Here is a 57,671-nt window from a genome sequence, read left to right on the forward strand (position 1 = left end):
GAGAAAGCCGCTGGTACATCGCCATCCACGATATTCTGCCCAATATGGTGCACCCGGTCCTGGCCGATTTTGGCCTGCGTTTTGTGTATATCGTTTTACTGCTGAGCGGGCTGAGCTTCCTTGGCCTGGGCGTTCAGCCACCTTATGCCGACTGGGGAACATTAGTGCGTGAAAATATTCAGGGGCTGTTTGATGGTTCACCGGCCGTGTTGATGCCCGCGGTGGCCATTGCCAGCCTGACCATCGCCGTTAACCTGTTTATTGACAGCTTGCAAAGCATGCGTCCGTTGACGCTGGCAAAGGAGGGGGCATGAACGTGACGCAACATACGGCAATGCCTGTGATATCTGTCGATAACCTGCGCGTAACGGCGCATAACGACAACGGGGATGAGCTGGATATCGTGTCCGATATTCGCTTCACGGTGCAAAAAGGCGAAGTGCTGGCGCTGATTGGCGAATCCGGCTCGGGTAAAACCACTATTGCGATGGCGCTCATGGGCTATGCACGCCACGGCTGTAAAATAGCCGAGGGCAATATTCATGTTGCGGGGACCAACATCATGAATCTTACCCCCGCACAGTTGCGCGTTTTTCGCGGCAACAAAGTCGCCTACATTGCCCAGAGTGCGGCTGCCTCTTTTAACCCCGGCATGAAAATTATCGATCAGGTCATTGAACCGGTCGTGATTCACGGCACCATGACGCGCAAGGCGGCGAAGGCCAAAGCGCTGGCGTTGTTTCGTGAGCTGGCGTTACCCAACCCGGATACGATTGGCGATCGCTTCCCCCATCAGGTCTCGGGCGGGCAGTTACAGCGTTTGATGACGGCGATGGCGCTGATCAGCGATCCGGACGTGGTGATTCTGGATGAACCCACGACGGCGCTGGATGTCACCACCCAGGTTGAAGTGTTGAAAGCCTTTCGTCGGGTGGTCAAACAGCGCGGCGTAACGGCAATTTATGTCAGTCATGACCTGGCCGTGGTGGCACAAATGGCCGATCGCATCCTTGTTCTGCTGCAAGGTAAAATCGCTGAGTACGGCACCACTGCGCACCTGATTGGCGCACCGCAAGCGGACTATACGCGCCTGTTGATGGATGCGGCTCAGCAGAAAGAGCGGCCCAGCCACTGGTGCCCGGCGAAAGCCGGTGAACTGCCGCTACTGGAAGTGCGCGATCTGTCTGCCGGTTACGGCCCGAAAGGCAGCGATGGCTTACCCAAAGTGCGCATTCTGGAAAACATCAATCTGACGCTCTGGAAAGGTCAGGCCATCGGCATTATTGGTGAATCCGGATCGGGCAAAACCACCCTGGCTCACGCTATCGCTGGCCTCAATCCGGCCTGCCAGGGGCAAATCTTGTTTAATGGCTACACGGTGGCCGATCAGATGCAAAAGCGCACGGATAACGAGCTGCGCCGGATTCAGTATGTTTTCCAGATGGCTGATACGGCGCTCAATCCGGCGCACAGCGTGGAGCGGATTCTGTCACGTCCTCTGACGCTGTTTCATGGTCTGAGCGGCATCGCCCGGCAGAACCGGCTGTATCAACTTCTGGATCTGGTGAAGTTGCCGCGCACGGTACTCTCGCGCCGTCCCTGGTCGTTGTCCGGTGGGCAAAAGCAGCGTGTGAATCTGGCACGTGCCCTGGCGGCAGAACCGGATGTCATTCTCTGTGATGAGGTGACCTCGGCGCTTGATACCGTAGTGGCCTCGGCGGTGCTGGATCTGATCAGTGAACTGCGCCGTGAGCTGGGATTGTCGGTAATGTTTATCAGCCACGATATGCACGCCGTGCGTGCCGTGTGTGACGAGATCGTTGTGATGCGCAATGGCGCTATCGTGACCCAGCTGGCACGCGGTAACTACGATCAACCGACCAGTGAGCTCTATTTCGAACGCCTGAAACGTGCGGTTCCTGAGCTACGTCAGGGCTGGCTGGACGAGCATGAAGAGATTCTGAAAGCCGAATAACCGGCACCGCCATTTTGGCAAGCAAAACTCATTTTGGGGCAGCTGAACCAGGGTCATTCTGCCCCAATACACGACGAGGTTGTGACGTCATGCCTGCACCGATTCGTTATGTACAGGACAGCCCGGACTTCCCGGATGCCGCTGATGTGGTGGTGATTGGTGCCGGTATCGCCGGTGCCGCTGCCACCTGGTATCTGGCAAAGCAGGGCCTGAAGGTGGTGCTGATTGAGAAGGGCCTGGTCGGGGCTGAACAATCCAGTCGCAACTGGGGCTGGTGCCGTCAGCAGAATCGCGATGAACGTGAACTGCCGCTGGTGATTGAAGCCTTACGAGGCTGGGAAGAACTCAGTGTGGAAACCGGTGAAGAGCTGGGTTTTCGCCGCAGCGGACTGGTTTACGCCACCCGCAGTGAAGCGGACATCGCCGCCTGGGATACATGGGGCCAGATGGCCAAACAGTACGGCGTACGCAGCGACATATTAAATGCGCAGCAGGCGAAAGCCCTGACGCCGGGCAGCACTACAAACTGGCTGGGCGGCGTTTCGGCCCCCACCGACGGTGCAGCAGAGCCCAGACTGGCCGCGCCGGGTATAGTGATTGGCGCACAGAAAAAAGGGGCGCTGGTGTTTCAGCAATGTGCGGTGCGCGGGCTGGATATTTCAGCAGGACGCGTCAGCGGCGTGATAACCGAACGGGGAGTCGTCAAAGCCCCCCGCGTGATCTGCGCAGCGGGTGCATGGACGTCGATGTTTTGCCGTCGGCACGGCATCGATCTGCCGCTGGGGAATGTGATTGGCACCGCCTTTCGGACTCAGCCCATCGATCAGGCCATTGCCGTTCCTTTTTATACCGAAAGCTTCGCCTGTCGGCCGCAGCTGGATGGCAGCTATACCGTTTCCGTATCGGGCCGTGGACGGCTGGAGCCCGGTGCTCAGGGCTTGCGATATCTGCGTCAGTTTTATCCCACGTTCAAAAGCCGCCGTAAAAATCTTACCCTGAATCTGGGGGTGAAGCCGTTTTTTCACGGGCCTGAGGCGTTGGGGCGCTGGGATCTGGATGCCGTTTCGCCTTTCGAACGGATGCGTATTCTGGATCCGGCTGCCGATGCCTGGGTCGTGGAAAGCGGACTGGCCGCCATGCGCCGCGAATTTCCTGCCCTGGCGAATCTCAAAGTCGCCCAGGCCTGGGGGGGAATGATTGACAGTACGCCGGATGCCATTCCGGTTATTTCAACGGTGGCAAAACTGCCTGGCCTGGTGCTGTCGGCGGGGTTCAGCGCACACGGTTTTGGTATTGGCCCCGGCGCGGGCCGCCTCGCCGCTGAACTGGCGACGGACGCGACGCCGGTGGTGGATCCCACCCCTTATCGTTACAGCCGTTTTATTGACGGCAGCGAACTTGATGCACCTGGCATGATGTAAGGAAAGCAAAATGACATTTGATATTCGTAGCATGACGACCGAAGACATTCCGCAGGTTTATGCGATGAGCCAGGCGCTAAACTGGCCGCACCGCCATGAAGACTGGGCGATCGGCATTGAGCTTGGCGAAGGCGTGGTGATTGAAGATCAGGGTGAAGTGATTGGCAGCGCGATTCTCTGGCGCTGGGGCGACAAAGCCGCCACCATCGGTCTGGTCATTGTCGCAAACTCACATCAGGGGCGCGGGCTGGGCAAGCAGCTGATGCTGGCCTTGTTAGAGAAAGTTCCTAGCTACAATGTGCGTCTGCACGCCACCGAGATGGGGAAAGGCCTGTATGAAAAGCTCGGCTTCGTTGCCTGCGGTAAGATCCTTCAGTACCAGACGCCTTCCCTGACGACGCTGCCCAGGGTCGCGATCCCGGCTGGGTTGACGTTGCGCAGCGCCACCCTTGACGACCGGGATGCGCTGGTAAACATGGACCAGGCCGCCCACGGGCTTTTCCGCCCGGCGCTGGTGGCGCATCTGATTACCGACAATCAGACCGTGATATTGCAGGATGATGAGCAACGCCTTAAGGGCTTTGCCAGCCTGCGCCGTTTTGGCCGTGGCTGGGTCATTGGCCCCGTTATTGCAGAAGATTTTCCGGTTGCGCAGGCGCTGACGGCTGCGCTGATGCAGGGCATGAAGGGCGAGTATTTGCGCATGGATACGGATGCGGCTTTACCGCTGGCTCCCTGGCTGGAGAGTCTGGGCCTCACGAATGTTGATGCGCCCGTCACGATGGTGCGCGGTGAGGTGTGGGTAGCGCAAGGGATGCAGGCGTTTGGTCTGACCACGCAGGCCATGGCCTGATGCACGTTGTCTATAAATCTGAACCCCAGCGCGGCCTTTACTGGCAGCGCTGGCTGGCTGAACACGCGCCCGATATCCACTTACATCTCTGGCCAGAAACCGGTGATGCGGCTCAGGTTGATGCCCTGGTCGCCTGGTTGCCGCCGGAGGACCTTATGGCCTGTTTTCCCAATCTGAAAATCCTGTTTTCTGTGGGCGCAGGGGCTGAGCAGTTTGATCTGTCCACGCTGCCTGGCCACATCCCGCTGGTCAGAACGATTGAACCTGGCCTGACGCAGGGCATGGTGGAATACGTCACCTTTGCGGTGCTGGGGCTGCATCGCGACATGCCACGCTATTTCCAGCAGCAACGCCACCAGCAGTGGCAGGCGCATCTGGCGATGCCCGCCAGTCAGCGTCGCATCGGCATTATGGGCCTGGGCGAACTGGGCCGCGCGGCGCTGGCGCAGCTTCAGTCGATGGGATTTGACTGCGGCGGCTGGAGCCGTACGCCGCACCATATTGCGGGCGTGCCGTGCTGGCATTGTGACGATCAGCTGTCCGACTTTCTGGCGCGCAGCGATATTCTGGTGTGCCTGCTGCCGCTAACGTCCAGCACCCAGGGACGCCTGAATGCCGGGCTGTTCGGCCAGTTGCCTGCGGGAGCCGCACTGGTTCAGGTGGGACGCGGCCCTCAGCTAAATCATCAGGACCTGTTGGATGCGCTCGACAGCGGCCAGTTACGGGCTGCGGTGATCGATGTCACCGATCCCGAACCTTTGCCTGCCGGTCACGCATTTTGGACGCACCCGGCTGTGTGGTTGACGCCGCACATCGCCAGCCAGACGCAGAATGACAGCGCGATTAAGGCGCTTCTGGCTAACCTGCGTCGCTTTCAGCGCGGCGAGCCGCTGGTCGGCGTCGTTGATCGTTCACGAGGATATTGAAATGGACCCTTTAGTGGCATTGCGCCGTGATCTGCACCATCATCCGGAGTTGGGCTTTCATGAAGCGCGGACCAGCGATATTGTCGCGCGGTTTTTAGAGGATCTCGGCATTGAGGTGCATCGCGGCATCGGTAAAACGGGCGTGGTGGGCGTACTGAAAAAAGGCAGCGGTTCACGCATGATTGGGCTGCGGGCTGATATGGATGCGCTGCCCATGCAGGACAACGGCGAGGTGCCCTGGACCAGCCAGACGCCGAACTGCAGCCACGCCTGCGGTCACGATGGCCACACCATTATGCTGCTTGGCGCGGCGGCAAAGCTGGCGCGCGAGGTCGAGTTTACCGGCACGGTCTGCTTTATTTTTCAGCCAGCAGAAGAGGGTCTGGCGGGCGCGAAGGCCATGATTGATGACGGTCTGTTCCAGCGCTTCCCCTGCGATGCGGTGTTTGCCCTGCATAACTGGCCTGAATTACCCTTGGGTGAAATTCAGACTCGCCCCGGTGCCATCATGGCCGCGGCAGACCGATTTGATATCACCCTGAAAGGGCCTGGCGGCCATGCCGCACAGCCTCATCTCACGCACGATACGCTGCTTGCCGTCAGTGAACTGGTGGTGCAGTTAAACACCCTGGTGCCCCGGGCGCTTGATCCCTGCGAACCGGCGTTGCTGACCGTGACGCGCATGCAGGGCGGATTTTCCCACAATATGATCCCTGCGGAAGCCAATATCACCGGCACGGTACGCACGTTCAACCCGGCGGCACAGGACATCATCGAATCACGTCTGGGGCACATGGCCGGGCACATCGCGGCGGCGCATGGATTGGACGCCGAGGTGAATTATTTGCGTTATTACCCGGCCACCATCAACAGCGAGTCTGAGGCAAGTCAGGCCCTCGCGGCCTTGCAGGCGGCAGGCATGACAGCCCGGCTGGCCCCTCAGCCTGCGCTGACCTCAGAAGATTTTGCTTTTATGTTACAGGCAAAGCCTGGTGCTTATTTGTGGATAGGATCGGCACCCAGCAAGCCGCTTCATCACGCCGCCTATGATTTTAACGATGCGCTCATACCCTACGGAATCCAGGCCTTTGTCACGCTGGCCTGTTATGCAACAGGGGCAACATTTCCCGGCTGAAATCCGTGGGATTTTGACACGAAATGCCGCGGCTGACGGAATTACGGCAGCGTCATTGACCAACAGATTGCGATACTTAAGCCAACCGAACACGACGTGGATGAGGTATAAAAATGCAGAATGTCCTGGCAGAGCAGCAAACCTATGCGGACAACAGCCAGTTGCTGGATGTCCGAGATCACAATGTGCCGCGTGGCATTATTACCGCTCATCCGCTGGTGATTGAGCGAGCCAAAGGCAGCGAAGTATGGGATGTGGAAGGCAACCGCTATCTGGATTTTGTGGGCGGTATTGGCGTCCTTAACGTAGGCCACAACCATCCGGCCGTGGTTAACGCCGTCACCCGCCAACTGGGCATGGTGTCCCATGCCTGTTTTCAGGTGGCGGCCTATCCGGGATACATTGAGCTGGCCCAGCGTCTGAATAAGCTGGTGGGCGGTGACGAGCACTATAAAAGCGTGTTTTTCACCAGCGGTGCAGAAGCGGTAGAGAACGCGGTGAAAATCGCCCGTTCTTATACGCAACGGCCGGGCATCATTGCGTTTGACGGGGCTTTCCACGGACGTACCCTGCTTGGCGTGACGCTGACGGGCATGTCTGCGCCATACAAACAGAATTTTGGTCCGTTCCCGGGGGATGTTTATCGCCTGCCGTTCCCGAATCCGTTGCACGGTGTGACTGAGGCAGACTGTCTGAAGGCACTTGATCAGCTGTTTTCTGTGCAGATTTTGCCGGAGCGCGTCGCCGCGATTATCATTGAACCCGTTCAGGGCGATGGCGGCTTCTTACCTGCAGGCCCGGCATTTATGCAGGCGCTGCGTCGTATTACTACCCAGCACGGCATTATGCTGATCTGTGATGAAATTCAGAGCGGCTTTGGCCGTACCGGTACCATGTTTGCCTTCCAGCAACTCGGCATCAAACCCGACATGATCACCACGGCGAAGAGCCTGGCCGGTGGCTTGCCGATTTCCGGCGTGGTGGGCAAAGCCGAGATTATGGACAGTCCGGCCCCGGGCGGGTTGGGCGGCACCTATGGTGGTAATGCGCTGGCCTGTGCGGCGGCACTGGCTGTACTGGATATCTTTGAGCAGGAAAACCTGCTGGCGCGTTCCTGCCAGTTGGGCGAGCAGTTAAACCAGCGTCTGCGCCAGCTTGCGGATAAATATGCCTGCATCGGCGATGTACGCGGCGTGGGCTTTATGCAGGCAGTAGAAATTCTCGATGTGGATACCCATAAACCCGACAGCGCGCTGACACAAAAGATCCTCGACAGCGCCTGTCAGGAAGGCCTGCTGCTGATCAAATGTGGTTTGCATCGCAACACCATCCGCTTCCTTGCACCGTTAGTGACCACCGATTCGCAACTCGAAGAAGCGCTGCATATCTTTGATATTGCGCTGGCGCGTGCGACCGGACGCTTAGGATAGCCGCTCTCTCTCATTGGAAAGGCATCATCCCGGCAGTGCCGCCAGCGTGCGCGCAGCCGGGGTCAACGCTGGCGCATTTTTTGCAAAGCGTGACAGGCCGGGAATTTTTTGTGTTACAAAAAAGTGGCGTACTTGTTATTTTAAAGTGGCGTATTTTAAGTATTTCTAAAAGTGCGCTTTACGCTCGTGTACGCAGATTATCGCCGGGTAGGAGCGAACATCCAGTACAGCTGTAAACAATGAGGGGTGCTATGAACGGCTTAATGAAACTCGACCGCATCGATATCAATATTCTGGTGCAACTCCAAAAAGATGGCCGTATCAGCAACGTCAATCTCGCCGATGCAGTGGGGCTGTCCCCGAGTCCCTGCCTGCAGCGGGTAAAACGGCTGGAGCAGGCCGGCTTTATTACCGGCTACGAAGCGCACGTTAATCTCACCAAAATTACCGATTCCGTCACCGTGTTTACCGAAGTCACCCTGAACGGACATCGTCGCGAAGACTTTATGAAGTTCGAAGCTGCGATGCGTGAAGTTGATGAACTGATGGAGTGCCACTTGATTACCGGCGGCTACGATTACCTGTTGCGCTTTATTACCCGCAGCATTGAGCATTATCAGGATGTGATTGAGAAGATGCTGGATGCGCAAATTGGTATCGATAAGTACTTCAGCTATATCGTGATTAAATCACCCGTCATGAAGAGCAGCGTGCCGCTGCGCTCACTGATTAGCAAGCATAACCCAATGGAGTTCGGCGTCTGACTTTTGGTTAAGCGCGCAGGAATCTGACAACCTCATTGCCTGCGCGCGCCTTGCCAGGGCTTATCAGGTTCAGAGCAGCTTAATACTGAGTCGCGTCGCGCTGCTGACAGGTCGAGCCTGATAGCCTTCGACAATGATGCGACTAAAGTGCGCCGCAAGTGAGCCTGCCTGCATCAACGGGATCAGATCGCCCGCTTCGGGACGATAGCCTTTGACAAACTTCACCAGCAGCGTCCCCCCCGCCACTAAAGGCCCGTTCACGATGAGACGGCCACCGCCCTGACCATCAATATCCAGTTCAAGACTGGCTTCGGGCAGCGCCGTGTAGCTTTTCACCTGTACCGGCGACAGGGCAGCAATGCGCACGCGGCCCTGATTGCCCACATAGAGATCACCCACGCCAAAGGCGCGGGCTGAACCGGCTTCCAGCACGCCACCCTGAACCTCCGTACCGCCGCTGTAGCGGTTCGCGCCAGTCAGCCTCAGGGTGCCTGAACCCTGTAAGGTCAGCTTTCCCTGACCGTCGATCGCATTCCGCCAGCTGTCGGACTGATTAAAACCGCCTTTAGCGGCGTCCATTGCCACTTTAACGTTGCCGGTAAACTGACCATATCCGTCGGCGGCGGCCACAATGTTCAGGCGTCCCCAGCCCTCAGCATCGTCCATGATCGGGTAGCCTGAGGCCAGCGCGGTAGTTTTTAATACCACGCGCCGTTGCAGGGCGCTCAGATAGGGAAACCGGGTTTCCAGCAAAATCTCGGCCCCTTTGGGCACCACGGGGGGACGGTGGCGAGGACCGATGGGGGCGAAACCAAAGGTCATGCGCCGCAGCGCCTGAAGGCGGTTAAGGGTGGGATCGGCGAAGCGATCGGCGCTCGGCGGCGCGGCATGGGCATAGGCAAAGAAGGTGGCCGGTTGCGTCGCGGTGCGTTGCCATAATGCCTGATGCGCCTGGGTGAAGGCACGCCTGGCATCCTCATGATAAGCCGTCAGATTTGCGGTGGTCACCGCCAGCGCCAGCATGCGCCCGCCGATGACGTCCAGAGGCGAGTGCATTCCGGCCACGATCCGGTTTTCGCCCAGCTCCATACCGCGGCTGACCATCTCCTGATAGCGCTCCGGCACCAGCCACGCCATGGTAAGGGCATCTCTGACGGCTTCCGCCGTGTGGCCGCTGATAAATCCGCCGTCGGTGGCGGGCTGTGGATTTTCCGCAGGCACAAGGGCAGGAACAACCTCCACCGCCGAACGCCAGCGATACGGACGCGCATATTTATAGAAGCGCTTCACCGGTTCGGTCGAGGCGTTGTTGCCCATTTCATTGAGAAAATCCACCACCAGACCGAAGTCGCGATTGCCTTCCTGACTGCCCACGCCGGTATTGTTGCCCTTATCCACGTACAGCACGGTGGTGGCATCAGCCGGAATGCGTGTCAGGGTTGTGACCTGCTGGGCCGCACTGCGCCATGCGCCCGTCAGTGGCCCCATGCCATCTGTGACGCTGTAGCCTTTGCCACGACGGTCGTCGTAATAGGCCGCCTCAGCCTGGGCTGCCGTGCGGCGTCGTGTCGTTGTCACCACATACTGAACATTCGCGGCCAGGACGTGAGAATTAAGGATTGTGCCGCATACGGGGGCTTTGTCAGGCAGTCCCGTACAGTCAGAAGGCGTAATGGCTGCAAAACCCTCACGGGCCGGCGCGGTAACTCCCGCATCGACCTTCAGCGTGCGTGGGCGCCACAGGGCAAGAAAGCCGGATACCACGCGCACGCCGGCATTGGTGTCGAGCGTCGCAAACCGGGCATCACCACGTTGGTTCGTGGCGATATTGTCGATAAAAGCGGGCACGTCTGCCGCAGGCGCGCTGTCGGTGAAGCCCGGATCCCTCGGCGGGACAGGCAGTGCGGTAGCGGGCCGATCCTGACCCAAAACAGGCGTCGAAACCATGCCAGAAAACAGCGCCAGATAAATGCCAAAACGAACAGCAGCAGACATGATGAAAACCTTCAGGGCGAATGATGGCCCGGTATTGTGGCCGCAAAGCGTTAATGACACATGACAATCCCGTGACGATCTGACGTGAAAATTGCTTTCCAGATGGTGTTATAAAGTTTCCCATTTGTTGTGCAGTCTGCCCCACAAGCGTGCCCTGAACCAACGTGACGCTGCCGGGGGTTCAGCGCGTCTTATCATAAGAATTCGATCTTGTATCCAAGGCCGTATCCCGACGGGCATTCACGCCCCATGACGTCGCGGCGGCGATTCCTGGCATGCTTCATGCAGTTTCTGTCCGGTAAGCCCTATCCAGTAGAACACAGGCGTGGAAAACGGATTAACACCCCGGCAAGGCGGCACATCAACGCCACGCAATGCACACATGTCGGCGGCGATACGGCACGTTTTTCGTCATAACGATGGCGAGTACAGGATGAAAAACAGTGCCTCAACGCGGCTACCCGTGGACTGACATTGACCAGGAACTGACAAATGAAAAAACAGGCTTCCCCAACGTTAGAACAGGAGTTTGAGCACGAACCCGTGCCGCTCTCACATCGCCATCCGACCCGGTCGGTTTCGGCCGTCTGGTTTGGTTTTCCTATGATCCTCACGAATGCGCTGTTTGGCGGCATCATCACCTGGCACCTTGGCTTCTGGCCTGCGCTGCTGGCGATTGTGATGGGCAATCTGGTGCTGTTTGCCTACGTCGGTGCGCTGAGCTGGTTTGCCGGTAATACCGGTATGAACTTTGCCCTGCAGGCGAAAAGAACCTTTGGCAGCAAAGGTTACATCCTCGTGTCGGGCTTCCTCTCGACCGTGGTGATTGGCTGGTACGCCTTTCAGACCGGACTGACCGGTACGGTGATTCATGAGACTTTCGGCTGGAATGCCCTGTCGGTGACGGCATTTGCCATGGTGCTGTTTACGGCCGTGACCTTCCTGGGCGTGCGCGCCTTGTCGGTGTTGGGCATGATTGCTGCGCCGATGTTTGTGATTCTGGGGTTTGTCGCGCTGTACTTCGTGGGGCAGACGCATGAATTTTCCAGCATGTTTCACTGGAAAGGCAGCCCGGCGGTGGCGGGGGCCATGAGCATGGGCACGGCGGTCACCATGGTGGTGGCGGGTTTTGCCGATTCCGGCACCATGACCGCCGATTTCACCCGCTGGTCGAAGAGTGGACGTGCTGCGGTCATTGCCGCCTTTTCGGCCTTTCCGGTCGCGAATTTGATCGCCTATCTGTTTGGCGTGATTATCGTCTCGGTTGGCGCGGCGGTCGATCCGCTGACCAACGGCGGCAACTTTCTGCCCATGCTGATGGGCCATGGTGATGTCCTGACCCTGGTGGCTTTCCTGTTTGTGTTTATCAACCTTGGCTCGGTATGTACGCACTGTCTTTATAACGGTGCAGTCGGGTTTAGCCATCTCTTTAACAGCAAGATGCGCCGCTGGACCCTGATTCTTGGCGCCATCGGCGGTCTGCTGGCACTGGCAGGCGTCTGGTCATATTTTCTCGAGTGGCTTAGTCTGCTGGGCGTGGTGGTGCCGCCGTTTGGTGCGGTCATGATTGTTGATCTGATTTTTATGGCAAAGCTGAGTGAACAGCGCCCGGCGCAACGCTTCCATGGCGCGGCTTTCGCGGCCTGGGCGCTGGGAAGCCTGTGCGCGGTCGTCGCGCATCTGGCGTTCCCCCAGTTTGGCGAAGCGGTCATCGGTCTGGTGACGGCCGCACTCAGCTACACCCTGATTATTAAATTACGTTCCCCCACGCCGCGACTGGAGAAGAACAATGCCTGAGTACAGTGTGAATTCCACCCCTTATGCCTGGCCGTTTGATGGCCATTTTAGTCCGGCCGACACGGCTCTCCTCGTCATTGATATGCAAACCGATTTTTGCGGCCCGGGGGGGTACGTTGACAGGATGGGCTACGACATTGGCCTGACGCGTGCGCCTGTCGAACCCCTTAAAGTGTTACTGGCACGTATGCGGGCGCTTCAGTTTCCCATCATTCACACCCGGGAAGGGCATCGCGCGGACCTGAGTGACTTACCGGCAAACAAGCGCTGGCGTTCGGCCAGGATGCAGGCGGAGATCGGCAGTGCAGGGCCGTGCGGCCGTATCCTGGTGCGCGGTGAGCCGGGCTGGGAGATTATCCCCGAGCTCGCCCCCTTAGCAGGAGAAGTGATCATTGATAAGCCCGGTAAAGGATCCTTTTATGCCACAGACCTTGAGCTGGTCTTACGCAGTCGCGGCATTCGGAATTTAATTATTACCGGTATCACGACGGATGTATGTGTTCATACGACGCTGAGAGAGGCCAACGATCGCGGATATGAGTGTCTGGTTTTGTCCGACTGTTGTGCCGCCACAGAGCAACGCCATCATGAAGCCGCGCTGAGCATGATCCACATGCAGGGCGGCATCTTTGGTGCCGTTGCCACCTCTGCCGCGCTGCTGGACACGCTCGGTCAGCCTTAACGGGCTGTTCTGCCAGCCTGTCGCCCTGAGCGGGACAGGCTGGCGCAAATTCATTTTTACGTCACCGTCTCGTCACCTCGCTGTCATCTGATCCCGTCACTCTGTTTCCATCCCGCAGCATCTTCGCTGTGAAATCCCTCTACTGATGTGAGGATTTAATTGTGATGGAGTTATCCAGACATCCGACCACTGTCTATCAGGCTGTTGCCGCGCAACTGGAGCAGGCTGTTCAGGAACGTTACCGCAGCGGTGACTATTTACCCTCTGAGCAGCAGCTGGCCGATCACTATGCGGTGAACCGCCACACGCTGCGTCGGGCGGTAGACGAACTGGTGAACAAGGGCCTGCTGCAGCGTCGCCATGGCGTCGGCATTTTAGTGCTGATGCGCCCCTACGACTATCCGTTACACGCTCAGGCTCGCTTCAGCCAGAACCTGATGGAGCAGGGCAGCGATCCCACCAGTGAACGTCTGCTGGCGGTGCTGCGCCCGGCCAGTGCCGACGTGGCCGCCGCGCTTGGCGTCAGTGAAGGCGATAACGTTATTCACCTGCGAACCCTGCGCCGTGTAAATGGCCTGCCGGTCTGCCTGATCAACCACTTCCTTGCCGATCTCAGCTGGTGGCCACAGCTGCAGCGCTTTAACAGCGGCTCACTTCATGACTATCTGCAGCAGCACACCGGTAAGCAGCTGGTACGCAGCCAGACGCGCATCAGCACCCGCCGCGCCCAGGCCAAAGAGTGTAAGCAACTGGAAATCGCGCTGCACTCTCCACTGTTGTGCGTGCGGACGCTGAATAAAACCACCGATGGCGCGATGGCGGAATACTCCGTCAGCCTCACGCGTGGCGACATGATCGAACTCACTCTGGAGCATTAATGAAACAGCAAACGGCCCGCCAGCACTGGCTTTCGGTGTTGGCACACAGCAGCGCAGCCGAGCTTGACGCGTACTGGCAGCCGCTCAACCTCAAGCCCGAATTTACCCTGATTCGCCCGGCCGAGATTGGCCTGACGCGTCTGCAGGCCCGCATGGGCGCCACCGGCAAACGCTTTGTGGTGGGCGATGCCACCGTGACGCGTGCGGTGGTGCGGCTGAACGACGGCACCCTAGGTTACAGCTATCTGCTCGGCCGGGATAAAGCCCATGCCGAACGCTGTGCCCTGATGGATGCCCTGTTGCAACAGGCCGACACCGCTGAACTGCTGCAGGAAAAAATGATTATCCCGCTGGCGGCCTCACGTGAAGAGCAGCGTCAGCTGCGCGCACGTGAAATCGCCAGCAGCAAAGTGGACTTCTTTACGCTGGTACGCGGAGACAATGAATGACTTTACTGGCAAGTTTTAATCACCCGGTTGCGGACGCGCAGCACGCCTTCCGCCGCATCCTGAAAGCCATGAGCGAGCCTGGCGTGATGGTTTCCCTGCCGCTGCAACAGGGCTGGGGCGCACTTTCGCCTGCCGCCACCGCCGTGCTGCTGACGCTGGTGGATCAGGAAAGCCCGCTGTGGCTGGATCCCCAGGTCGATAATCAGGAACTGCGCGATAACCTGCGTTTCCATACTGGTGCGCCCCTTACCGACAGCAATGGCGCAGCCTTTGCGCTCAGCCACGCGACCGCTCAGCCCAATCCTGCAGACTTCGCCGCAGGCGACAATCTGGCACCGGAAAAAAGCACTACGTTGATTATTGAGGTGCCCGCACTGAACGGTGGGCTGGCGCTACGGTTGTCTGGCCCGGGCCTGCGTGAAGCGCGCGCCATTGCGCCCCAGTTGCCGGAAAGCGTGCTCGAATACATGCGTGCCCGACCGCATCCGTTCCCTCAGGGCGTGGATCTCATCTTTACCTGTGGCGAAGCGATGATGGCGGTGCCACGGACAACCCATGTTGAGGTGTGCTCATGTACGTAGCGGTTAAAGGGGGCGAAAAAGCCATTGCCAATGCCCATCATCTTCAGGCCGATCTGCGTCGGGGCGACCGTGCGGTCGGGGAGTTATCCTGCGATCAGATCGCGCAGCAGCTTGGCCTGGCGGTAGATCGTGTGATGACCGAAGGCGGCATTTACGATCCCGCGCTGGCGGCGTTAGCCATTAAACAGGCCAGCGGCGATCTGGTTGAGGCCATTTTTTTACTGCGCGCCTATCGCACAACCCTGCCTCGCCTGGCGCAAAGCACGCCGCTGGACACCGGCAACATGCGGATCGAGCGGCGTATCTCCGCGGTTTATAAGGATTTGCCTGGCGGTCAGGTTTTAGGCCCAACCTATGACTACAGCCACCGGCTGCTGGACTTTACCCTGATGGCTAACGGGGAAACGCCTCTGCCGCCGCGCAGCGAGCAGGCGCTGCCCGAACACTGCCCGCATATGTTCAGCATGATGAGCGACGAAGGCTTAGCAGAGCGTGAAAGCGACGACAGCAGCGAACCCACCGACATCACCCGAGAGCCGATGGGCTTTCCCGCCTCACGTGCCGCACGACTGCAACAGCTGGTGCGCGGCGATGAAGGTTTTCTGCTGTCGCTGGGCTATTCCACCCAGCGCGGCTATGGCCGCACCCATCCGTTTGCCGGAGAAATCCGGACCGGTTATGTCAGCGTCAGCGTTTGCCCGGAAGAACTGGGATTTGAGCTGGAAATTGGGGAAATGCTGCTGACCGAGTGTGAAATGGTCAACGGCTTTACCCACGATGGGGAAAGCGCCCCGCACTTCACGCGCGGCTATGGCCTGGTCTTTGGTCGGGCAGAGCGTAAAGCCATGTCAATGGCGCTGGTGGATCGCGCCTTACAGACGCGCGAGCACAATGAACGTATCACCAGCCCGGCGCAGGATGAGGAATTTGTTCTGTCTCATGCGGATAACGTTGAAGCCGCAGGCTTTGTTTCCCACTTAAAACTGCCGCACTACGTCGATTTCCAGGCGGAACTGGAACTGCTGAAACGTCTGCGTCAGGACTATCAGGAGCAGCAAAATGGCTGAACTCAGCGGCTATAACAACGGCTACCTTGACGAGCAAACCAAACGCACGATCCGGCGCGCCATCTTAAAAGCGGTGGCGATTCCCGGCTATCAGGTGCCCTTTGCCGGACGCGAAATGCCGATGCCTTACGGCTGGGGCACCGGCGGGATTCAAATCACCGCCAGCGTCATTGGCGACAAAGACGTTCTGAAAGTCATCGACCAGGGCGCGGACGATACGACCAACGCCGTCTCCATCCGCCGTTTCTTCCAGCGAGTGAGCGGCGCGGCCACCACGGAACGCACGGTGGATGCCACGCTGATTCAGACGCGTCACCGTATTCCGGAAACCCCGCTGGAAGAAGATCAGATCCTGATTTTTCAGGTGCCAATTCCCGAGCCGCTGCGCTTTATTGAGCCGCGCGAGACGGAAACCCGCACCATGCATGCGCTGGAAGAGTACGGCATCATGCAGGTCAAACTGTACGAAGATATCGCCCGTTTCGGCCACATCGCCACCACCTATGCCTATCCGGTGAAGGTCAACGATCGCTATGTGATGGATCCGTCGCCGATTCCCAAATTCGATAACCCGAAGATGCACATGATGCCCGCCCTGCAGCTGTTTGGTGCCGGACGCGAGAAGCGCATCTATGCCTTGCCGCCTTACACCAAAGTTGAAAGCCTCGACTTCGACGATCATCCCTTCACCGTGCAGCAGTGGGACGAACCCTGTGCGCTGTGCGGATCGCGTCACAGCTATCTGGACGAGGTAGTGATGGACGATCAGGGAACGCGCATGTTTGTGTGCTCAGATACCGATTTTTGCCACCAGCAGCAGGAACAACAACATGCACAGTGAACAACCGCTGCTCGCGGTCAATAACCTCACGCACCTTTACGCACCAGGCAAAGGTTTCGAAGAGGTCAGCTTTGATCTCTACCCGGGCGAGGTGCTGGGGATTGTGGGTGAGTCCGGTTCGGGTAAAACCACGTTGCTGCGCAGCCTGTCTGCCCGGCTGGCCCCGCAGGCAGGCGCAATTCATTACCTGCAGCGCGATCTTTACCAGATGAGCGAAAGCGACCGCCGCCGCTTACTGCGCACGGAGTGGGGCGTGGTACACCAGCATCCGCTGGAAGGACTGCGTCCTCAGGTCACGGCGGGCGGCAATATCGGTGAACGTTTAATGGCCTTCGGCCATCGTCACTATGGCGAGATCCGCGCCGAGGCGAGTCACTGGCTGCAGGCGGTGGAAATCGCAGCGAACCGTATTGATGACCTGCCGACGACGTTTTCCGGCGGCATGCAACAGCGTCTGCAAATCGCCCGCAATTTAGTGACCCAGCCGAAACTGGTGTTTATGGATGAACCCACAGGCGGGCTGGACGTCTCGGTGCAGGCGCGACTGCTGGACCTGCTGCGTACGCTGGTGCGCGAACTGAATCTGGCGGTGATCATTGTGACCCACGATCTGGGCGTGGCGCGCCTGCTGGCGCATCGGCTGCTGGTCATGAAGCAGGGCCGGGTCGTGGAAAGTGGTTTAACGGACCGCGTGCTGGATGATCCGCATCATCCTTATACGCAACTGCTGGTTTCATCGGTGCTTAACTAATGGCGACAGCGACTATGAAGACGCAACTGCGCGTGGAAAATTTGTGCAAAACCTTTGTGCTGCACAATCAGAACGGGGCGGCTCTGCCGGTGCTGCAGGATGCCAGCCTGGAAGTCAGTGAGGGCGAATGCGTGGTGCTGCACGGGCATTCGGGCAGCGGAAAATCGACTCTGCTCCGTGCCCTGTATGGCAACTATCAGGCCAACAGCGGCAGTATCTGGGTGCAGCATCTGGGCGAATGGGTCGATATGGCACAGGCACCCGCCCGCCAGATTATTGCCATTCGCCGGGATACCATCGGCTGGGTCAGTCAGTTTCTGCGGGTCATCCCGCGCGTGCCGACCCTGGAGATCGTCATGCAGCCGTTACTGGAACGCGGCGTTGAGCGCAGCTTCTGCGAAGCGCGCGCCAAAGATCTGCTGACCCGGCTCAATGTCCCGCAACGCCTCTGGTCCCTGGCACCCTCGACGTTCTCCGGTGGAGAGCAGCAGCGCGTCAACATCGCCCGTGGCTTTATTGCCGATTATCCCGTGCTGCTGCTGGATGAGCCTACGGCATCGCTCGACAGCGTTAACAGCGCCGCAGTCGTGAGTTTGATTGAACAGGCGCGCGCGCGTGGCGCGGCCATTGTCGGTATTTTTCATGATGAAGCGGTGCGGGAGCGTGTGGCCGATCGCCTGCACGTGATGCAGCCCTTCAAAACAGGGGCAGAAGCATGATCATCAATAATGTAAAGCTGGTGCTGGAAAACGAAGTGGTAGAGGGATCGCTGGAGTTTCGTGAAGACCGCATTACGAACTTTAGCGAAACCGCCAGCCAGCTCGCCAGCGCGCTGGACGGAGAGGGCGCGTTTCTGTTGCCCGGCCTGGTCGAGCTGCACACGGACAACCTGGATAAGTTCTTCACCCCGCGGCCTAAGGTTGACTGGCCGGCCCATTCCGCCATGAGCAGCCACGATGCGCTGATGGTGGCCAGCGGCATCACCACCGTGCTGGATGCCATCGGCGTAGGTGATGTACGCGATGGGGGGCACCGGCTGGAAAACCTCAGCAAAATGATTGGCGCGATTCGTGACAGTAACCGCAAGGGGCTCAACCGCGCCGAGCATTTATTACATCTGCGCTGCGAACTGCCGCATCACACCACGCTGCCGCTGTTTGAGGCGCTCATCTCCTCACCAGAGCTGTCGCTGGTCTCGCTGATGGACCATTCACCGGGGCAGCGCCAGTACGCATCGCTGGAAAAGTATCGCGAGTACTATCAGGGAAAATATCAGCTCAATGACGAGCAGATGGACGAGTTTGAGCGCGATCAGCTGGCGCTGGCCAGAGAGTGGTCACAGCCCAACCGCCTGGCGATTGCCGCGCTGTGCCGGGAACATGGTATTGCGATTGCCAGCCACGATGATGCGACCGAAGCGCACGTGGAAGAGTCGCACGGCGTGGGCAGCGCGATAGCTGAATTCCCCACCACGCTGGAGGCGGCGAAGGCGTCACGTTATTGCAATATGCAGGTGTTAATGGGCGCACCGAATATTGTTCGCGGTGGCTCGCACTCCGGTAACGTAGCCGCCTGGGAGCTGGCATCACACGGAATGCTGGATATTCTGTCATCGGACTATTATCCCGGCAGCCTACTGGATGCGGCCTTCCGCTTAGCGGCGGATGAGCGGAACACGCTGTCACTGTCCCAGTCTGTTGCGCTGGTCACCTGTAATCCGGCGCGCGCGTTGGGACTGGAGGATCGTGGCGTGATTACGGAAGGCTGCCGTGCCGACCTGGTACTGGCGCATACCCAACATGGTCATCCCCACATCCGCCATGTCTGGAGCAAAGGCCGGCAGGTGTACTGATGGCCCGGCTTATCTGGCTCATCGGCCCGTCCGGCTCAGGAAAGGACAGCCTGCTGGACCTGCTGCGCGAGGCGCCGCCTGACGGCCTGCTGATTGCGCACCGCTATATCACCCGCCCTCACGATGTGGGGGGCGAAAACCACGTGGCTCTGACGGAAGCGGAGTTTATCCGGCGCAAGGCGCTGGGGTTATTTGCGGTCAGCTGGCAGGCCCACGGTTTTCATTACGGTATCGGGAGTGAAATCGATGGCTGGCTGGCGTGCGGGCAGAACGTGCTGGTAAACGGCTCCCGTCAGCATCTGGAACAGGTTCGTGCGCGTTACGGCGCACGGCTGTTGCCGCTGTGTATTGAGGTTTCGCCATTGGTGCTGGCCGCGCGTTTACGACAGCGGGGACGTGAGAGTGAAGAGGAGATCGTTCAACGACTGGCGCGCGCGGCACAACATCAGCCAGAGGGCTGCCTGCGGCTGAACAATGATGGTGCGCTGGTGGATACGGTACAACAGTTACGACAGTTGCTGGCGGAATTCCCATGAAACTGACCTTGCTTGGTACCGGCGGTGTGACAGGCGCGCCGGTGTTCGGTTGTGACTGTCATGCCTGTTTGCGCGCCCGCGACGCTTCCCGCTATCGCCGCGCGCCTACCAGCGCGTTAATTGAGGCCGGACGCGAACGTATTTTACTGGATGCCGGTTTGCCATTGCTGGCCGAGCGCTTTCAGCCTGGCGAAATTAACCGAATTTTGCTGACTCACTATCATATGGACCATGTGCAGGGGCTGTTCACTCTGCGCTGGGGCGAGGGCGAATCTATTCCTGTGTGGGGACCGCCGGACGACAAGGGCTGCGATGACCTGTTTAAGCATCCCGGACTGCTGGATTTCCGCCCCGCTTTAACGCCTTACGTGGCACATCAGTTCGGTGAATTACAGGTGACACCACTGCCGCTTCAACATTCACGACTGACCCACGGCTATCTGTTTGACTGGCATGGATCGCGTCTGGCCTGGCTGTGCGATACCTGCGGTCTGCCGCCGGACACTGCCGATTTCCTGCGTGGACAACGGCTGGATCACCTGCTGGTAGACTGTAACGATCCCCCCGGGCAGGGCGGACGCAATCATAACGATTTGACCGCCGCGCTAAACATCATTGATGAACTGAAACCGCACCAGGCCTGGCTGATTCATCTGAGCCATCACATGGATAACTGGCTGGCAGAGCACGCCTTACCCGATGGGGTTCGGGCAGCCTGTGACGGCTTGTCGCTGTCTCTGGGTGCCGATTTGCCTGTCACAGTTTAATCATCTAACCGTAATACAGCCTTCATCCCCCGTGTTCTTAATATAGCGGTCTCTCGTCAGGTTCCGGCGGCGTGAGCCACAAACGCAAGATAATGACTCTCGCCAGACAGTACCGACCAGATGGGTTAATGGGGCGCGGGTACAGAACGTAAACTGCAATAACGGAGAACATCATGGCACAGGCACTGCTTAAAACGGTGGTCGATAACGTCTCGTCATTGACCCAGTCAGGCGGGCAAAAAGTGTTATCTGTTCAGGGACTGAGCAAAGCTTACGGTAACAACAAAGTCCTCGATAATGTCAGTTTCGATTTGCATGCGGGTGAACTGGTAGCGGTAATCGGTCGCTCTGGCGCAGGCAAATCGACGCTGCTGCACATGCTGAATGGCACAATCTCCGCCTCACAGGGCGCCATCGTCAGCCTGCACCACGGCGAAGCCGATCGCGATGTGGTGAATCTCAGCAGCCGCCAGATGCGTGAATGGCGCACCCAGTGCGGCATGATCTTTCAGGATTTCTGCCTGGTGCCTCGCCTTGATGTGCTGACCAACGTGCTGTTGGGGCGTCTCAGCCAGACCTCTACGCTGAAATCGTTTTTCAAAGTGTTCTCTGACACCGATCGCGCCCGCGCCATTCAACTGCTTGAGTGGATGAACATGCTGCCGCAGGCGTTACAGCGCGCCGAAAACCTCTCCGGCGGTCAAATGCAGCGCGTAGCGATTTGTCGGGCGCTGATGCAGAACCCCAAAATTCTGTTAGCGGATGAACCCGTTGCCTCGCTCGATCCTAAAAATACCACCCGTATTATGGATGTATTGCGTCAGGTCAGCGATCAGGGCATCAGCGTGATGGTGAATCTGCACTCGATTGAATTAGTAAAAAGTTACTGCACGCGCGTGATAGGTATTCAGCGCGGTGTGGTGCTGTTCGACGGTCATCCTTCCGCACTTACCGACGGCTTGCTGCATCAGCTGTACGGCGACGAATTTAACCAGATCCACTAACTATCACAGCAAGAGAACAAGGCTAATGAAAATGAAAGCTTTCGCGTTATTGACTACAGCATTGCTTACCTTTGGCGTTAACGCAGCGGACGCACCAAAAGAGCTGAATCTGGGTATTTTGGGCGGTCAGAACGCGACTCAGCAGATTGGTGATAACCAGTGTGTGAAAACGTTCTTTGATAAAGAACTGAACGTGGATACCAAAATCCGCAACTCTTCAGACTATTCCGGCGTGATTCAGGGGCTGCTGGGCGGTAAAGTGGATCTGGTATTGAGTATGTCTCCCTCCTCGTATGCGTCCGTGTATATTCAGGATCCCAAGGCCGTCGATTTAGTGGGCATTGTGGTGGATGACAAAGATCAGTCTCGCGGTTATCACTCCGTGGTGATTGTGAAAGCCGACAGCCCTTATAAGAAGCTGGAAGATCTGAAAGGCAAATCTTTTGGTATGGCGGATCCCGATTCCACATCCGGTTTCCTCGTGCCAAACCAGGCGTTTAAGAAAATGTTTGGCGGCAACATCGACAATAAATACAACAACTTCTTTTCAAGCGTGACCTTTTCAGGTGGTCATGAGCAGGACATCCTGGGCGTGCTGAATAATCAGTTTGACGGCGCGGTGACCTGGACCTCTATGGTCGGTGATTACAACACGGGCTACACCTCGGGTGCCTTTGGCCGCCTGATCCGCATGGACCATCCGGACCTGATGAAACAGATTCGGATTATCTGGCAGTCGCCGTTAATTCCTAACGGTCCTATCCTGGTGAGCAATAAACTGCCAGCGGATTTCAAAGCGAAAGTCATCGCCGCGATCAAAAAACTGGATAAAGACGATCACGCCTGTTTCACCAAAGCCGTAGGGGGCCAGCAGCACATTGGCAAGACCTCGGTAGCGGACTTCCAGAACATCATCGATATGAAACGCGAGCTGATGAAAGGCGCGCGCGGCTAACGGCAGGGCAGTTTGCTTGCAGCCATCGTGCCGCCCTGAATAAGGGGGCGGCACGACCTCACCGGCGGGCTAGTCTGCGCGTCAACCTTGCCTGGATGGCTTTGTAACACATCAATCTGAGACACCTCACGTGACCGACTTCGAACGCTATTATCAACGTATCCGCCGCCAACAGAAGCGTGACTCGCTTATCTGGTCTTTGGTGCTGGTCGTGATTTATCTGGCGGCGGCCAATATGGCAGAGTTCAATCTGGTGACCATCTGGCAGTCGTTGCCGCACTTTTTTGATTATATCCGTGAAATCATGCCCGTTTTGCATCTGCCGCTCCTGTTTGCCGATGGCAAAACGGAAGGGTCGCTGGCCTACTGGGGCTATCGTCTGAATATTCAGCTACCGCTGATCTGGGAAACCCTGCAGCTGGCGCTGGCCTCCACGCTGGTTGCCGTGGTGATTGCCGGTGTCCTGGCGTTTTTTGCGGCCGATAATACGCAAACGCCCGCCAGCCTGCGCATGGGCATTCGCGCCTTTGTCGCATTTTTACGCACCATGCCTGAACTGGCCTGGGCGGTAATGTTTGTGATGGCGTTTGGCATCGGGGCGATTCCCGGCTTTCTGGCGCTGGCCCTGCATACTATCGGTAGCCTGACCAAACTGTTTTATGAAGCCATCGAATCGGCGTCGGATAAGCCGGTACGCGGGCTGGCGGCCTGCGGAGCCAGCAAGCTGCAACGGATGCGCTTTGCGTTCTGGCCCCAGGTCAAGCCCACCTTTTTGTCTTACAGCTTTATGCGCCTGGAGGTTAACTTCCGCTCATCGACCATTCTGGGGCTGGTCGGGGCAGGCGGGATCGGCCAGGAGTTAATGACCAACATTAAGCTGGATCGCTTCGATCAGGTCAGCATGACGCTGCTGTTGATTCTGATTGTGGTGTCGTTACTGGATACGGTTTCTGGCCGCCTGCGCCGCCGTGTCGTGGAGGAATAAATATGGTTACTCTCGCGCCGGATATCACGGCGATGAAGCAGCAGCATCATGAACTCTTCGCTGCGCAGCACCGCTATCTGCGCCGTCTGGCCATGCTGGCGCTGGCGCTGGTGCTCTATTACGTCTTTTTCTTTATGGTCTACGGTATTGAGTGGGGCCGCCTGCTGGTTGGCTGCCAGCAGCTGGGACGCTATTTTTTGCGTATGTTTGTCTGGCAAGACTTTGCGAACTGGCCCTTTGGCTACTATTTCTCTCAGGTCGGGATTACGCTGGCGATCGTGTTTGCCGGCACGATAACCGCCACGCTGCTGGCGCTGCCGCTGTCCTTTCTGGCGGCGCGTAATGTGATGCACGATAAAGTTGCCAGACCGATTGCTTTCCTGATGCGCCGCCTGTTCGACATGCTGCGCGGCATTGATATGGCGATCTGGGGCCTGATCTTTGTGCGTGCCGTCGGCATGGGGCCGTTAGCCGGGGTGCTGGCGATTATCCTGCAGGACGTTGGCCTGTTAGGTAAGCTCTATTCGGAAGGACATGAAGCGGTGGAGCGTTCGCCGAGTCGTGGGCTGGGTGCACTGGGGGCGAACAGCCTGCAGAAACACCGTTTCGGCATCTTCACCCAGTCGTTTCCGCAGTTTCTGGCGCTCAGCCTTTACCAAATCGAGTCGAATACTCGCTCAGCAGCGGTGCTCGGCTTTGTTGGCGCAGGCGGTGTCGGCCTGGTTTATGCTGAGAATATGCGTCTGTGGAACTGGGATGTGGTGATGTTCCTGACGTTGATTCTGGTGGTCGTGGTGATGATCATGGATGCCATCTCAAGCCGCCTGCGTAAGCGTTATATCATTGGGAAACCGGTGCCGTTGTGGCAGCCTGGCGGGCACGATTAAGCCTTGCACTCCGCTGCCAGGCGCGCTGCAGCGCCTCCACCAACTGTGCCGCCTGCCAGGGTTTCGCCAGCCGCTCACACAGCGGCAGCGTAACGGGCTGGTGGCGCAGGTCCTGGCCGCTGATCAGCAAGGTTGCCAGCTGTGGCCACTTTTGCTGCGCCTGACGAATCACCTCTGCGCCGTTTATCTCACCGGGCAACATCAAATCGCTGATTAACAGATCGATATCGGGTGTCTGGTGCAACAGCGCCAGCGCCTCTTCGCCGGTCGCGCACTCCAGTGTCAGATAGCCGAGTTGATGCAGGTGCTCGCACAGGGTTTGCCGTACCGCCGGTTCATCATCCAGTACCAGAATCAGACGATCGTCTGCAGCCGCGGGGTGAGACGGGGCAGGGACGGGGGACCGGGCGGCTGCGGCATCGGGCGCGCGCGGCAGCAACAGCCGCACCGTTGTGCCCTGACCGGGGGCCGTTTCCAGCTCCACCTGTCCACCCGACTGGCGGACAAAGCCGTACACCATCGACAGTCCCAGCCCGCTCCCGGTTCCGGTGGTCTTAGTGGTGAAGAAGGGTTCGAACACCTGAGCACGCACCTCGTCGGACATGCCGCAGCCGTGATCGATCACTTCGATGGTCACCCGGTCACGTTTTTCCCCTTGCTCGCTTCGCCGCTGATTCCAGATGCGCAGGCGGATTTCGCCGCTTTGGCCACCCATCGCATCCCTGGCATTGACCACCAGATTCATCACCGCATTCTCCAGCTGGCTGGCATCTATCCAGGCCGGCCAGCCGGGGCGCTGGGCATCAATGATCAGATGCTGACCGGGCAGCAGCGAATGCTGAAGCAGCCCCTGCAGATTCTCGATCAATGTGACCACGGAAACCGCGTGGGGATTCAGGGTTTGTTTGCGTGAAAAGGCCAGCAGCCGTTGGGTCAGAAGCGCCGCTCTGTCCGCCGCCTGGCGGGCTCGTTCAATCCGGCTGGCGACGGGGCCGGGTGCCAGTTGCCCCTCGGTCAACGCTAGGCTGCCGATGATAACGGCCAGCAGGTTATTAAAATCATGGGCGATGCCGCCGGTCAACTGGCCCACCGCTTTCATTTTCTGACTGTGCACCAGCGCCTCTTCCAGCACCTTACGCGAAGTGCGCTCCAGCACCGTATTGACCATTCCGCGCCGTGGTACCGGGCTGAAACGCAGTTCCAGCGTGCGGCCGTCTGCCAGCCTCACTTCCTGGGGTTCCGCTAAATCGTGCAACTGCACATTAAGCGGCGCCAGCAAGTGCTGATAGTGCAAACCGCGATGCAGATCGCGGGGAGCGATGCCCAGCAGCGCCGGATACTGCGCATTCCATACCACGAGTTCTCCGCTGTTATCAAACAGGGCAAAACCGTCACGCATGGCCAGGAAGGTTGACTCCAGTTGGGTGCTTTTTTCTTTTAGCAGGCGAGAAGTCTGGGCCAAAGAGGCGGTATTTCGCGCAAAAACGTTAAACGCGCGCGCCAGTTCACCCAGTTCGTCCCGACGCTGTAATCCCGGCACGCTGACGTTCTGCTCTCCCTGTGCCAGCCGGGTCATCGCACCGGCAATGGCGGTAAGACTGGAGCCCAGATTGCGGTAAATGTAGTACCCGGTATAGAGGGTTATGGCCAGCGCCAGCAGGGCAGACAGCATGATAAAGCTGCTAACCGAGTCGAGTTGATGATGGGTGGTGATGTTACGCCTTTCCGTTTGCTGCGCGACCTGCTGGACGTAAGCGGTAATGTCATCATTCAGCGCCGCCACCAGCGCCTTGATACGGTAAGTCGCATAGGCAATCGCCAGGTCACTCTCCTCCAGCTCTGCGGCCAACGGGACCAGGCCGCGCTGTGTTTCCAGCAACTGCTGTACATTGTCGCCCAGTGCACCTGGCGCGACCACGCTGCGCCATTGCATCATCACCTGTTGCAGGTGCTCGATGACCGCCGTCGATGACGGCGTGCGAATCGCGATATCCAGTAGCCTGCCGGTTTGCTGGCGCAGCGTTAAATCGGGTGCGTTGATGCCGTCGCGCTGTGTCAGATCATTAATGCGTTCAAGCAGCAGTTGTGACTGCCACAAGCCGCTTAGCACCCTGTTGCGCTGTAAATGGCGTTCATGGCCTTGACGCAACAGCATACTCACCGACTGCTCAAGCATCAGGCTACGCGCACGCAGGCGCGCCACGCGTTCAGGCTCACGCGCGGCAAGTGGCGTGCTCGCCAGTATAGAGAGTGAGTGCTGTAGGGCCTGTTGGTTCTGCTGTAAACGTCGTGATTCGCTCTGATACTCAAGCGCACCGACCACCTGGGACAACCGCACTGCCGTGATGGCCACATTGGAGGTATCGCGCGCCAGGGCAAGGCTGCCGTTCATATCAGCCAGCGTTTGCGCCTGGGCCTGGGCCTGAATGGTGCCCGCATGGCGAAAACTGGTCACCGCCACCACGCTCACCATTAAGGTGACGCACACCACCAATAAATGAGACAGCAACAGGCGACCGCGCGCCCCGACCTGCCACGGTGAACTGCGTTGCATAAAGACTCTCCGCTCGTGCGACGATGAGCCGAGTATAGGAGTGAGGGCGAGGCGAAATATGACAAATATGAATGGCCTCTGACATTTTCCATTTATCTGACACTGCTTAACTCGCTGCTATCCATAACCAGCAGGAGCGGGTAGATGACAGCAAAGCCGATACTCGAAATGCGCGAGATCACCCGACGCTTTGGTAATTTTTACGCCTTGAAAGGGGTGGATCTCACGGTGTATCCCGGTGAGGTCCATGCCCTGATGGGCGAAAATGGCGCGGGTAAAAGCACCCTGATGAAGATCCTGGCGGGGGCCTATGCGGCCAGCAGCGGCGAGGTGCTAATTGATGGCAAACCCTGGCAGCTGAAAGGCCCTAAAGAGGCGTTAGCCGCCGGAATCACGCTGATCTATCAGGAAATCAATCTGGCGCCCAATCTTACCGTGGCGGAAAACATCTTTCTGGGCAGTGAAATTACCCGTGCAGGCATGGTGAAACGTCATCAGATGGCGGATGAGGCGCAGCAGGTGATCAACCGGTTGGGCGCGCAGTTTAGCGCCACCGACAAAGTCAGCAGGCTGAGTATTGCTGAGCAGCAGCAGGTGGAAATTGCGCGCGCCTTACACCGTAACAGCCGGATTCTGGTGATGGATGAGCCGACTGCCGCACTCTCGAACCGTGAAACCGAACAACTGTTTGCCCTGATCAAGCGCCTGCGTAGCGAAGGCATGGCCATTATTTACATCAGTCATCGTATGGCGGAAGTGTATGAGCTGTCAGATCGCGTCAGCGTGCTGCGTGACGGGCAGTATGTCGGCAGCCTGACGCGCGACAATCTGAATGCCAGCGAGCTGGTGCGCATGATGGTGGGGCGGCCGCTCAGCGACTTGTTCAATAAAGATCGCACGATAGCGCGCGGGGCCGTCCGGCTGGCCGTCAATCATCTGTCCGACGGCGACAAAGTGCATCCCAGCAGCCTTGAGGTTCGCGCGGGCGAAATCGTCGGCCTGGCCGGCCTGGTGGGCGCGGGACGGAGCGAGCTGGCACAGCTGATCTTTGGCGTGCACCGGCTTAAACAGGGCGACGTCTGGATCGATGGTCAGAAGGTGGATATTCACTCGCCCCGTGAGGCGATTGCGCACGGCATTGGTTTTCTTACCGAGAACCGTAAAGAGCAGGGGCTGTTTCTGGAGATGGCCGCACAGGAAAACATCGTTATGGCCACGCTGGAGCGTGATGCCCGCTACGGCATGCTTAACCGCGGGAAATCGCGGAAAATTGCCAGCGAAGCGATCTCCTCGCTCAACATTCGCGTGCCCCACGCGCTGGTGCGTGCGGGCGGCCTGTCGGGCGGCAACCAGCAAAAGCTGCTGATTTCCCGCTGGATCGCCATCGGTCCCCGTATTTTGATTCTGGATGAGCCAACGCGCGGCGTTGACGTCGGCGCGAAAAGCGAAATTTATCGCATGATGCAGGAAATGGCGCGTCAGGGCGTAGCCATTCTCATGATCTCCAGCGAATTACCGGAGGTTGTTGGCATGAGCGATCGGGTTTATGTGATGCATGAGGGGGCCATCGCCGGAGAGCTGGCGGGCGATACGATCACTCAGGAAAACATCATGACGCTGGCAACCGGTGCGCACAGCGCATCACCGCTTGAAGTATGAGGATAAAACAATGACACAAACGGCACGTGTTAATCCACCGACGGCCAAACGCGCTCTGATGGGCGACATCATGCAGACCGTGGGCATTTTACCGATTTTGATTTTAATCGTGGCGGTCTTTGGTTTTGTCACGCCTAACTTCTTTACCGAAGCCAATTTGCTCAACATTACGCGTCAGGCCTCCATCAATATCGTGCTGGCCGCAGGCATGACCTTTGTCATCCTGACGGGCGGTATCGATTTGTCCGTGGGCTCGATGCTGGGCACCACGGCGGTGGTGGCGCTGCTGACGTCGCTGGACCCGATGCTGGCGTCGCTTACTATTCCGATGGCGCTGGGCGCCGGGCTGGTGATGGGATTGTTTAACGGCATTCTCGTGGCCTGGGCCGGACTGCCTCCGTTTATCGTCACGCTCGGCACCTATACCGCACTGCGCGGGGCGGCCTATCTGCTGGCCAACGGCACCACGGTGATCAATTCCGATATTAACTTTGAGTGGATAGGCAATGGCTACCTGGGGCCGGTGCCCTGGCTGATCGTCATCGCGTTCGCCGTTATCGCGATTTGCTGGTTCATTCTGCGTCGCACCACGCTGGGCGTTCATATCTATGCGGTGGGCGGCAATATTCAGGCCGCGCGACTGACCGGCATCAAAGTGGGCCTGGTGCTGATATTTGTGTACGGCATGAGCGGATTGCTGTCGGGGTTGGGCGGGCTGATGAGTGCTTCGCGCCTCTACAGCGCCAACGGCAATCTGGGCGTGGGTTATGAGCTGGATGCCATTGCCGCGGTGATTCTGGGCGGCACCAGTTTCGTCGGCGGCATCGGCACCATCACCGGCACGCTGATTGGGGCGTTGATTATCGCCACGCTGAATAACGGCATGACATTAATGGGCGTCTCCTACTTCTGGCAGTTGGTTATTAAAGGTGCGGTCATCATCATCGCCGTCCTGATCGATAAATATCGTACTCGTCATCATGTGGGCTGACAGCCCCCATGCGCAGAGCAAACAAAGCGCCATTCAGCAGTTGGCAGATAAATCACAGCAGGAGAAGATCTATGCGTTTTAATCCGATTGTAACCGGGCTGCTGGCGGCAACGCTGCTCAGTGCCGGTGTGGCTCAGGCAAAAGAACTGAAATCGATTGGCGTAACGGTAGGCGACCTCGCTAACCCATTCTTTGTGCAGATCACCAAAGGTGCAGAGATGAAGGCGCGTCAGCTGGCCGGGGATAACGTAAAAGTCACGCTGGTGTCGAGTGGCTACGATCTCGGGCAGCAGGTGGGACAGATTGATAACTTCATTGCGGCAAAAGTGGACATGATTATCCTGAATGCCGCCGACTCAAAAGGGATTGCCCCTGCGGTCAAGCGCGCGCGTGATGCGGGTATCGTTGTGGTTGCGGTCGACGTCGCCGCAGATGGCGCTAACGCCACCATCACCTCTGATAACACCCAGGCGGGTGAAATGGCCTGTAAATACATCGCCGATCGCCTGAAAGACAAAGGCAATGTGGTGATCATCAACGGCCCGCCGGTCTCTGCCGTACAAAACCGCGTGGAAGGCTGCATGACCGAACTGAAACGCCATCCGGATATTAAGCTGCTTTCCTCTAATCAGAACGCCAAAGGCAGCCGTGAAGGCGGGCTGGAAGTGATGACCGGCCTGCTGTCAGCCAATCCAAAAATCGACGCGGTTTTTGCGATTAACGATCCGACCGCGATCGGTGCCGATTTGGCGGCAAAACAGGCCCAGCGTAACGAGTTCTTTATCGTCGGCGTGGATGGTTCGCCGGATGGTGAGGAAGCGCTGAAACGTAAGAACTCGCTGTTCGCCGCTACGCCAGCCCAGGATCCGCAGGTGATGGCAGCCAAAGCCGTCGAGATCGGTTACGACATTCTTCAGGGCAAACCGGCACCGGATAAACCCGTGCTGATCCCGGTTAAATTAATCGATCGCAATAACGTCAGCAGCTACAAGGGCTGGACAGTGAAATAAAACCGGCGCGCGGCATCGTCGGGTGCCGCTTTAACGGGAGAGCTGACGATGCAACGCTCCGAAGTGAATGTGTTTTTGCAAAACACGCGAGACTTTTTTACACGCCAGGATATTCATCTGCCGCCTTGGGCTGATTACGACCTCAGTCAGTGGCGTCAGCAGCAGGGCGACATTGATGAAATTATCGCGTTAGGGCTGGGCTGGGACCTCACCAGCTTTGGCGCCGATGATTTTCTGCAAACCGGCCTGACGCTCTTTACGCTGCGCAACGGCTCGCCGGGCGGCAAGCCCTGGCACAAACCTTATGCTGAAAAAGTCATGCACGTGCGTGAAGGGCAGGTCACGCCGATGCATTATCATCCCCGCAAAATGGAAGACATCATCAACCGCGGGGGCGGCAATCTGATCGTCGAACTGTATAACCGTGAAGGCAATGAGAAGGCGAACTCGCCGGTGACGGTATCGCTGGATGGCATCACACAAACCCATGCGGCCGGTTCGCAACTCAGGCTGTCTCCAGGCGAAAGCGTGACGTTAATCGCCGGCGTCTGGCACAGCTTCTGGGGCGAAAACGGCTTTGGCGATGTGCTGGTTGGCGAAGTCTCGATGCCTAACGATGATGACAACGATAACGTATTTTTGACGCCGCTGGCGCGCTTTAACGCCCTTGATGAGGATCAGGAACCGCACCGGCTGCTCTGTAACGACTATTCCCACTGGCTCAATCTGAGGAGTGAATAATGGCTTTGATCTCTCTGGCACAGGGGCTGGCCCATGCGCAGAAGCAGGGGTACGCGCTGGGCGCCTTTAACGTTCTGGACACGCATTTTCTGCGCGCGCTGTTTGCGGCCGCAGAGCAGCAACGCTCGCCTTTTATCATCAATATTGCGGAAGTGCATTTTAAATACGTCACGCTCGACCAGCTGGTTGAGGCGATAAAGTTTGAAGCGGCGAAGCACGCGATTCCGGTGGTGCTCAACCTGGATCACGGTTTGCACTTTGAGGCGGTGATGCAGGCGATTCGTCTGGGATTCACCTCGGTAATGTTCGATGGCTCAACGCTGAGTTATGAAGAGAATATTCGCCAGACGCGTGAAGTGGTCAAAGCGGCACATGCCGTCGGCGTGTCGGTTGAGGCAGAACTGGGCGCGGTGGGCGGAGACGAAGGGGGCGCGTTATTTGGCGAAGCCGACAGCGAAAAATTTACCGATCCACGGCTGGCTGCAGAGTTTGTGCGTGAAACCGGCATTGATACGCTGGCGGTGGCTATCGGTAACGCCCACGGGAAATACAAAGGGGAGCCTAAACTCGACTTTGACCGGCTGGCGGCTATCCGCGAGCAAACCGGCGTACCGCTGGTGCTGCACGGTGGCTCAGGCATCAGCGACGCGGATTTCCGGCGGGCGATCTCACTCGGCATCCATAAAATCAACTTCTATACCGGCATGTCGCAGGCGGCACTCGACGCGGTGGAACGCAGTCTGGCCTCACGCAACACCCGCTATGACGAGTTTGCCGAACTGCTGATGGCGGTGGAGAACGCAATTTGTGAAACCGTGATGCAGCAGATGAAGATTTTCGGCAGCGTAGGGCAGGCGTAAATGGAGGCGCGGCGCGGCATTCTGGCCGCTGGCGTGATGCTGGTGGATTACGTTCATCGTATTAGCCACTGGCCGGAACAGGGCTGGCTGGCAGAGGTTCAGCATAGCGAAAAGGCGGCAGGCGGCGCACCGCTGAATGTTTTACTTACTCTTTCACGCATGCAGTGTCAGCTTCCGCTGGTGGCGATTGGCCTGCTGGGCAATGACGCCGACGGTGATTACCTGCTGGCTATCATGCAGGCGTCGCAGATCGATCATCGCTGGGTTCAACGTACCTGCGATAAACCCACCGCGATGACGCAGGTGATGACCGCACCGGACGGGCAACGAACGTTTTTCTTTTCCCCTGGCGCAAATGCCCTGCTGGACAGAACGCATTTCGCTGCTGTAGACGATGCGCAGCGCATCTTTCATCTGGGCTATTTACTGTTGCTTGAAACGCTGGACGGCGCGGACAGCGAATTCGGCACGCGCAGCGCCCGTTTGCTGGCCCAGATGCAGCAGCGTGGCTATTTTACCTCGCTCGATCTGGCGTCCCGTGCCGGGGATTACCGACCACAGGTATTGCCTGCGTTGCGCTGGTTAGATTACCTGGTTATTAACGAACTGGAAGCCCAGGCGTTGTCTGGCGTCGTTTTGCGGGATGATAACGGTATTCAACCACCCGCAGCCTTTTCCCTGGCTGCGCAGTGGCTGGCCGGGCAGGGGGTGCGTCAGCGCGTGGTGATACACGCGCCCGAAGGCGCATGGGGGCAGGAAGTCGGCGGCGAAGGCATCTGGCAGCCTGCGTGGCAGCTGGCACCCGACGAGATTGTGGGCAGCGTTGGCGCAGGTGATGCATTTTGTGCGGGCGTACTGTATGCCAGCCATGAAGGGGATGACATGCTGGCAACGCTGCAACTTGCGCACACCTGCGCCCGGTTTAATTTGCGCGCGGCCAATGCAATCGACGGTATTCGCCCGTTGACCGACATGCGGCAGTGGATGGCTCAGGCCGTTTGCGTCGAGAGCCGCAAACCTTCAGGTTTGACCACGTCCGCCGAGAAAACATAACCCAACCCACGAATCGTGCGGATCAGGTCGGGCTGATGGGGATTTGCTTCGATTTTCCGCCGCAACCGCATAATCAGCACATCGATGGTGCGGTCAAACACGTCCATCGTTTCGCTGTGGGTGAGTTCCAGCAACTGGTCGCGCGTCAGGACCTTACGCGCGTGCCGCACCATCGCGCGCAGCAAGGTATATTCACCCTGCGTTAACGGCACGGTTTCGCGCTGCGGATTGAGCAACTGGCAGCGCGTTTCATCAAGCAGCCAGCCATTAAAGCGCCATCCCTCATGATCAGTTTCCGGCAACACCACGCGCCCGCTGCGCCGGAGAGCCGCCCGCGCCCGCGCAACCACAACGCGTGGATTAAAGGGCTTGGCGATATAATCATCCGCGCCCATCTCCAGGCCTACTACCATTTCCGCTTCCGAACCCATACCGGTCAACATAATCACGAGAATATCAGGCCGCAGTCGCTGCAACTGCTGCAAAACCAATAAACCGTTGGTGTCGGGCAACATCATATCAAGCATAACCAGGGAAATATCCGGATGTTCGCACACCCTCGTCAGGGCATCTTTCCCTTGATGGCAGCGATAAACCAACAACGCATGTTCACTGAGTGCGTCCTGCAACAAATCGCAGACGGCATGATCGTCATCCACCACCAAAATTGCTGGCTTCATCGTGTGACCTCAATGTTACTGAAGGGTTAAATGCGAGTTTACACATTCCAGCATGGCCTGCTGATTGATGCAGCTGAAACGTGACCAGCGTCGCCTGACAAAACGCTGAAGCGTGCGGAAACGCATAATTTTGCCGGACAGGGGGGAAGGAAAACGATTGCGCGTTCAGGGGGCAATGCACCATAATCGCGCCCTGATCTGGTTCAGAATTATCTTAAGGCTCGCTGACGTGTATCCAGGTAATCGATTGCGTATTAGGCTGGCACAGCAATTGCTTTAGCCTTTGCAATTGCTCATGTGACAAAGGAAAGCGAAAACCGTATTTCGGGTGGTCGGGCTGGCATGCGACAGCACTGGCGGCCCCTCAGTATCACAACAAACAGCATGACCATAACCTTGGCAAGAGAACGCGCACCTGAGTGACGTCTCTATCATCGAGAGATAATGATGTTAGAAAAACTATTTAAATTAAAAGCGCACAACACAACTGTACGCACTGAAATAATCGCCGGTATCACTACCTTCCTGGCGATGGCCTACATTCTGTTTGTTAACCCCAGTATTTTGGGTGCAACCGGCATGGATAAAGGGGCTGTTTTTGTCGCGACCTGTCTGGCAGCCGCAATTGGTTCGGTGTTAATGGGACTGATTGCCAACTACCCGATTGCGCTGGCACCGGGCATGGGGCTGAATGCTTTTTTCACCTATACCGTTGTCTTGCACATGGGCTACAGCTGGCAGATTGCGCTGGGCGCGGTATTCCTGTCCGCAGTGATTTTTTTCGCCTTATCGATATTTAAGATTCGCGAGTGGATTATCAAGAGCATTCCGCTGCCGCTGCGCGCCGGTATTGCCGCAGGGATCGGTCTCTTCCTGGCAATTATCGCGTTGGAAGGCGCGGGTATCGTTGTGGATAATCCGGCTACCCTGGTGGGGATTGGCGATCTGACGAAGCCGGGCCCCTTACTGGCGATGTTAGGGTTTATCATCATCGTGGTACTGGAAGCGCGTCGCGTCACGGGCGCGGTCTTAATAGGCATTCTGATCATCACCTTTATCTCGATGGGCATTGGTCTGACGAAATTTGGCGGTGTATTTTCTGCACCGCCTTCAATCGCACCAACGTTCATGCAGTTGGATATTGCGGGGGCATTTAACGTCGGCTTAATTAGCGTGATTTTCGCGTTCTTGTTCGTGGATGTGTTTGATAACACCGGCACGCTATTGGGTGTAACCAAACGCGCCGGGCTGGCTGACGAGCAGGGCAATGTGCCCAAAATGGGACGCGCGCTGGTTGCGGACAGTGCGGCTGCGCTGTTTGGTTCGCTGCTGGGCACCTCTACGACCACCAGTTATGTCGAGTCTGCCGCCGGAGTGAGCGCAGGCGGTCGTACCGGCCTGACGGCGATTGTGGTTGCGGTGCTTTTCCTGCTTGCGCTGTTCTTTTCTCCTCTGGCGTCAAGCGTGCCGGTTTATGCCACCGCGCCAGCATTGCTGTTTGTTGCGGTTTTGATGACGTCCGGGCTGGCCGAAATTGACTGGAAAGACATCACCACTGCTGCCCCGGTAACCGTGACCGCGCTGACGATGCCGCTGACCTACTCGATTGCTAACGGTATTGCCTTTGGCTTTATTACCTGGACCGTGGTGAAGTTGCTCAGCGGACGCACCAAAGAGATTAATGCGGCACTGATTGTTCTGTCTGTATTATTTGTGATTAAGCTCGGCTGGCTGAGCGCCTGATTAATCTAACCGTTACAGCATATTGAATATGCTGTAACGGTTTTAACATTAGATTTAAAAAAAGCGTTTGCGGTTGTTTTCTCTGTTATTTTCCATCATTGTGCGCACCCTTCCAGAATATCGATCTACGCCCTTTTCTTCGCGCGGCCGTGCTTTTATTCTTTGACTCAACATTGTGAATAAAGGAAAAGAACAATTCCCATTTTATTTTTCCTTTTTATTCAATCAGGTAATGTTTATTGCGCAAGACTTTGCTTCAATAATGCTGAAGCAGGTTGCGACTTACGTTAATGGATTAAGTTAATCCGCCTGTCAGGAAAAGCTCATGGGCAATCTGTATGGAAAACGGAATCGCGGTAATCCGCATTTGACCCTCAGTCATCGCTGGACAGGAGGCAAAAAAATGGAAAATTTTGAGACGCGCTTTGAGCGGCTTGAAGAAGACAACCATCAAATAAAAATCGACCTGGCGCTTTTTAGCGGGCAGGCTATGGCGTTTGCGACCAAAGCCGATCTTGAGCTTCTGCGTGCGGAACAGGCGGTGTTTCATGTTGAAAGGGTTCAGCGATTTACGCTGCTGGAAGAGAAAGTCCAACAGTTTAGCATCCGGTTTGACGATGTTGATGGCAGGCTGGTTAGCATCGAAGGCAAACTTTCAGTAATCGATGGCATCTTATTCAATTTTGCTAATAAATTTAATGCTATCGAGGTAAGTTTTAACATTATCAATGCGAAGTTTGATGATGTTTACAAAGAATTCGCTGCTAATGAGGTGAGATTTAACGGCATTGACGCTCGGCTCGACGCAATGGATATACGGTTTGATGGCATCGATAAGAGACTCGACGGCATCGACAAGAGACTGGACGGCATTGATATGAGACTGAATGGTATTGATATCAGGCTTGATGGTATCGATCGGCGACTGGATGCGATGGACCGGAGAATGGATGCCATGGACCAGCGATTCGACAGGATTGATGAACGATTCGATAAACTGGATTTACGCTTTGAAAGCCTTAATAACCGCCTTATCTGGACGCTCATGGTACCGGCTATTCTTGCGGTGTTTGCCTGGTTCATCAATACCGCCGTTCTGAACGCGGCCTGATTCGTAATATCGTCTTAATTAACGAGACGGTATTAACGGGAAGGATTTTCGCATTAATACCGTCTTTTTCATTCATTATTGTTTAACGGAAAGGCGGTTCGTTAAACGTACGTAACTTACGTGAATGCAACTTATCACCTTCGGCGCGCAATAATTCAACCGCGCGAATACCAATCTGTAAATGCTCTGAAATCGCGCCGTCGTAAAAGCGGTTTGCCTGGCCCGGCAGTTTGATTTCACCGTGCAGCGGCTTGTCCGAAACACACAGCAATGTGCCATAAGGCACCCTGAAACGGTATCCCTGAGCAGCAATCGTTGCACTTTCCATATCGACAGCCACGGCCCGGCTCAGATTAAAACGCAGGGCAGAGGCTGAATAGCGCAGCTCCCAGTTACGATCGTCTGTTGTCACAACGGTTCCGGTGCGTAGCCGTTCTTTTACCTCCTCGCCTGGCATACCGCTCACGGACTTGGTTGCGTCATACAAAGCCCGCTGAACTTCGGCAATGCTTGGAATCGGAATGTCGGGCGGCAGAACGCTGTCCAGCACGTGGTCGTCGCGCAGGTATGCATGAGCCAGCACGTAGTCACCAATGCGCTGACTCTCGCGCAGGCCGCCACAGTGCCCTATCATCAGCCAGGCGTGAGGACGAATGACCGCCAGATGATCGCAGATTGTTTTAGCATTGGACGGGCCCACGCCGATATTGATCAATGTAATTCCCCGGCGATTGGGTGAGGTCAGGTGCCAGGCTGGCATCTGATGCTTTTTCCAGGCCAGATCAGACAGCATGGCTTCATTGTCTTCTGTACTCGCCGTCAGAACGACATCGCCCGCACACACAAGGCTGTCGAAAGGGGTTGAAGGATCGCGAACCTGTTCAATGGCCCAGCGTACGAATTCGTCTACGTAGCGCGTGTAGTTGGTAAACAGGACAAAGGGTTGAAAATGCTCAACCGCCGTGCCGGTATAGTGGCGCAGGCGGGCAAGCGAAAAATCTGTGCGCAACGCGTCAAAGTGAGACAGAGGAAAGGTCGCATCGGCATGAAATAAACCATCTGCCGTTTCATCACCAATCTGCGACAGTTCAGTCGTTGGAAAGTGACGCGCAATCCCCGCACTCATGGTGCGATCCAGCGACAGATCGGACCCGTCTATGACGTAAGGATAGGGAATTTCCTGACGCGAAGGACCGACGTCGATCGTCACCTCGTACTCTTTTTCCAGCATGGCCAGCTGTTCAGAGATGTAATGGCGCAGCAGAGCAGGGCGCGTCACCGTGGTGCTGTAACTGCCAGTATGGGTAAAGCGGCCCCAGGCTCGGGTGCGATTCTGCTGAGGCCCGTCGCCCTGCCACGTAATGCGTAGTTCAGGATAAACAAACAGACCTTGCGCGCGGGCAACGGGATCGGGTAGCGAGCCTTCTTCCGTATAGGCCTTAATTGATGCGCGCAGAGCGTTGACGGCTTCATCATACATCTGCTCAAGCGTATCAAGAGCCTGCTGGCGTGTCAGATTTTTCCGTTGGGCTGGCATAACCTCTCCTTTAACGTTCTTACGACAATTTCCCCAAGCTTAGCGGGTTTAACGCAGGATTTGGTGAAGAATCTATGATCAAGCGCATTTTGCTGCCGCCAGTTATGGGCGAGGCTTAGCGCTGGTGCGTGGGTTTACATCAAAATGCAGACAAACCTGACGCCTGCCTCCGCTTTTTGGTAAAGAAGAGGGCCGCTTCCGGGCATGATCGTGCGATGACATCGGCAACGCGATGATTCAACGAGGTGAGGAAAAAGGTAAAAAAAGTGTGTAACGATGATTTAACAGGAATGCAAAACGTTTTGCATATTTGCCCGCAGGCTACCATCATTAGAGCTCTTTCCCCGACTTCTTCATATTTGGTACTCCTTTGCAAAATCCCGGCGTAGCAGTGGTGCAGGCGATTAAGCGCACGGCGTGGTATCCCAAACGTCGTTCTTACCGCACGCTGTACTGGCGTGAAATTTCGCCTCTTGCAGTCCCGATCTTTTTTGAAAATGCCTGCGTGCTGTTAATGGGCGTGCTCAGTACCTTCCTGGTCAGCTGGCTGGGTAAAGAGGCGATGGCAGGCGTTGGCCTGGCTGACAGTTTTAACATGGTCATCATCTCCTTTTTTGCCGCCATCGATCTGGGCACCACGGTGGTGGTCGCTTTCAGTCTGGCAAGGCGTAATGGTAAACGGGCGCGTGCCGCTACGCGACAGTCGTTGGCGATGATGACCATTTTGGCGCTAATTCTGGTCATTGCGATTGAGTTCTGGGGCCATCTGATTATTGACGCCATTGCCGGCGCTGCCGAACCGAAAGTAAAAGCGCTGGCGCTGAGCTATCTCCAGGTTTCGGCATGGAGCTATCCGGCAGCGGCCATCACGCTAATCGGCAGTGGCGCGCTGCGTGGGGCAGGGAATACCAAGATCCCGATGCTGATTAATGGCGGGATGAATATCCTCAATATCATGATCAGTAGCGTACTTATTTACGGCTGTTTTTCATGGGATGGATTAGGGTTTGTCGGGGCTGGCCTGGGGTTAACCATTACCCGTTATATCGGCGCTTTCGCCATTATTTATGTGTTAATGATTGGATTTAACGCCTCGCTTAAAATCACGCTGTCCAGCTATTTTCGTCGCTGGAACAGCAGCATACTTTATGAAGTACTGAGCATTGGCGTGCCTGCCAGTATCGAATCTGTGCTGTTTAACGGCGGTAAATTGCTGACCCAGGTGTTTGTGGCTGGCATGGGCACCAATGAGATCGCGGGTAACTTTATTGCGTTTTCTGTTGCCTCGCTGATTAACCTGCCGGGTAACGCGCTTGGATCGGCTTCAACCATCATCACCGGAAAGCGGCTGGGTAAATACCAGGTATTTCAGGCTGAACGACAGGCGAAGCATGTTTTTTGGCTGGCAACCATTTGCCTGTCGTGCGTTGCGGCACTGACCGTTCCGCTGGCGGGCTTGTTGGCACGTTTCTATACCAGCGATCCTGAAGTGATAAATGTCACGAAACACCTCATCTGGCTCAATGCCTTGTTTATGCCGATTTGGGCAGCGTCGTGGGTTTTACCGGCTGGGCTGAAAGGCGCGCGTGACGCACGTTACACGATGTACGTCTCTATGTTTAGTATGTGGTGTGCAAGGGTTGTGGCTGGCTATTTGCTGGGCATTGAACTGGGAATGGGCGTCATCGGCGTCTGGCTTGGCATGTTCCTCGACTGGACAGTGAGAGGGCTGTTTTTCTGGGGAAGGTTCACCAGCGGTAAATGGCTGAATAATTACCGTAAAATGATCGCGAAAGCCGGGCCATCCTAATTCCTTTTCCTGATTTGTTATCTCTGTCGCCGCTTTAACCCAGGTGGCGACGATAAATACTGTGCCATTCAATGCCTGAGTGATTTCAGCCCATACCGCTGTTCACATCGGGCCATTGGCACGTCCTGCGCTTGTGCAATCCACCGCGGCTTAGTCTCTGGCTGTATTAAAATCACTCACATTGCCTTTTATTGATCCAGCTTGCGGCTAAAACCAACACTGCTCCCCGATATATTACTTAAGATAATTCTTAATTTAGCAATACTTTAAATATTTAACCTGTTGTATCTATTAGTTTTTTAATAAATGACACGCTTCGTGTTTTCTAAAAATTTGACTTAATTACGATCTCAGACTTAAGAAAATCAGCTTCAGGGCGCTTCGCTGGCCGTTTTATCCCTTTTTACCATGATTAAATATTCATACTACTAATGTTTAATTATCTAAACGAAGCGGCTGGCAGGGCTAAATCGGGGTTTTTTATCGCCTCGATAGCATTTGGTTAACAAGTGCCTGAAGTTTGAGATAATACTATACATTAATATTTTTACTATTTAAGCTCGCTCGGGGCTGTGTTGAATTTTTTAAGGCATTATGTAAAGCTGTGTAAGATGTTAAGAAATGGAAAAGAACTTTACACAGGCGAGCAGGATGTTGAGGCTCGTGCGGTAGCTATGGTGCTGCAGTTTAATTTGTAAGCCATTGATTTATTGCTATTTGTGTGAGATCGACTGGAATTTAAGCAGGATGTTGCCATTCTCCCCACACTTATAACGATTAATCAGCCTTATTAAACTTAACGATTCAGCTTTATGAATCGGTTTTGCGCAACGCTTAACCAGGCTGCCTTAATGACGTTTGCGTTTAGGAATTTGTCAGTTTGCTGAATGTTTAACCGCGAATTCAGCCGTCTTGTTCCGGTCATCAGGTTTCATGGGCAGTTTCACACCTGCTCACTCTCATCGAATAGAAAACTTTAAACTCACTACCTCATCTCATTCAGGCAAATTGTGTTGTTAATCAGTGTATTGGCTCCAGATGGCAGCCAGCATCGCTCGTTCTGCAACAGGGTTTGCTTAACACCGGCCAATGGCCACTTGTTTGGGTATTAATGGAAATAAATATGAAGAAAATGGTGAACTTTCGAATTGCATTAAGCCTGATGTTTGTCTTTGCTGTTGCAGGCTGTAAAACACCGCCAAAAATGACTGATGACACAATGGTGAGCAGCACCGTTGATGGCACAACCCTGATCCATCGTCATGCCGTTGCTGCGCCGGCGCAGTTCTCCGCATTAAATGAATCCTATCGCGCTTTATATCCTGCATCGGTTATGACGCGTCCGGACTTCGGCGGCAAAGTCGTCGAAACCCTGAAAACAGGTGAAACCTACACCGTTGTGGGTCAGGTTGAAAATAACTGGCTGGCATTAGGTGAAGAAGCGCAGGCTGAAGCGCCACCAGCAGCCAGCGATGCCAAAGCCACTGACAGCAAAGCGGCACCGGCTCAGGCCACAACCAGCGCGATAAAAGTTGTTGGTTATGTCCCTTTCCGCGCCGTGGTGAAAAGCGATTTGTACGATCAGACCGTTAAAGCCGATCAGCCGAAACGTCGTGCGCGTGCCGCCGCCAAGAAAAAAACCTGTGTTTCTGTAGATGGAAACAGCCAGGCGTGCCAGAACAAGAATAACGGTACCTGGATCATTAACTAAGTCAGGGGCAGGGAGGGACAGAAATGGCACAAACTTACTTTCGCGTTGGCCTGGCAAAATGGATCTGGCCCTTCCTGCTGCTTCTGCTAACGGCATGCAGTAGCAGTAAGCCTGATATTGCGCGATACAACCTGCACTTCCAGGCACATCCTTCCATCAATTCGGGCGCACCTCTCAAAGTCCGGGTGATGTTGCTGACGTCTGATGCAGAATTTATGTCCGCCGACTTCTTCACTCTGCAGAATCAACCCGCTACCGCACTGGGAAATACGCTGCTCAACAATCAGCAGTTTTTCCTGATGTCCGGTCAGCTCAGTAAAACGCTGAGTGCCAAAAGCCTCCCCGACGCGCGCTTTATCGGCATCATGGCGGAATATCAAAAGCTGGATGGCAAGGTGTGGCGACTTGCGCTGCCTTTCCCAGACAGTGACAGCAGCTCGTTCTGGCAGTTCTGGAAAAGCAATGATGGTGAGTTAAACGCCAACATTATCGTTGACGATGCCGGCATGCGTCCCGTTAAGCAATAAAACCGTCTTCAAAGGATGATTATGAACAGAGCCGAAAAGGTTGTTTGGGCGGAAGGGATGTTTTTACGTCCTCACCATTTCCAGCAGGCAGAAAACTTTCTGCAAAGCTCGCTGCGTGAATGGGGCCAGTCGCAACGCCCTTATGTTTGGGGATTTTTCGATCTCGAATTTGATGAAGCGCTGTTGCGGCAGGGTAAACTGGCACTGAGCGCCGCCAGTGGATGCCTGCCGGATGGAACGTTTTTTGCCTTCAGTCAGCCACAACACGGCCCTGCGCCGCTGGACGTCCCCAGCAATACCGACCGCGCCAAAGTGGTTTTGGCCATTCCCGCTCGCCGCAATGGTCGCGAGGCGGTGACGTTTCAGGACGCGCCTGATTCGCTGGCTCGCTATCTGGCCTGGGAAGCGGAAGTTGAAGATGACAATGCGCAGGCTGTCGGAACGGCCACCGTTCAGTTTGGCAAGCTGCGCCTCCGCTTGATGCTGGAGCAGGATCTCACGGCGGAATGGACGGCGATGGGCGTTGCTCAGATCGTTGAAAAGCGCAGCGACAACCATATCCGTTTAGACAATGATTATATCCCTCCCACGTTAACCCTTGCTGGCAGTCGTCCGCTTCAGAGCATGATGACCGACCTGCACGGCATGATTCAACAACGTAGCCAGCAGCTGAGCCAGCGCGCACCCGGAACGGGCCGCTTTAACAGCGCGGATATGGTTGATTTTATGCTGCTGGCGTTGCTTAACCGCCAGTTGGGCCTTCATGCGCATCTGCAGCATCTGCCGCTATTACATCCTGAAACCCTCTACAGCCACTGGCTGCAGCTGGCTGCTGAGCTGGCAACGTGGACAGAGGCGCGTACGCCGGATGCTTTCCCTCTCTATGACCACGACGACCTGCAGGGCTGCTTCTCCCGCCTGACGCTATTGCTCCGTCAAGGCCTGTCGCAGGTGATGGAAGAGAGCGCCATTCAGTTGCCGCTGACGCAACGCTCACACGGCCTGAATGTGGCGACCGTGCCGGATAACAGCATGGTGCGTGAATTCGGTTTTGTGCTGGCCGTAAAAGCAAACGTCCCGGCCGACGCGCTGAAAACGCATTTCCCGGCGCAGATGAAAGTCGCCCCCGTCACCAAAATTCGCGATCTCGTCCAACTGCAGCTACCGGGCCTTGCCCTGAAAGCCATGCCGGGTGCGCCACCGCAGATCCCATGGCACGCAGGATACAGCTATTTTGAGCTGGATAAGAACAGCGAGCTATGGCAGGAGATGGAGCGATCGGGTGCCTTCGCGCTGCACCTTGCCGGTGAGTTTCCGGGCCTGAACATGGAGTTCTGGGCCATTCGCAGTCAGTCAGAATAATTCAAACTGAGCAGGCATGATGCAGGAACAAAATAAACCGAACAGTGATGCTTTTCAGCAGGATCTTAGCCACCAGAATAGTTTGGTGGCTGCAGCGAATCCGCTGATTAACGCGATTCCACAGATTCGTCACTCCGTCTCCCATGACGATCCCGCACGTTTACGTCAACAGCTTATTGACCAGATCCGCCGTTTCGAGCTGGCCTGCCAGCAGTCCGGACTGAGCTATGAGGTGATCGTTGGCGCGCGCTATTGTCTGTGTACGGCGCTTGATGAAGCCGCAGCACTGACGCCCTGGGGAAGCCGTGGCGTGTGGACCAGTAATGGCTTACTGGTCACCTTCCACAACGAAACCTGGGGCGGGGAGAAATTCTTCCAGCTGCTGGCGAAACTGTCGCAAAACCCGCGTCAGCACATCCTGTTACTGGAGCTGATCTATTTCTGCTTACTGCTTGGTTTTGAAGGGCGCTATCGGGTTCTGGATAATGGACGCTCGCAACTGGATACGATTAAACAGCGTCTGTTGCAGATGATCAGGAGCGTCAGGGGCAGCTTTGCCGCCGCCTTGTCGCCGCATCCGACCGATCAGCCGGTTCTGCGTAAACTCTGGCGCCCCATGATTCCGCTGTGGGCCTGTGCGGCTCTGGCGGGCCTGGCTGCCTGCCTGTTCTATATCGTGCTGAACTGGCGTCTGGGGGATTACACCTCGCCCGTGCTGGCCAAAATCTACCAAACGACGCTGCCAGAAGTGCAGATTCGTAATCCGGCACCGCCGCCGCCGCCGTCACTGAACCTGAAGTCATTCCTGAAACCTGAAATCGACGAAGGCCTGGTGGCCGTGCGCGATGAGGCAGATCAAAGTGTGGTGACGCTGAAAGGCGATGGCTTGTTCGCATCCGGTTCGACAGAGGTTCGCGGACGTTATGATGCCGTTATCCAGCGTGTAGCTGAAGCCATGAATAACGTCAGCGGGAAAATCCTGGTGGTGGGCTACAGCGATAACGTACCGATTCGCAGTGCCCGATTTGCCTCCAACTATGAGCTGTCTCTGGCCCGTGCCCAGTCTGTTCAGACGCTGTTACAAAAACAGCTGGCAAAACCATCACGCGTTAAAGCGGAAGGGCGGGGTGAAACGCATCCGTTGGTGCCGAATACCAGTGCAGAAAATCGCGCGCGTAATCGTCGTGTTGAAATTACGCTGCAGGTTGCACCTGATACGACGCAAGCTGAAGTTAACGGCCTGGCGAGAGGGAACTAATCCATGCTGAATGTACTATTTGCGGTACTGACCAGCCGTCTGGCCTGGGGCTTTGTCGGTATCACCGCACTTTCGTTTATTATCTGGGTCATTGGCCCGGTGTTCTCGATTGTGGACTCCCGTCCGTTGGAGTCAGAACAGAACCGCGTAATCAGTATTGCGCTGCTCTATGTTGTCTGGGGCCTGAGCCAGGCGATTCCGCGTGTCTATAACTACTGGCTCAACCGTAAGCTGATGTCCAGCCTGGAAACCAGCAAATCGGATACGCCGGAAGAAGACCGCAAGCGACTGACCAGTGAAGATCAGGTGCTGGCCAGCCGCTTCTCTGAAGCGACTGAGATGCTGAAAAAAGCACACTTCCAGCGGCAGAGCAGCAAAGGTGCGCCTTTCTGGGCGCAGCGCTTCAGTCATCAATATCTCTATCAACTGCCCTGGTACATGATCATCGGCGCGCCAGGTGCCGGTAAAACCACCGCTCTGGTGAATTCCGGCTTGCAGTTCCCACTGGCGGACAAGTTCGGTAAGGCTGCGCTACGTGGGATCGGCGGGACGCGTAACTGTGACTGGTGGTTTACTAACGAAGCCGTGCTGCTGGATACGGCGGGGCGCTATACCACGCAGGAGAGCCAGCAGGAGCGCGATGCCGGCGAATGGCATCAGTTTCTCGACCTCCTGCGTAAATACCGTGGCCGTCAGCCGGTTAACGGCGTCATCGTCACCTTGAGCGTGGCAGACCTGTTATCACAGTCGCCCGAGGCCATGCGCAATCAGGCCGTGGCGCTGCGTCAGCGTCTGATGGAGTTACACGATCGGCTCGGTATTCGCTTTCCGGTGTATGTCCTGGTCACCAAAACCGACCTGTTAAAGGGGTTCCGCAGCTATTTTGCCAGCCTGGATAAGGCACAGCGCGAGCAGATTTGGGGTTTTACCTTTCCGTGGGCCAAAGCATCAACGGCTGAATTTGAACTCAGCAGCCAGTTTCAGCAGGAATATTCGCTGCTGCAGCAGCGCCTGGATGCCGGACTTGCCGATGTGCTGCTGGCGGAAAGTGATGCCCAGGCACGTGCCGAAAGCTACCTGTTTCCACAGGAGTTTGCGGCATTGCGCCCTCAGTTGGCTGAGGCGCTGGATATTCTGTTTGCGCGTTCCGATTTCGAAACGCAGTTCGCTCCGCGCGGCATCTACTTTGCCAGCGGTACGCAGGAAGGCTTACCCTTTGACCGCGTAATGGGTGAACTGACGCGCGCCCTGCATCTGCCAGGCCAGCAGCAGAGTGAGTCGGGCAGTTGGGACAAAGTGGATAAAGACGCGCCGATCCCTCAAAACAAAGGCCAGAGCTTTTTCCTTAAGGGCGTGCTGGAAAATGTCATCTTCCAGGAGTCCGGTCTGGCCGGCAGTAACCGCTGGTGGGAGCTACGTAACCGCGTGGGCCTGTGGTCGGGTTATCTGGCGTTACTGGTTATCGTACTCATTGCCGGTGCACTGTGGCTGGTGAGCTATAACAAAAACAAAACCTACCTGCAGGAGATGGCGGCGAAAAGCCCCCAGGTTGAGCAGCTCGGTGACAAGTTACAAAAAGAGGTGAACGGCAACCTCTTTGCACTGGTGCCTTACCTCAATACGCTGCTGCACCTGCCTGAAAGCGCCTCCTTTTCTCTTGAGCATCCGCCGCTCACGCGCCGGATGGGGCTATATCGCGGAACGGAAGTCAGTGATGCGACCCAGGCCTTGTACGAAAGGGCGCTGAAACAGCTGCTGATGCCGCAGGTTGCGCAGAATATCACCCGCTGGTTACGCAATGATACGGGAAGTGACGCTGACTACAGCTATGAGGCGCTCAAGGCTTATCAGATGCTGTACCTGCCAAAACACTATGACGGTAAGTTTCTTCAGGCGTGGATGATGTTAAACATCTCGCGTGAATTGCCGCAGGACGTGACTCAGGCTGAGGTGAAACAGCTGGCGTGGCATCTGCAACAGCTACTGGAAACGCAGATTCAGTCCTCGCCCTATGCGAAGGATGATGCGCTGGTAAAGCGCGAGCAGGCGCTGATTAGTCAGATGCCGCTGTCACAGCGCGTTTACGGACGCCTGAAACGCCTGCTGGAACGCGATGGCTCAATGTCACCGGTTACCTTGTCCGCGCTGGGTGGACCGCAAAGTGAACTGGTTTTTTCCCGTAAAAGCGGTAAGTCTGTCAATGAAGGTGTTTCCGGGCTCTTTACGCCAGACGGCTACTGGAACCATGTGGATAAACAGATCGCGCCGGTCACGGATGCGCTCTACAAAGACGATATCTGGGTGCTGGGTGCAGAGACGGCGCATGAAGACAGCAAACAAACCGACCTTGCGGTGCGCCAGCTCTATATTCAGGATTACATCCGCCAGTGGGAGCAGTTTCTCAGCGATATTCAACTCAACAGCAGCGCCGATTTGACCCAACGTATTAATACGGCGCGCCTGCTGTCAGGGAATCATTCGCCGCTGCGGCAGTTAGTGATTAACCTGAGCAAACAGCTCACGCTCACCCGGGCGCAGCCTGAAGACAAGAATGCCAAAGATACGGCCGCGTCATCGGATAACAGCGCCACACGAACGCTGCAGGCACTGTTTACCTCGCCGCGCGCAAACGGCGAGCAGGCGGTGGTGCAGCAAACGCCTGAGCAGGCGGTGACCGCGCACTTTGCACCTGTCATCGAGCTGGCACAGCCGTTACAGCAGGGCAGTAAGGTCCTGGCCGTTGATGATTTTCTTAAGCAGATCGACGATCTCTATCGCTATCTCACTGCCGTGCAGGATGCCGCGAATAGCGGTATGCCACCGCCGGCGAGTGATGCCATTAGCCGTTTGCAGGCCAGCGCCGGACGTTTGCCCGGTTCACTGCAAAATATGGTGTCAGGCATGGCAGTGGGCGCCAGCAGCGATGCACAGCGTCGCGACATGGATAACGTTCGCAAGCGCATCACCATGGAAGTCGGCAGCTTCTGCCGTCAGGCGATAGCAGGCCGTTACCCGCTGGTCCGGAATGCACGCAGCGAAGTCACGCCTGATGACCTGGCGCGCATGTTTGCGCCGGGAACCGGACTGATGGACAGCTTCTTCCGCGATAATCTGGCCAGCAAAGTGGACACCACGCGCGCGGCATGGCGCTTCACGCCCGGCATTGATGGCAAAACCTTGCCAGGTGGCGAAGCCTTGCTGCGTCCTTTCCAGCAGGCGCAGTCGATTCGCGACGCCTTCTTTGCCAATGGGGCCACTACGCCATCCTTCCGCGTCACGTTACGGACGGTGAAGATGGATAACGATATCCTGAATATGACGCTGGATGTCGATGGACAGATTTTGCGCTACAGTCATGGACCACAGGCAGTGCAGTTAGTGAGTTGGCCCGGACCAGGTGGAACCAGTCAGGTGCGCATGCAGCTGGGGCTAACGAACGGCACGACCTCAACCCTGACCACCAGCGGCCCATGGGCGCTTAATCGCTTCTTTGATCGCGCACGGGTGACGTCGGTAGGTGGACTGACTCGCGAAGCCAGCTTTAGTGTGGACGGCCATAATGTGACGCTGTCATTCACGCCAGGCAGCATTCGTAATCCTTTCCAGCTACCCGCATTTAGCTGTCCCTGAAACAGGACCTGACTATGACCCATTACGCAGCACCTGGCTGGTACGGCAAACTGCCTAGTTCGGGTGATTTTGTTAAACGACGCTTTCCCGATACCTTGCAGCGCCAGTGGTCTAACTGGTTTCAGGTGGGATTGCACCACTGGAAGACCAGTGCTGAAGGCGAAAATGCGCCTTCTCGGGCTTTTCTTAAAGCCCCGGTGTGGAATTTTGTGGTACCACCGATGTTGGGCACGCAACTGATTCAAATGGGCTGTCTGACGGCCGCACGCGACAGCGTGGGTCGCCATTATCCCCTCTGTGCCCTCCGCTATTTTACCCCAGCGGAGTGGATGCCTTTGTTGCTGACGCGTTCAGGCGACTGGTATCACCAGATGGGAAATACCTTATTGCGGGCGGTTCAGGATGGCGGTACGCCCGAACAGTTCGATCAGGCGCTGTTGAGCATTCCACTGCCGCAGCCTCAGCAGGATGAGGCGTCATCAGATATTCTGGGGGTGATCGGCAACGGTGAACAGGATTCAACACTGAGCTGGCATCTGCCGTCCCAAAGCTTTGATCCGCAGTTCCAGACCAGTTTCTGGTGGACGAATCAGAGCGACGGTTTTCCGCTTTATACCCATGTCCACAGTGGAAACTTAACCGCGCAGTTATTTTCCCTGTTGTTTGATCCGGCAGGCGGTGCAAAGCCGGGACGAAACGGACTTTATCCCCCGATGTTTGAATCCTGAGGCGAAGCGGATGAGTATTGATATTGACACGTTGCTGATACCGGTAAGCCACGATAATCCGTGCGGTGAAAACCTGGAGTACGACGCGGACTTTCAGGCGATGGAGCAGGCCAGCGTGGGAAAAGCCGAACAGCAGTTCGGTAACACCATTATTCCGGCTGAGCCAGCGGACTGGAACAAAGTTGAAAAGCTTGCGCTGGAACTGATGAACCGCAGCAAAGACCTGCGTGTCATGCTGACCCTGACACATGCCTGGACGCGCCTGAAAGGGTTACCGGGCTATGCACAGGGCCTGCAACTGATTGAACAGGCGATGTTGCAGTTCTGGGAACCGCTCTGGCCTCGCCTTGAAGAAGACGGCGAGCACGATCCGTTTTACCGCATCAACGCGCTGGCTGTGCTGGGCGATCAGTCGGCACTGACGGCCGCCGTTCGTCAGTCATGGCTCATGCGCTATGCGTCCGACGGTATTACGCTGCGTGATGCTTCGGCGCTGTGTGACGGCAGTAAAACAGAGGTGCCAGATTATCCGGGTGGACTGCCGCGTCTGAATGACGAACTGGCACGAGGGGAACAACCGGGCATCGCAGCGATTCAAAACATTGCCGAGCGTTTGCAAAATATTCGCCGCATCGTGATTGAAAAGCTGGATGAAACGGCCTTGCCGGATATGAGCCAGCTGCAACGCAGCATGGCAATGCTGAATGAGCGCTGTCAGGCCACGGATATGGAATCGTTACACTCCCTGGCGGCGGCGATGCAATCCGCACCCGCAACGGAGCAGCAGCCCAGCGTCGCTGCACCACGTGCGGCTACCGACTGGCGCAGTGCCCAACTGAATTCGCGGGCAGAAGCCCAACTTATGCTGGAAAAAGTCAAACAGTACTTTAGTCAGCATGAGCCGAGCCACCCGGCACCGCTGATGATTGACAGGGTACAGCGCCTTATCGAACTCGATTTTATGGACATCATTCGCGATCTCGCGCCCGATGGTGTGCATCAGTTAGAAAACATTTTTGGACGCCGCGACTAAGCTAACAGTCAAGCCTTTACGCAGCGAGACCTGCGCGCCTCCTGCGAGCCTATACCCGCGCATTATATATGGAGAGAACCATGCCAACAATGAAGTCCAGTGGGCAGAAATTTATCGCCCGCAATCGCGCGCCACGCGTTCAGATTGAATATGACGTGGAAGTCTATGGCGCAGAACGTAAAATTCAGCTGCCATTCATCATGGGTGTTTTGGCCGATTTAGCCGGTAAACCGCTGGAGCCGCAGGCCAGCGTTGACGACCGTAAATTCATGGAAATCGACATCGACAATTTCGATGAGCGTATGAAAGCCATGAAGCCACGTGCGGCATTCCAGGTAGACAATACGTTGAACGGTGACGGCAAACTGAACATCGATCTGACCTTCGAAAGCATGGACGATTTTTCTCCTGATGCCATTGCCCGCAAAGTCGATCCACTTAACAGCCTGCTTGAAGCACGTACCCAGCTCTCCAACCTGCTGACCTATATGGACGGCAAAAACGGCGCCGAAGAGCTGATCGGCAAGATTTTACAGGATCCGACACTGCTGCAGGCCCTGTCACACGTGCCTAAGCAAACGGATGCCCCTGAAGGTAAGGAGGAGCAGTAATGAACCAGACTTCTCAACAACCACAATCGCAGGGCGGCGCCAGCTTTAGTCAGGATGAATTCAGCGCGTTACTGAACAAAGAATTTCGTCCTAAAAGCGACCAGGCACGCGAAGCTGTTGAAAGCGCGGTAAAAACCCTGGCGCAGCAGGCGCTGGAAAACACCGTGACCATGTCCAGCGATGCCTACCGCACCATTCAGGCACTGATCGCTGAGATTGACGAAAAGCTGTCTCAGCAGGTTAACCAGATCATCCATCATGATGACTTTCAGAAGCTGGAAAGCGCCTGGCGTGGTCTGAGCTATCTGGTGAATAACACCGAAACTGATGAGATGCTCAAGATTCGCTTTATGAGCATCTCCAAGCAGGAACTGAGCCGCACCCTGAAACGCTATAAAGGCGTGGGCTGGGATCAGAGCCCGCTGTTCAAGAAAATCTACGAGCAGGAATATGGCCAGTTTGGTGGTGAACCTTTTGGCTGCCTGGTGGGCGACTACTATTTCGATCACAGCCCGCAGGACGTCGAGCTGCTGGGCGAAATGGCGCGTATCGGTGCTGCAGCACACTGTCCGTTTATCACCGGTACTGCACCAAGCGTGATGCAGATGGAATCCTGGCAGGAACTGGCAAACCCACGCGATCTGACCAAAATCTTCCAGAATACCGAATATGCTGCCTGGCGTAGCCTGCGCGAGTCTGAAGACGCGCGCTATCTGGGCCTGGTGATGCCGCGCTTCCTGTCTCGCTTGCCTTACGGTATTCGCACCAACCCCGTGGACAGCTTTGATTTTGAAGAGCAGACCGACGGTTCCGACCACAGCAACTACAGCTGGACCAACGCGGCTTATGCCATGGCGACTAACATCAACCGTTCCTTCAAGGAGTACGGCTGGTGTACATCCATTCGCGGCGTGGAGTCGGGTGGGGCGGTTGAAGATCTGCCTTGCCACACGTTCCCAAGCGATGACGGCGGCGTAGACATGAAATGCCCAACGGAAATCGCCATCAGCGATCGCCGCGAAGCCGAGCTCGCGAAGAATGGCTTTATGCCGTTAGTTCACCGCAAAAACTCTGACTTTGCCGCCTTTATCGGCGCCCAGTCGCTGCAAAAACCTGCTGAGTACCACGATGCTGACGCTACCGCCAATGCGCGTCTGGCAGCGCGGCTGCCTTATCTGTTCGCCTGCTGCCGTTTCGCTCACTATCTGAAGTGTATTGTGCGCGACAAGATCGGTTCGTTCCGCGAGCGCGACGAAATGGAACGCTGGCTGAATGACTGGGTCATGAACTATGTTGATGGTGACCCGGCTAACTCTTCTCAGGAAACCAAATCACGCAAGCCACTGGCTGCGGCTGAGGTGAATGTGGAAGAGCAGGAAGACAACCCAGGTTATTACGCCGCGAAATTCTTCCTGCGTCCGCATTACCAGCTGGAAGGGTTAACCGTTTCGCTGCGTCTGGTATCGAAACTGCCTTCGCTGAAGTCGAACGAAAACTAATCGTTGAAACGCTAAGCACGCTCTTCGGAGCGTGCTTCTTGCGAGCAACTGCACTAAAGCATGAAAACATGCCGTATATAAAAAAATGGCTGATGTATGTCATCCCTCATACTTTGATTATGCTGATGAAGCGGAATAAACCTTTTCCTAAAGTGATGCCTTTGGCGAATGGCTGGAAGCTTTCATCATACATTTATCAGTATAATGATCGACCTGTGTTTAAAATATAAAAATGTCGGCTTTGGCGAGCTGAAAATTATTTGGGCTTCTTTAATCGTTTTTTTTTGACTTTGTTCCAGCAGAGTAATTTTCTTGAAACAAAGTGCGCAACATAATCGGGTTGCCCCATAATTGTCATGGCTTTTTGCACAATGACATTAATTTGAAATACGAATACAGCAAAAAAATCTCCTGCTATAGCGGTTAATTGTGGTGGGATACTTCGGAGAGCCTGTAGCAACCTCCCGAGTCGAGGCAAAAGTAAAATATGGACTGTTTTATTCAGCCCCATGCTTTTCTCTTTGCCATATAGATGCTTTTTCGAAAGCGACAACTTTTTCCATAACGAAGAGTAAATATTATGGCTATTGATATGTATTTGAAGGTAGACGGTATTACTGGTGAATCTAAAGATTCAAACCATACCGGCTGGATTGATATTACCTCTTTCTCCTGGGGCGCTAATCAGCCGGGTAATATGAGCGTGGGCGGCGGCGGCGGTGCTGGTAAAGTAAACTTCAACGACCTGCACATTAATGCCAAAATCGACAAGGCTGTCACTGCGCTGTTGAAAAACTGTGCCAGTGGTAAGCACGTCACTAAGGTTGAAGTTTCAGTTTGCAAGGCTGGCGGTACGCAAATCGAGTACACCCGCATCACCCTGGAAGACGTGCTGGTCACCAACGTACAGTTCGTGGGCTCTGAGCACGATGATACGCTGGGCGTAACCTATGCATTCCAGGCTGCGAAAGTGAAACAGCAGTACTGGGAGCAGAGCTCTTCTGGCGGTAAAGGCGCAGAAAGCAGCGCTGGCTGGAATATCAAAGAGAATAAAGAAGCGTAATGATATGGCAGCCCTGAAAGGGGCTGCTTTTTTAAATAAACTCAATTGCATGCAAAAGGAATTTTGATATGACGCTCTTACGCTTAGGCGATCGAGGTGATGCTGTTGCAGTTTTACAAAAAATGCTTGGAGAGAAAAATTATAAAGTCTCAATAGATAAGGTTTTTGGTAAAAATACAGAGTTAGCCGTAAAAAAATTCCAAACTGATAATAAATTATATGCAGACGGCATTGTTGGAAGAAAAACCTGGGAAGCACTAGGAAAAAGAGTTGTAGCTCCCGTTCCTCCGCCTCCGTTAAAAGGTGTTCAGGGACGGCAGTATGTTAGCGGAATGAAACTGTCAGAAAGTGGGATTCAGGCACTTTTTAAATTAGAGTCTTTGCGCGGCGTCAGTAATCACTTGCATTGGCCTGGAGGTAAAAGCGGTGTGACTTTAGGTGCTGGCTACGACATGCTTGAAAGAACACAAAGTGAGATAAAGCAAAAACTTATTTCTATCGGCATTGATGCAACTTCTGCTGCTAAAGCGGCTGAGGGAGCAACTAAAAGTCATAAAGACGCGTCCGATTTTGCTGTGCAAAACAAAAATCTTATAGATTTATCAAGGCAGCAAGAAACTGATTTGTTGAGATTGACTGTTCCACATTATGAAACATTAATAAAAAACAGGATTACAGTACCCTTAACACAATATGAGTTTGATGCACTGGTTTCGTTTGCATACAACTCTGGCGGTGTTTTAAATAAAGTGACCAATGACATTAACAAAGGAAATGTTGGTGATGCAATGGCGATGATTAAAAAAATAATCTATAGCGGTGGTAAAGTCTTTAAAGGTCTGGTTAACAGACGTAATTCTGAAGTTAAACTTTATCTGGAAGGGATTTATGACGTATGAACAATAATAAAGGTTTGCTTGTATCTACCCTTTTAGGTGGTTTAGTGGTTATGACGTCTTGCCACGCCAACGGAAATATAGAAAGCGATATAAATGGGCAGTGGGTTGTTAAAAACGTCTATGTGAACAGTAATAACGCCTCACGACCTGATATTATTAGTGATGATCCAAATCTAGTTGGCCGAATCATAAATTTCGACAAAAAAGGTATTTCTGGATCAATTCTGGTGGCGAAGGGGTGTGATTCACCTTCTTATAATAAAAAAGAATCTGTTACGGCAGGTCAGTTGCTTAATCTTACTGCAGGTGAGGATGAAAAGTCGAACAATAATCTTGCAAGTGATTACGGATTACCTTTATCGGCTAAAGATCCAGTAAGTGCTTATGAAGTCACCTGTAAATCAGGCATGTTTGGCCCTTCAGGTGAAAAAGTTGGTAACTGGATTATTGAGAAAAACAATAATGAACTTCTTACCAACTGGAATTCACAAACTTATTTGTTGTTAAAAAAACTGCCCTCTAATCCTAAACCAGCACCCTCATTCGACTGTGCGAAAGCCTCATCAGATACAGAGAAGGCTATTTGTAGCAACGTTGAGCTTTCCGGCTGGGATAAGAGTGTTGCACAAGCCTATAGCATCGCTGTAAAACAAATAAAAAGTATTGATGTTGATGTCAAAGACAAGCTCGCCACGCTTCGTTCTGCGCAAAGTAACTGGATCAAAAAGCGCAATGAATGTGGCGGTGACGCGTCGTGTCTCTCTGAAAAAATGCAGAGTCGGGTTTCTGAACTGGTTGAAGCCTCAAAATAAAGTATTAATCATTTCTTTACTCTCACATCATGCAATCATGATGACATTAAGGCTAAAAGGATTTATTCATAAATGAAAAGGGTGTATTGCAGAGCCACATCCTTTTCATTTTTATTGCTGGTTTTTAAAGTAAGAATCTTAATGTCTCATGATTGAATGTTTTGCTTATCAAAGAGCCTTTTCTTAAATAATGTCACGGCAAGATTTAAAAAAGAGCATGAGATGACAGGGTTTAATATTGACTCCCATTTGAAAAGTGAAAAATTGTAATGAAGTTTGAGGTAAAATATTCGGAATGTAGCTTTCATTTATCTGCTTTTTTTAATTTCATCTTATGCAGAAGTTATGCGCACACCGTATTTAATAACGAGTGCGTCGCCAGGCTTGATGAGTTACGCACGAAAGAATTATCAGAAATGCCCTACGATTAATTTTCACGGGGTGGCTATATGCAACATTAGGGTTGCGTTTATCTTCCGTACCATTGACTACGCTTCTATATCCCGCCTTTCTCCCCGAGAGACGCGCGATATAGATGTCGAACAGCTAACCGCAGGAATCCGTGATGCGCTTTACGATAATAACCGCTAAACCCGGCCATGAACCGCCGCAAATCAGTTTCGATTTTCTTCCTCCAGGCGGCACTATTGGTCGAGGCGTGGATAATAATCTGATATTGCCCGACGACGATCGCACTATTTCTCGCCTGCAGGCTATCGTGCATATTACTGCAGAGGGCGAATGTCGCCTGACCAACCGCGGTAACGTTACGCGCGTGCTGCTGAATGACATCCCGCTTGAACGTGGACGTCAGGTGGAGTTGCAGGACGGAGACATTCTCGGCATCGACGACTATCGCCTGCTGGTTAACGATCTTAATGGCGAGCAGCAATCGCAGCAGCCTCCGTTGACCGCTGCAGCCGCACCTAAGCCGCAGCCCGTACCCAATGCGGTCCCTGTACAGGCGCCGGCTGCCAGCACGGCTGCCATTCCCAGCGAGATCTGGGACAGCCTTGCCAAAGAGTTTTCAATTTCTGATGATTTATCGAAACGTAAAAGTGCTGCGCCAGAAATGCCGGAGGCAAATCCGTTAACCTCTACAGCGGCAAACCGTAATCCCGAAGATCCGCTGGCTCAGTTAATGAGCGATAAACCGCTAGATATCGGTCAACAACCTAAGACAGGCAGCCTGTTTGATGAAGAGGATGCACTGTTTGCTCAGGAAAGCATTTTTGATGACCGCACGCCCAGCACCTTGTCGGCAAAACAAAATGCGCAAGGGCAGCCCAAAATAGAGGAAACCTCCACGGACGTGGACCCGTTAAATCTGTTTGGCAGTCAGGCCACGCCGGACCCGCGTCATCATGACGATCCGCTGGGGTTAATGATGAGCGGTGCAGTGCCGCTGGCTCAGCCAGATATGCCGGTTTCGCAACCTGTGGCTGCGCCATCGCAGCCGAAAGAAAACCATCAGTCTGCACCCTTGCAGCAGAAAGAGCCCCATCAAGCGGCGCCATTACAGCCGCAAGAAAATCACCAGCCGATGCCAGATATCCTGGATACTGCACCGGTTGAGTTGGCTGATTTAAGCAGTTCACCGCTGTTTGATCACACTGAAACGCAGGTCACTCACGATCCCGCTTTCGATCCTCAACCGCAGCCTGCCCAGCCTGAAGGTGCGCAAAGTCCGATTGATTACGGCGGCATTACCTTGCCAACACCGCAGGCGGTGCAACGCACGCCTTCGCCCACGCCAAAAGGGCGGCTGCGCATCGATCCGGTTGCCTCGCACAATAACAGCGGTGGGACCGAGCAGAGTGGCAACGCCAGTAGCGGTGATGCCTTAAAGGGCGAGTTGCTGGATGCACTGCTGGAAGGTATGGGCCTGCAGGATCTGCAACCGACACCGCAGTTCGATCGTGAGCAGATGCGGCAGTTCGGCCAGATGCTCAGCATGTTCTCGCAGGGAACGGTGGCACTGCTGTCTTCCCGGTCGATTTTAAAACGCGGTGTAAAAGCCGACATGACCGTGATCCTGGATGATGCTAACAACCCGTTTAAGCTCCTGCCGTCAGGTAAAACCGTATTGATGCAGATGTTTGGCAGCCGTATGCCAGGTTTTATGCCGCCACGCCAGGCCGTGCGTGACGCACTGATTGACCTTCAGGCGCACCAGTTAGGGATGATTGCCGGGATTCGCGCCATTATTGCTTCCATGCTGCAGTCCTTTAACCCCGATCAGCTCGAAGAAGAAGCGC

The 57,671-nt window shown here is 55.5% G+C and carries 51 protein-coding genes (2 of these 51 only partly in view); 46 read left to right on the forward strand and 5 right to left on the reverse strand.

The features are described from left to right. The 8 genes from NXS97_RS21615 to NXS97_RS21650 all read left to right on the forward strand — a co-directional run. On the forward strand, positions 1-314 hold the final stretch of the coding sequence (locus tag NXS97_RS21615) for an ABC transporter permease (RefSeq protein WP_014605501.1). 535 nt of this gene lie to the left of the window's left edge; 314 of the gene's 849 nt are visible here — the last part of the coding sequence; its start codon lies beyond the left edge, outside the window; it ends in the stop codon at positions 312-314. Further along, positions 311-1,975 (forward strand): ABC transporter ATP-binding protein, encoded by a 1,665-nt coding sequence (locus NXS97_RS21620; RefSeq protein WP_013026288.1) that lies wholly within the window; start codon positions 311-313, stop codon positions 1,973-1,975. The genes NXS97_RS21615 and NXS97_RS21620 overlap by 4 nt, the downstream gene beginning before the upstream one ends. Before the next feature lie 89 nt (positions 1,976-2,064). After that, positions 2,065-3,396, forward strand: a complete 1,332-nt coding sequence (locus NXS97_RS21625) for an FAD-binding oxidoreductase (RefSeq protein WP_022623354.1) — start codon at positions 2,065-2,067, stop codon at positions 3,394-3,396. A gap of 10 nt (positions 3,397-3,406) precedes the next feature. Beyond that, complete coding sequence (locus tag NXS97_RS21630) at positions 3,407-4,249, forward strand: GNAT family N-acetyltransferase (RefSeq protein WP_105076854.1); 843 nt, start codon at positions 3,407-3,409, stop codon at positions 4,247-4,249. Then, positions 4,249-5,175, forward strand: coding sequence for a glyoxylate/hydroxypyruvate reductase A (locus tag NXS97_RS21635; RefSeq protein WP_116219935.1), 927 nt, complete (start codon positions 4,249-4,251; stop codon positions 5,173-5,175). The genes NXS97_RS21630 and NXS97_RS21635 overlap by 1 nt, the downstream gene beginning before the upstream one ends. A gap of 1 nt (position 5,176) precedes the next feature. Then, positions 5,177-6,310, forward strand: coding sequence for a M20 aminoacylase family protein (locus tag NXS97_RS21640; protein ID WP_022623352.1), 1,134 nt, complete (start codon positions 5,177-5,179; stop codon positions 6,308-6,310). A gap of 113 nt (positions 6,311-6,423) precedes the next feature. Next, positions 6,424-7,740, forward strand: a complete 1,317-nt coding sequence (gene gabT / locus NXS97_RS21645; RefSeq protein WP_013026283.1) for a 4-aminobutyrate--2-oxoglutarate transaminase — start codon at positions 6,424-6,426, stop codon at positions 7,738-7,740. A 251-nt stretch (positions 7,741-7,991) separates the two neighbouring features. Continuing rightward, positions 7,992-8,504, forward strand: a complete 513-nt coding sequence (locus NXS97_RS21650; RefSeq protein ID WP_019106483.1) for an Lrp/AsnC family transcriptional regulator — start codon at positions 7,992-7,994, stop codon at positions 8,502-8,504. A gap of 69 nt (positions 8,505-8,573) precedes the next feature. Here NXS97_RS21650 and NXS97_RS21655 read toward each other — a convergent pair whose 3' ends face one another. Next, positions 8,574-10,499, reverse strand: coding sequence for a phosphatase PAP2 family protein (locus tag NXS97_RS21655; RefSeq protein WP_105076855.1), 1,926 nt, complete (start codon positions 10,497-10,499; stop codon positions 8,574-8,576). 492 nt (positions 10,500-10,991) lie between these two features. On the opposite strand from NXS97_RS21655, the gene NXS97_RS21660 reads away from it, so the two are divergent. The 16 genes from NXS97_RS21660 (at position 10,992) to phnE (NXS97_RS21735) (ending at position 24,531) form a co-directional block, all read left to right on the forward strand. Beyond that, positions 10,992-12,296 carry a cytosine permease gene (locus NXS97_RS21660; RefSeq protein ID WP_014594013.1) on the forward strand — a complete coding sequence of 435 codons (1,305 nt, stop codon included), beginning with the start codon at positions 10,992-10,994 and terminating at the stop codon, positions 12,294-12,296. Continuing rightward, entirely contained in the window at positions 12,289-12,978 is a 690-nt protein-coding gene (locus NXS97_RS21665; protein WP_014594012.1) for a cysteine hydrolase family protein, read from the forward strand. The genes NXS97_RS21660 and NXS97_RS21665 overlap by 8 nt, the downstream gene beginning before the upstream one ends. 164 nt (positions 12,979-13,142) lie before the next feature. Beyond that, positions 13,143-13,856, forward strand: a complete 714-nt coding sequence (phnF, locus tag NXS97_RS21670; RefSeq protein WP_015700005.1) for a phosphonate metabolism transcriptional regulator PhnF — start codon at positions 13,143-13,145, stop codon at positions 13,854-13,856. Further along, positions 13,856-14,305 (forward strand): phosphonate C-P lyase system protein PhnG, encoded by a 450-nt coding sequence (gene phnG, locus NXS97_RS21675; protein ID WP_013026277.1) that lies wholly within the window; start codon positions 13,856-13,858, stop codon positions 14,303-14,305. The genes phnF and phnG overlap by 1 nt, the downstream gene beginning before the upstream one ends. Beyond that, the gene (phnH, locus tag NXS97_RS21680; protein ID WP_105076856.1) at positions 14,302-14,886 is read left to right on the forward strand and encodes a phosphonate C-P lyase system protein PhnH; all 585 of its coding nucleotides are present in this window, start codon (positions 14,302-14,304) and stop codon (positions 14,884-14,886) included. Before phnG ends, phnH begins: the two co-directional genes overlap by 4 nt. Beyond that, positions 14,877-15,953, forward strand: a complete 1,077-nt coding sequence (locus NXS97_RS21685) for a carbon-phosphorus lyase complex subunit PhnI (RefSeq protein WP_116219936.1) — start codon at positions 14,877-14,879, stop codon at positions 15,951-15,953. The genes phnH and NXS97_RS21685 overlap by 10 nt, the downstream gene beginning before the upstream one ends. Continuing rightward, a complete protein-coding gene (locus tag NXS97_RS21690; RefSeq protein WP_013026274.1) occupies positions 15,946-16,794 on the forward strand; it encodes an alpha-D-ribose 1-methylphosphonate 5-phosphate C-P-lyase PhnJ in 849 nt (282 codons plus the stop codon). The genes NXS97_RS21685 and NXS97_RS21690 overlap by 8 nt, the downstream gene beginning before the upstream one ends. Continuing rightward, on the forward strand, positions 16,784-17,545 hold the full coding sequence (gene phnK / locus NXS97_RS21695) for a phosphonate C-P lyase system protein PhnK (protein ID WP_116219937.1): 762 nt from the start codon (positions 16,784-16,786) through the stop codon (positions 17,543-17,545). Before NXS97_RS21690 ends, phnK begins: the two co-directional genes overlap by 11 nt. Next, positions 17,545-18,264 carry a phosphonate C-P lyase system protein PhnL gene (phnL, locus tag NXS97_RS21700; protein WP_013026272.1) on the forward strand — a complete coding sequence of 240 codons (720 nt, stop codon included), beginning with the start codon at positions 17,545-17,547 and terminating at the stop codon, positions 18,262-18,264. Before phnK ends, phnL begins: the two co-directional genes overlap by 1 nt. After that, positions 18,261-19,397 (forward strand): alpha-D-ribose 1-methylphosphonate 5-triphosphate diphosphatase, encoded by a 1,137-nt coding sequence (gene phnM / locus NXS97_RS21705; protein WP_105076859.1) that lies wholly within the window; start codon positions 18,261-18,263, stop codon positions 19,395-19,397. The genes phnL and phnM overlap by 4 nt, the downstream gene beginning before the upstream one ends. After that, entirely contained in the window at positions 19,397-19,933 is a 537-nt protein-coding gene (phnN, locus tag NXS97_RS21710) for a ribose 1,5-bisphosphokinase (RefSeq protein ID WP_014594005.1), read from the forward strand. The genes phnM and phnN overlap by 1 nt, the downstream gene beginning before the upstream one ends. Beyond that, entirely contained in the window at positions 19,930-20,700 is a 771-nt protein-coding gene (gene phnP, locus NXS97_RS21715; protein ID WP_014594004.1) for a phosphonate metabolism protein PhnP, read from the forward strand. Before phnN ends, phnP begins: the two co-directional genes overlap by 4 nt. Before the next feature lie 173 nt (positions 20,701-20,873). Continuing rightward, positions 20,874-21,704 carry a phosphonate ABC transporter ATP-binding protein gene (phnC, locus tag NXS97_RS21720; protein ID WP_013026268.1) on the forward strand — a complete coding sequence of 277 codons (831 nt, stop codon included), beginning with the start codon at positions 20,874-20,876 and terminating at the stop codon, positions 21,702-21,704. A 25-nt stretch (positions 21,705-21,729) separates the two neighbouring features. Next, on the forward strand, positions 21,730-22,659 hold the full coding sequence (gene phnD / locus NXS97_RS21725) for a phosphonate ABC transporter substrate-binding protein (RefSeq protein ID WP_013026267.1): 930 nt from the start codon (positions 21,730-21,732) through the stop codon (positions 22,657-22,659). Positions 22,660-22,789: 130 nt separating this feature from the next. Then, the gene (phnE, locus tag NXS97_RS21730) at positions 22,790-23,644 is read left to right on the forward strand and encodes a phosphonate ABC transporter, permease protein PhnE (RefSeq protein ID WP_064352410.1); all 855 of its coding nucleotides are present in this window, start codon (positions 22,790-22,792) and stop codon (positions 23,642-23,644) included. Positions 23,645-23,646: 2 nt separating this feature from the next. Then, positions 23,647-24,531 carry a phosphonate ABC transporter, permease protein PhnE gene (phnE, locus tag NXS97_RS21735; protein ID WP_013026265.1) on the forward strand — a complete coding sequence of 295 codons (885 nt, stop codon included), beginning with the start codon at positions 23,647-23,649 and terminating at the stop codon, positions 24,529-24,531. On the opposite strand, the gene NXS97_RS21740 is transcribed toward phnE (NXS97_RS21735), so the two are convergent. Then, complete coding sequence (locus NXS97_RS21740) at positions 24,485-27,085, reverse strand: ATP-binding protein (protein ID WP_105082187.1); 2,601 nt, start codon at positions 27,083-27,085, stop codon at positions 24,485-24,487. The two genes, phnE (NXS97_RS21735) and NXS97_RS21740, sit on opposite strands and share 47 nt — an antisense overlap. A gap of 144 nt (positions 27,086-27,229) precedes the next feature. Between NXS97_RS21740 and NXS97_RS21745 the strand changes: the two genes are divergently transcribed. From NXS97_RS21745 to NXS97_RS21770, 6 genes are all read left to right on the forward strand, one after another. Beyond that, entirely contained in the window at positions 27,230-28,744 is a 1,515-nt protein-coding gene (locus tag NXS97_RS21745) for a sugar ABC transporter ATP-binding protein (RefSeq protein WP_014605513.1), read from the forward strand. A gap of 10 nt (positions 28,745-28,754) precedes the next feature. Next, entirely contained in the window at positions 28,755-29,735 is a 981-nt protein-coding gene (locus NXS97_RS21750) for an ABC transporter permease subunit (protein WP_028715287.1), read from the forward strand. A 71-nt stretch (positions 29,736-29,806) separates the two neighbouring features. Next, positions 29,807-30,745 (forward strand): ABC transporter substrate-binding protein, encoded by a 939-nt coding sequence (locus tag NXS97_RS21755; protein WP_013026261.1) that lies wholly within the window; start codon positions 29,807-29,809, stop codon positions 30,743-30,745. Between the two features lie 48 nt (positions 30,746-30,793). Next, on the forward strand, positions 30,794-31,486 hold the full coding sequence (locus tag NXS97_RS21760) for a D-lyxose/D-mannose family sugar isomerase (RefSeq protein ID WP_019106477.1): 693 nt from the start codon (positions 30,794-30,796) through the stop codon (positions 31,484-31,486). Continuing rightward, on the forward strand, positions 31,486-32,346 hold the full coding sequence (locus NXS97_RS21765) for a ketose 1,6-bisphosphate aldolase (protein WP_014593996.1): 861 nt from the start codon (positions 31,486-31,488) through the stop codon (positions 32,344-32,346). The genes NXS97_RS21760 and NXS97_RS21765 overlap by 1 nt, the downstream gene beginning before the upstream one ends. Next, on the forward strand, positions 32,347-33,399 hold the full coding sequence (locus NXS97_RS21770) for a carbohydrate kinase family protein (protein ID WP_042676784.1): 1,053 nt from the start codon (positions 32,347-32,349) through the stop codon (positions 33,397-33,399). Here NXS97_RS21770 and NXS97_RS21775 read toward each other — a convergent pair. Continuing rightward, positions 33,336-34,079, reverse strand: a complete 744-nt coding sequence (locus NXS97_RS21775) for a response regulator (RefSeq protein ID WP_116219938.1) — start codon at positions 34,077-34,079, stop codon at positions 33,336-33,338. The two genes, NXS97_RS21770 and NXS97_RS21775, sit on opposite strands and share 64 nt — an antisense overlap. A gap of 444 nt (positions 34,080-34,523) precedes the next feature. Here NXS97_RS21775 and NXS97_RS21780 point away from each other — a divergent pair, with 444 nt between their 5' ends. Both NXS97_RS21780 and NXS97_RS21785 read left to right on the forward strand, forming a co-directional pair. Further along, positions 34,524-35,822, forward strand: a complete 1,299-nt coding sequence (locus tag NXS97_RS21780; RefSeq protein ID WP_015700012.1) for an NCS2 family permease — start codon at positions 34,524-34,526, stop codon at positions 35,820-35,822. A gap of 403 nt (positions 35,823-36,225) precedes the next feature. Next, positions 36,226-36,933, forward strand: coding sequence for a hypothetical protein (locus tag NXS97_RS21785; protein WP_013026255.1), 708 nt, complete (start codon positions 36,226-36,228; stop codon positions 36,931-36,933). 82 nt (positions 36,934-37,015) lie between these two features. Here the strand turns inward: NXS97_RS21785 and NXS97_RS21790 are convergent, their stop codons facing one another. Next, positions 37,016-38,470, reverse strand: coding sequence for an AMP nucleosidase (locus NXS97_RS21790; protein WP_014593991.1), 1,455 nt, complete (start codon positions 38,468-38,470; stop codon positions 37,016-37,018). A 394-nt stretch (positions 38,471-38,864) separates the two neighbouring features. Between NXS97_RS21790 and NXS97_RS21795 the strand changes: the two genes are divergently transcribed. The 10 genes from NXS97_RS21795 to tssC all read left to right on the forward strand — a co-directional run bounded on the left by NXS97_RS21795 (position 38,865) and on the right by tssC (position 52,639). Continuing rightward, entirely contained in the window at positions 38,865-40,280 is a 1,416-nt protein-coding gene (locus tag NXS97_RS21795) for an EmmdR/YeeO family multidrug/toxin efflux MATE transporter (RefSeq protein WP_024470994.1), read from the forward strand. A 1,111-nt stretch (positions 40,281-41,391) separates the two neighbouring features. Next, on the forward strand, positions 41,392-41,991 hold the full coding sequence (locus NXS97_RS21800; protein WP_064352416.1) for a hypothetical protein: 600 nt from the start codon (positions 41,392-41,394) through the stop codon (positions 41,989-41,991). 23 nt (positions 41,992-42,014) lie between these two features. Then, positions 42,015-42,518 (forward strand): type VI secretion system lipoprotein TssJ, encoded by a 504-nt coding sequence (gene tssJ / locus NXS97_RS21805; protein WP_013026251.1) that lies wholly within the window; start codon positions 42,015-42,017, stop codon positions 42,516-42,518. A 21-nt stretch (positions 42,519-42,539) separates the two neighbouring features. Continuing rightward, positions 42,540-43,880, forward strand: coding sequence for a type VI secretion system baseplate subunit TssK (gene tssK / locus NXS97_RS21810; RefSeq protein ID WP_014605520.1), 1,341 nt, complete (start codon positions 42,540-42,542; stop codon positions 43,878-43,880). A gap of 16 nt (positions 43,881-43,896) precedes the next feature. After that, positions 43,897-45,138, forward strand: a complete 1,242-nt coding sequence (locus tag NXS97_RS21815; protein ID WP_013026249.1) for a DotU family type VI secretion system protein — start codon at positions 43,897-43,899, stop codon at positions 45,136-45,138. A gap of 3 nt (positions 45,139-45,141) precedes the next feature. Next, complete coding sequence (tssM, locus tag NXS97_RS21820; RefSeq protein ID WP_116219940.1) at positions 45,142-48,768, forward strand: type VI secretion system membrane subunit TssM; 3,627 nt, start codon at positions 45,142-45,144, stop codon at positions 48,766-48,768. Between the two features lie 14 nt (positions 48,769-48,782). Then, positions 48,783-49,496 carry a type VI secretion system-associated protein TagF gene (tagF, locus tag NXS97_RS21825; protein WP_022623340.1) on the forward strand — a complete coding sequence of 238 codons (714 nt, stop codon included), beginning with the start codon at positions 48,783-48,785 and terminating at the stop codon, positions 49,494-49,496. A 10-nt stretch (positions 49,497-49,506) separates the two neighbouring features. After that, a complete protein-coding gene (gene tssA / locus NXS97_RS21830; RefSeq protein WP_116219941.1) occupies positions 49,507-50,529 on the forward strand; it encodes a type VI secretion system protein TssA in 1,023 nt (340 codons plus the stop codon). Between the two features lie 80 nt (positions 50,530-50,609). Further along, positions 50,610-51,140, forward strand: coding sequence for a type VI secretion system contractile sheath small subunit (tssB, locus tag NXS97_RS21835; RefSeq protein WP_014605521.1), 531 nt, complete (start codon positions 50,610-50,612; stop codon positions 51,138-51,140). After that, positions 51,140-52,639 (forward strand): type VI secretion system contractile sheath large subunit, encoded by a 1,500-nt coding sequence (gene tssC, locus NXS97_RS21840; RefSeq protein WP_014593986.1) that lies wholly within the window; start codon positions 51,140-51,142, stop codon positions 52,637-52,639. The genes tssB and tssC overlap by 1 nt, the downstream gene beginning before the upstream one ends. Before the next feature lie 256 nt (positions 52,640-52,895). On the opposite strand, the gene NXS97_RS21845 is transcribed toward tssC, so the two are convergent. Further along, complete coding sequence (locus tag NXS97_RS21845; protein WP_181837747.1) at positions 52,896-53,192, reverse strand: hypothetical protein; 297 nt, start codon at positions 53,190-53,192, stop codon at positions 52,896-52,898. A 27-nt stretch (positions 53,193-53,219) separates the two neighbouring features. Between NXS97_RS21845 and NXS97_RS21850 the strand changes: the two genes are divergently transcribed. The 4 genes from NXS97_RS21850 to tagH all read left to right on the forward strand — a co-directional run. Then, entirely contained in the window at positions 53,220-53,702 is a 483-nt protein-coding gene (locus tag NXS97_RS21850; RefSeq protein WP_013026243.1) for a type VI secretion system tube protein Hcp, read from the forward strand. Between the two features lie 68 nt (positions 53,703-53,770). Next, complete coding sequence (locus NXS97_RS21855) at positions 53,771-54,601, forward strand: glycoside hydrolase family protein (RefSeq protein WP_116219942.1); 831 nt, start codon at positions 53,771-53,773, stop codon at positions 54,599-54,601. Continuing rightward, positions 54,598-55,413, forward strand: coding sequence for a lysozyme inhibitor LprI family protein (locus tag NXS97_RS21860; protein ID WP_112900198.1), 816 nt, complete (start codon positions 54,598-54,600; stop codon positions 55,411-55,413). The genes NXS97_RS21855 and NXS97_RS21860 overlap by 4 nt, the downstream gene beginning before the upstream one ends. Positions 55,414-55,978: 565 nt before the next feature. Continuing rightward, a protein-coding gene (gene tagH / locus NXS97_RS21865) for a type VI secretion system-associated FHA domain protein TagH (RefSeq protein ID WP_116219943.1) crosses the window boundary here: on the forward strand, positions 55,979-57,671 show its 5' portion. The gene runs 203 nt beyond the window's last position; the window shows 1,693 of its 1,896 coding nt (coding positions 1-1,693); the start codon lies at positions 55,979-55,981; the stop codon falls past the right edge of the window.

The sequence above is a fragment of the Pantoea sp. B623 genome (assembly GCF_024814475.1).
Lineage (GTDB): Bacteria > Pseudomonadota > Gammaproteobacteria > Enterobacterales > Enterobacteriaceae > Pantoea > Pantoea ananatis.

What these genes read in the sequence shown, in the direction of transcription:
- NXS97_RS21650 (WP_019106483.1), top strand. Translation starts at nt 7,992, where the DNA reads ATGAACGGCTTAATGAAACTCGACCGCATCGATATCAATATTCTGGTG.
- NXS97_RS21640 (WP_022623352.1), top strand. Translation starts at nt 5,177, where the DNA reads ATGGACCCTTTAGTGGCATTGCGCCGTGATCTGCACCATCATCCGGAG.
- phnG (WP_013026277.1), top strand. Translation starts at nt 13,856, where the DNA reads ATGAAACAGCAAACGGCCCGCCAGCACTGGCTTTCGGTGTTGGCACAC.
- NXS97_RS21765 (WP_014593996.1), top strand. Translation starts at nt 31,486, where the DNA reads ATGGCTTTGATCTCTCTGGCACAGGGGCTGGCCCATGCGCAGAAGCAG.
- NXS97_RS21635 (WP_116219935.1), top strand. Translation starts at nt 4,249, where the DNA reads ATGCACGTTGTCTATAAATCTGAACCCCAGCGCGGCCTTTACTGGCAG.
- phnD (WP_013026267.1), top strand. Translation starts at nt 21,730, where the DNA reads ATGAAAATGAAAGCTTTCGCGTTATTGACTACAGCATTGCTTACCTTT.
- NXS97_RS21660 (WP_014594013.1), top strand. Translation starts at nt 10,992, where the DNA reads ATGAAAAAACAGGCTTCCCCAACGTTAGAACAGGAGTTTGAGCACGAA.
- NXS97_RS21850 (WP_013026243.1), top strand. Translation starts at nt 53,220, where the DNA reads ATGGCTATTGATATGTATTTGAAGGTAGACGGTATTACTGGTGAATCT.
- tssA (WP_116219941.1), top strand. Translation starts at nt 49,507, where the DNA reads ATGAGTATTGATATTGACACGTTGCTGATACCGGTAAGCCACGATAAT.
- phnF (WP_015700005.1), top strand. Translation starts at nt 13,143, where the DNA reads ATGGAGTTATCCAGACATCCGACCACTGTCTATCAGGCTGTTGCCGCG.
- NXS97_RS21780 (WP_015700012.1), top strand. Translation starts at nt 34,524, where the DNA reads ATGATGTTAGAAAAACTATTTAAATTAAAAGCGCACAACACAACTGTA.
- NXS97_RS21800 (WP_064352416.1), top strand. Translation starts at nt 41,392, where the DNA reads ATGGAAATAAATATGAAGAAAATGGTGAACTTTCGAATTGCATTAAGC.
- phnK (WP_116219937.1), top strand. Translation starts at nt 16,784, where the DNA reads ATGCACAGTGAACAACCGCTGCTCGCGGTCAATAACCTCACGCACCTT.
- NXS97_RS21760 (WP_019106477.1), top strand. Translation starts at nt 30,794, where the DNA reads ATGCAACGCTCCGAAGTGAATGTGTTTTTGCAAAACACGCGAGACTTT.
- phnM (WP_105076859.1), top strand. Translation starts at nt 18,261, where the DNA reads ATGATCATCAATAATGTAAAGCTGGTGCTGGAAAACGAAGTGGTAGAG.
- phnC (WP_013026268.1), top strand. Translation starts at nt 20,874, where the DNA reads ATGGCACAGGCACTGCTTAAAACGGTGGTCGATAACGTCTCGTCATTG.
- NXS97_RS21785 (WP_013026255.1), top strand. Translation starts at nt 36,226, where the DNA reads ATGGAAAATTTTGAGACGCGCTTTGAGCGGCTTGAAGAAGACAACCAT.
- NXS97_RS21665 (WP_014594012.1), top strand. Translation starts at nt 12,289, where the DNA reads ATGCCTGAGTACAGTGTGAATTCCACCCCTTATGCCTGGCCGTTTGAT.
- tssM (WP_116219940.1), top strand. Translation starts at nt 45,142, where the DNA reads ATGCTGAATGTACTATTTGCGGTACTGACCAGCCGTCTGGCCTGGGGC.
- gabT (WP_013026283.1), top strand. Translation starts at nt 6,424, where the DNA reads ATGCAGAATGTCCTGGCAGAGCAGCAAACCTATGCGGACAACAGCCAG.
- NXS97_RS21855 (WP_116219942.1), top strand. Translation starts at nt 53,771, where the DNA reads ATGACGCTCTTACGCTTAGGCGATCGAGGTGATGCTGTTGCAGTTTTA.
- NXS97_RS21860 (WP_112900198.1), top strand. Translation starts at nt 54,598, where the DNA reads ATGAACAATAATAAAGGTTTGCTTGTATCTACCCTTTTAGGTGGTTTA.
- NXS97_RS21770 (WP_042676784.1), top strand. Translation starts at nt 32,347, where the DNA reads ATGGAGGCGCGGCGCGGCATTCTGGCCGCTGGCGTGATGCTGGTGGAT.
- NXS97_RS21815 (WP_013026249.1), top strand. Translation starts at nt 43,897, where the DNA reads ATGATGCAGGAACAAAATAAACCGAACAGTGATGCTTTTCAGCAGGAT.
- NXS97_RS21775 (WP_116219938.1), bottom strand. Translation starts at nt 34,079, where the DNA reads ATGAAGCCAGCAATTTTGGTGGTGGATGACGATCATGCCGTCTGCGAT.
- phnL (WP_013026272.1), top strand. Translation starts at nt 17,545, where the DNA reads ATGGCGACAGCGACTATGAAGACGCAACTGCGCGTGGAAAATTTGTGC.
- NXS97_RS21685 (WP_116219936.1), top strand. Translation starts at nt 14,877, where the DNA reads ATGTACGTAGCGGTTAAAGGGGGCGAAAAAGCCATTGCCAATGCCCAT.
- NXS97_RS21625 (WP_022623354.1), top strand. Translation starts at nt 2,065, where the DNA reads ATGCCTGCACCGATTCGTTATGTACAGGACAGCCCGGACTTCCCGGAT.
- phnP (WP_014594004.1), top strand. Translation starts at nt 19,930, where the DNA reads ATGAAACTGACCTTGCTTGGTACCGGCGGTGTGACAGGCGCGCCGGTG.
- NXS97_RS21745 (WP_014605513.1), top strand. Translation starts at nt 27,230, where the DNA reads ATGACAGCAAAGCCGATACTCGAAATGCGCGAGATCACCCGACGCTTT.
- phnH (WP_105076856.1), top strand. Translation starts at nt 14,302, where the DNA reads ATGACTTTACTGGCAAGTTTTAATCACCCGGTTGCGGACGCGCAGCAC.
- tssJ (WP_013026251.1), top strand. Translation starts at nt 42,015, where the DNA reads ATGGCACAAACTTACTTTCGCGTTGGCCTGGCAAAATGGATCTGGCCC.
- tssK (WP_014605520.1), top strand. Translation starts at nt 42,540, where the DNA reads ATGAACAGAGCCGAAAAGGTTGTTTGGGCGGAAGGGATGTTTTTACGT.
- NXS97_RS21750 (WP_028715287.1), top strand. Translation starts at nt 28,755, where the DNA reads ATGACACAAACGGCACGTGTTAATCCACCGACGGCCAAACGCGCTCTG.
- NXS97_RS21740 (WP_105082187.1), bottom strand. Translation starts at nt 27,085, where the DNA reads ATGCAACGCAGTTCACCGTGGCAGGTCGGGGCGCGCGGTCGCCTGTTG.
- phnN (WP_014594005.1), top strand. Translation starts at nt 19,397, where the DNA reads ATGGCCCGGCTTATCTGGCTCATCGGCCCGTCCGGCTCAGGAAAGGAC.
- NXS97_RS21755 (WP_013026261.1), top strand. Translation starts at nt 29,807, where the DNA reads ATGCGTTTTAATCCGATTGTAACCGGGCTGCTGGCGGCAACGCTGCTC.
- NXS97_RS21655 (WP_105076855.1), bottom strand. Translation starts at nt 10,499, where the DNA reads ATGTCTGCTGCTGTTCGTTTTGGCATTTATCTGGCGCTGTTTTCTGGC.
- tagF (WP_022623340.1), top strand. Translation starts at nt 48,783, where the DNA reads ATGACCCATTACGCAGCACCTGGCTGGTACGGCAAACTGCCTAGTTCG.
- tssB (WP_014605521.1), top strand. Translation starts at nt 50,610, where the DNA reads ATGCCAACAATGAAGTCCAGTGGGCAGAAATTTATCGCCCGCAATCGC.
- NXS97_RS21790 (WP_014593991.1), bottom strand. Translation starts at nt 38,470, where the DNA reads ATGCCAGCCCAACGGAAAAATCTGACACGCCAGCAGGCTCTTGATACG.
- NXS97_RS21690 (WP_013026274.1), top strand. Translation starts at nt 15,946, where the DNA reads ATGGCTGAACTCAGCGGCTATAACAACGGCTACCTTGACGAGCAAACC.
- NXS97_RS21620 (WP_013026288.1), top strand. Translation starts at nt 311, where the DNA reads ATGAACGTGACGCAACATACGGCAATGCCTGTGATATCTGTCGATAAC.
- phnE (WP_013026265.1), top strand. Translation starts at nt 23,647, where the DNA reads ATGGTTACTCTCGCGCCGGATATCACGGCGATGAAGCAGCAGCATCAT.
- tssC (WP_014593986.1), top strand. Translation starts at nt 51,140, where the DNA reads ATGAACCAGACTTCTCAACAACCACAATCGCAGGGCGGCGCCAGCTTT.
- NXS97_RS21630 (WP_105076854.1), top strand. Translation starts at nt 3,407, where the DNA reads ATGACATTTGATATTCGTAGCATGACGACCGAAGACATTCCGCAGGTT.